The sequence below is a fragment of the Haloterrigena gelatinilytica genome, assembly GCF_013342145.1.
Lineage (GTDB): Archaea > Halobacteriota > Halobacteria > Halobacteriales > Natrialbaceae > Haloterrigena > Haloterrigena gelatinilytica.
This window is the reverse complement of the sequence record NZ_JABUQZ010000001.1, coordinates 4,189,889-4,246,256: the sequence shown is the minus strand read 5'-3', so window position 1 is coordinate 4,246,256 and position 56,368 is coordinate 4,189,889. Positions and strand designations below refer to the sequence as shown.

Annotated in this window: 52 protein-coding genes and 4 pseudogenes (2 of these 56 cut by a window edge); 21 read left to right on the top strand and 35 right to left on the bottom strand. The window is 64.7% G+C overall.

Going from position 1 to position 56,368, the window contains the following annotated elements; translation table 11 throughout:
- From HTZ84_RS20970 to HTZ84_RS20915, 12 genes are all read right to left on the bottom strand, one after another.
- On the bottom strand, nt 1-649 hold the 5' portion of the coding sequence (locus HTZ84_RS20970) for a restriction endonuclease (protein WP_174682448.1). It extends 197 nt beyond the left edge of the window; the window shows 649 of its 846 coding nt (coding positions 1-649); it begins with the start codon at nt 647-649; the stop codon falls past the left edge of the window.
- Nucleotides 650-752: 103 nt separating this feature from the next.
- The gene (locus HTZ84_RS20965; protein WP_174682447.1) at nt 753-1,145 is read right to left on the bottom strand and encodes a hypothetical protein; all 393 of its coding nucleotides are present in this window, start codon (nt 1,143-1,145) and stop codon (nt 753-755) included.
- A 245-nt stretch (nt 1,146-1,390) separates the two neighbouring features.
- A complete protein-coding gene (locus tag HTZ84_RS20960) occupies nt 1,391-2,209 on the bottom strand; it encodes a DNA cytosine methyltransferase (protein ID WP_174682446.1) in 819 nt (272 codons plus the stop codon).
- Between the two features lie 2 nt (nt 2,210-2,211).
- Nucleotides 2,212-2,640, bottom strand: coding sequence for a hypothetical protein (locus tag HTZ84_RS20955; protein WP_174682445.1), 429 nt, complete (start codon nt 2,638-2,640; stop codon nt 2,212-2,214).
- A 339-nt stretch (nt 2,641-2,979) separates the two neighbouring features.
- Nucleotides 2,980-3,447 (bottom strand): hypothetical protein, encoded by a 468-nt coding sequence (locus HTZ84_RS20950; protein WP_174682444.1) that lies wholly within the window; start codon nt 3,445-3,447, stop codon nt 2,980-2,982.
- 139 nt (nt 3,448-3,586) lie between these two features.
- Nucleotides 3,587-3,970 (bottom strand): DUF6908 domain-containing protein, encoded by a 384-nt coding sequence (locus HTZ84_RS20945; protein WP_174682443.1) that lies wholly within the window; start codon nt 3,968-3,970, stop codon nt 3,587-3,589.
- A gap of 646 nt (nt 3,971-4,616) precedes the next feature.
- Nucleotides 4,617-5,081, bottom strand: coding sequence for a hypothetical protein (locus HTZ84_RS20940; protein WP_174682442.1), 465 nt, complete (start codon nt 5,079-5,081; stop codon nt 4,617-4,619).
- Nucleotides 5,081-5,344, bottom strand: a complete 264-nt coding sequence (locus HTZ84_RS20935) for a hypothetical protein (RefSeq protein WP_174682441.1) — start codon at nt 5,342-5,344, stop codon at nt 5,081-5,083. Before HTZ84_RS20935 ends, HTZ84_RS20940 begins: the two co-directional genes overlap by 1 nt.
- 185 nt (nt 5,345-5,529) lie before the next feature.
- A complete protein-coding gene (locus HTZ84_RS20930) occupies nt 5,530-6,582 on the bottom strand; it encodes a hypothetical protein (protein ID WP_174682440.1) in 1,053 nt (350 codons plus the stop codon).
- A gap of 596 nt (nt 6,583-7,178) precedes the next feature.
- Nucleotides 7,179-9,191, bottom strand: a complete 2,013-nt coding sequence (locus tag HTZ84_RS20925) for an ATP-binding protein (protein ID WP_174682439.1) — start codon at nt 9,189-9,191, stop codon at nt 7,179-7,181.
- Nucleotides 9,192-9,431: 240 nt separating this feature from the next.
- The gene (locus HTZ84_RS20920) at nt 9,432-10,364 is read right to left on the bottom strand and encodes a tyrosine-type recombinase/integrase (protein WP_174682438.1); all 933 of its coding nucleotides are present in this window, start codon (nt 10,362-10,364) and stop codon (nt 9,432-9,434) included.
- Nucleotides 10,365-10,367: 3 nt separating this feature from the next.
- The gene (locus HTZ84_RS20915; RefSeq protein ID WP_174682437.1) at nt 10,368-10,904 is read right to left on the bottom strand and encodes a hypothetical protein; all 537 of its coding nucleotides are present in this window, start codon (nt 10,902-10,904) and stop codon (nt 10,368-10,370) included.
- Nucleotides 10,905-11,268: 364 nt separating this feature from the next.
- On the opposite strand from HTZ84_RS20915, the gene HTZ84_RS20910 reads away from it, so the two are divergent.
- Both HTZ84_RS20910 and HTZ84_RS23225 read left to right on the top strand, forming a co-directional pair.
- Nucleotides 11,269-14,205, top strand: a complete 2,937-nt coding sequence (locus HTZ84_RS20910) for a glycoside hydrolase family 2 protein (RefSeq protein ID WP_394353290.1) — start codon at nt 11,269-11,271, stop codon at nt 14,203-14,205.
- Nucleotides 14,192-14,483 (top strand): annotated as a pseudogene (locus HTZ84_RS23225) (hypothetical protein); the annotation flags it as partial. The gene HTZ84_RS20910 and the pseudogene HTZ84_RS23225, both read left to right, overlap by 14 nt.
- Here HTZ84_RS23225 and HTZ84_RS20905 read toward each other — a convergent pair.
- Complete coding sequence (locus tag HTZ84_RS20905) at nt 14,476-15,780, bottom strand: aryl-sulfate sulfotransferase (protein WP_174682435.1); 1,305 nt, start codon at nt 15,778-15,780, stop codon at nt 14,476-14,478. The pseudogene HTZ84_RS23225 and the gene HTZ84_RS20905 overlap by 8 nt on opposite strands.
- Nucleotides 15,781-16,007: 227 nt before the next feature.
- On the opposite strand from HTZ84_RS20905, the pseudogene HTZ84_RS20900 reads away from it, so the two are divergent.
- A pseudogene (locus HTZ84_RS20900) lies at nt 16,008-16,306 on the top strand (AIM24 family protein); the annotation flags it as partial.
- A gap of 146 nt (nt 16,307-16,452) precedes the next feature.
- On the opposite strand, the gene HTZ84_RS20895 reads toward HTZ84_RS20900, so the two are convergent.
- On the bottom strand, nt 16,453-17,019 hold the full coding sequence (locus HTZ84_RS20895; RefSeq protein ID WP_174682434.1) for a metal-dependent hydrolase: 567 nt from the start codon (nt 17,017-17,019) through the stop codon (nt 16,453-16,455).
- A gap of 457 nt (nt 17,020-17,476) precedes the next feature.
- On the opposite strand from HTZ84_RS20895, the gene HTZ84_RS20890 reads away from it, so the two are divergent.
- The gene (locus tag HTZ84_RS20890; protein WP_174682433.1) at nt 17,477-18,817 is read left to right on the top strand and encodes an FAD-dependent oxidoreductase; all 1,341 of its coding nucleotides are present in this window, start codon (nt 17,477-17,479) and stop codon (nt 18,815-18,817) included.
- A 117-nt stretch (nt 18,818-18,934) separates the two neighbouring features.
- Here HTZ84_RS20890 and HTZ84_RS20885 read toward each other — a convergent pair whose 3' ends face one another.
- From HTZ84_RS20885 to HTZ84_RS20880, 3 genes are all read right to left on the bottom strand, one after another.
- Nucleotides 18,935-20,467: a TrkH family potassium uptake protein gene (locus HTZ84_RS20885; protein WP_174682432.1), complete on the bottom strand. Its 1,533-nt coding sequence runs from the start codon at nt 20,465-20,467 to the stop codon at nt 18,935-18,937.
- Nucleotides 20,468-20,630: 163 nt separating this feature from the next.
- Entirely contained in the window at nt 20,631-20,753 is a 123-nt protein-coding gene (locus HTZ84_RS23065) for a hypothetical protein (RefSeq protein ID WP_008893958.1), read from the bottom strand.
- 43 nt (nt 20,754-20,796) lie between these two features.
- Nucleotides 20,797-21,594: a helix-turn-helix transcriptional regulator gene (locus HTZ84_RS20880; protein ID WP_174682431.1), complete on the bottom strand. Its 798-nt coding sequence runs from the start codon at nt 21,592-21,594 to the stop codon at nt 20,797-20,799.
- Between the two features lie 270 nt (nt 21,595-21,864).
- Between HTZ84_RS20880 and HTZ84_RS20875 the strand changes: the two genes are divergently transcribed.
- Nucleotides 21,865-22,854: a DMT family transporter gene (locus HTZ84_RS20875; protein ID WP_174682430.1), complete on the top strand. Its 990-nt coding sequence runs from the start codon at nt 21,865-21,867 to the stop codon at nt 22,852-22,854.
- Nucleotides 22,855-22,889: 35 nt separating this feature from the next.
- Here HTZ84_RS20875 and HTZ84_RS20870 read toward each other — a convergent pair whose 3' ends face one another.
- Complete coding sequence (locus HTZ84_RS20870) at nt 22,890-23,342, bottom strand: hypothetical protein (protein ID WP_174682429.1); 453 nt, start codon at nt 23,340-23,342, stop codon at nt 22,890-22,892.
- A 9-nt stretch (nt 23,343-23,351) separates the two neighbouring features.
- Nucleotides 23,352-24,875, bottom strand: a complete 1,524-nt coding sequence (locus HTZ84_RS20865) for an aldehyde dehydrogenase family protein (RefSeq protein WP_174682428.1) — start codon at nt 24,873-24,875, stop codon at nt 23,352-23,354.
- Between the two features lie 299 nt (nt 24,876-25,174).
- Between HTZ84_RS20865 and HTZ84_RS20860 the strand changes: the two genes are divergently transcribed.
- The 5 genes from HTZ84_RS20860 (at nt 25,175) to HTZ84_RS20840 (ending at nt 29,130) form a co-directional block, all read left to right on the top strand.
- On the top strand, nt 25,175-26,254 hold the full coding sequence (locus HTZ84_RS20860) for a Vms1/Ankzf1 family peptidyl-tRNA hydrolase (RefSeq protein ID WP_174682427.1): 1,080 nt from the start codon (nt 25,175-25,177) through the stop codon (nt 26,252-26,254).
- Between the two features lie 153 nt (nt 26,255-26,407).
- A complete protein-coding gene (locus HTZ84_RS20855; RefSeq protein WP_174682426.1) occupies nt 26,408-26,824 on the top strand; it encodes a response regulator in 417 nt (138 codons plus the stop codon).
- Nucleotides 26,825-26,905: 81 nt separating this feature from the next.
- Nucleotides 26,906-27,226 carry a hypothetical protein gene (locus tag HTZ84_RS20850; protein WP_174682425.1) on the top strand — a complete coding sequence of 107 codons (321 nt, stop codon included), beginning with the start codon at nt 26,906-26,908 and terminating at the stop codon, nt 27,224-27,226.
- Between the two features lie 111 nt (nt 27,227-27,337).
- Complete coding sequence (locus tag HTZ84_RS20845) at nt 27,338-28,240, top strand: hypothetical protein (protein ID WP_174682424.1); 903 nt, start codon at nt 27,338-27,340, stop codon at nt 28,238-28,240.
- 83 nt (nt 28,241-28,323) lie between these two features.
- Entirely contained in the window at nt 28,324-29,130 is an 807-nt protein-coding gene (locus HTZ84_RS20840; RefSeq protein WP_174682423.1) for an alpha/beta fold hydrolase, read from the top strand.
- An 89-nt stretch (nt 29,131-29,219) separates the two neighbouring features.
- Here the strand turns inward: HTZ84_RS20840 and HTZ84_RS20835 are convergent, their stop codons facing one another.
- Nucleotides 29,220-30,536 (bottom strand): YihY/virulence factor BrkB family protein, encoded by a 1,317-nt coding sequence (locus HTZ84_RS20835; protein WP_174682641.1) that lies wholly within the window; start codon nt 30,534-30,536, stop codon nt 29,220-29,222.
- Nucleotides 30,537-30,697: 161 nt separating this feature from the next.
- On the opposite strand from HTZ84_RS20835, the gene HTZ84_RS20830 reads away from it, so the two are divergent.
- Nucleotides 30,698-30,898 carry a hypothetical protein gene (locus HTZ84_RS20830; protein ID WP_174682422.1) on the top strand — a complete coding sequence of 67 codons (201 nt, stop codon included), beginning with the start codon at nt 30,698-30,700 and terminating at the stop codon, nt 30,896-30,898.
- 30 nt (nt 30,899-30,928) lie between these two features.
- Here HTZ84_RS20830 and HTZ84_RS20825 read toward each other — a convergent pair whose 3' ends face one another.
- On the bottom strand, nt 30,929-32,050 hold the full coding sequence (locus HTZ84_RS20825) for a tRNA (guanine(26)-N(2))-dimethyltransferase (protein ID WP_174682421.1): 1,122 nt from the start codon (nt 32,048-32,050) through the stop codon (nt 30,929-30,931).
- A 444-nt stretch (nt 32,051-32,494) separates the two neighbouring features.
- Between HTZ84_RS20825 and HTZ84_RS20820 the strand changes: the two genes are divergently transcribed.
- Nucleotides 32,495-33,298: a type 1 glutamine amidotransferase gene (locus HTZ84_RS20820; RefSeq protein WP_174682640.1), complete on the top strand. Its 804-nt coding sequence runs from the start codon at nt 32,495-32,497 to the stop codon at nt 33,296-33,298.
- A gap of 137 nt (nt 33,299-33,435) precedes the next feature.
- Here HTZ84_RS20820 and HTZ84_RS20815 read toward each other — a convergent pair whose 3' ends face one another.
- The gene (locus tag HTZ84_RS20815; protein WP_174682420.1) at nt 33,436-34,677 is read right to left on the bottom strand and encodes a sensor histidine kinase; all 1,242 of its coding nucleotides are present in this window, start codon (nt 34,675-34,677) and stop codon (nt 33,436-33,438) included.
- Between the two features lie 103 nt (nt 34,678-34,780).
- Between HTZ84_RS20815 and HTZ84_RS20810 the strand changes: the two genes are divergently transcribed.
- Nucleotides 34,781-35,137, top strand: coding sequence for a hypothetical protein (locus HTZ84_RS20810; protein ID WP_174682419.1), 357 nt, complete (start codon nt 34,781-34,783; stop codon nt 35,135-35,137).
- Between the two features lie 208 nt (nt 35,138-35,345).
- On the opposite strand, the pseudogene HTZ84_RS20805 reads toward HTZ84_RS20810, so the two are convergent.
- The 5 genes and pseudogenes from HTZ84_RS20805 to HTZ84_RS20785 all read right to left on the bottom strand — a co-directional run.
- Nucleotides 35,346-36,539: pseudogene (locus tag HTZ84_RS20805) on the bottom strand (Cdc6/Cdc18 family protein); the annotation flags it as partial.
- Between the two features lie 1,214 nt (nt 36,540-37,753).
- Nucleotides 37,754-38,416, bottom strand: coding sequence for an imidazole glycerol phosphate synthase subunit HisH (gene hisH / locus HTZ84_RS20800; protein WP_174682418.1), 663 nt, complete (start codon nt 38,414-38,416; stop codon nt 37,754-37,756).
- Between the two features lie 122 nt (nt 38,417-38,538).
- Nucleotides 38,539-39,144, bottom strand: a complete 606-nt coding sequence (locus tag HTZ84_RS20795; protein WP_174682417.1) for a uracil-DNA glycosylase — start codon at nt 39,142-39,144, stop codon at nt 38,539-38,541.
- 176 nt (nt 39,145-39,320) lie between these two features.
- Complete coding sequence (locus HTZ84_RS20790) at nt 39,321-39,908, bottom strand: endonuclease dU (protein ID WP_174682416.1); 588 nt, start codon at nt 39,906-39,908, stop codon at nt 39,321-39,323.
- Nucleotides 39,908-40,081, bottom strand: a complete 174-nt coding sequence (locus tag HTZ84_RS20785) for a DUF5786 family protein (protein WP_174682415.1) — start codon at nt 40,079-40,081, stop codon at nt 39,908-39,910. Before HTZ84_RS20785 ends, HTZ84_RS20790 begins: the two co-directional genes overlap by 1 nt.
- Before the next feature lie 184 nt (nt 40,082-40,265).
- On the opposite strand from HTZ84_RS20785, the gene HTZ84_RS20780 reads away from it, so the two are divergent.
- A complete protein-coding gene (locus tag HTZ84_RS20780; protein WP_174682414.1) occupies nt 40,266-40,883 on the top strand; it encodes an MBL fold metallo-hydrolase in 618 nt (205 codons plus the stop codon).
- 117 nt (nt 40,884-41,000) lie between these two features.
- On the opposite strand, the gene HTZ84_RS20775 is transcribed toward HTZ84_RS20780, so the two are convergent.
- Nucleotides 41,001-41,150: a 50S ribosomal protein L40e gene (locus tag HTZ84_RS20775; protein WP_174682413.1), complete on the bottom strand. Its 150-nt coding sequence runs from the start codon at nt 41,148-41,150 to the stop codon at nt 41,001-41,003.
- A gap of 151 nt (nt 41,151-41,301) precedes the next feature.
- Nucleotides 41,302-41,805: a DUF367 family protein gene (locus HTZ84_RS20770; RefSeq protein WP_174682412.1), complete on the bottom strand. Its 504-nt coding sequence runs from the start codon at nt 41,803-41,805 to the stop codon at nt 41,302-41,304.
- 705 nt (nt 41,806-42,510) lie between these two features.
- On the opposite strand from HTZ84_RS20770, the gene HTZ84_RS20765 reads away from it, so the two are divergent.
- Together HTZ84_RS20765 and HTZ84_RS20760 are read left to right on the top strand one after the other, a co-directional pair.
- Nucleotides 42,511-44,799, top strand: coding sequence for an amino acid permease (locus HTZ84_RS20765; RefSeq protein WP_174682411.1), 2,289 nt, complete (start codon nt 42,511-42,513; stop codon nt 44,797-44,799).
- A gap of 65 nt (nt 44,800-44,864) precedes the next feature.
- Nucleotides 44,865-45,254 carry a nuclear transport factor 2 family protein gene (locus HTZ84_RS20760; RefSeq protein WP_174682410.1) on the top strand — a complete coding sequence of 130 codons (390 nt, stop codon included), beginning with the start codon at nt 44,865-44,867 and terminating at the stop codon, nt 45,252-45,254.
- 14 nt (nt 45,255-45,268) lie between these two features.
- Here HTZ84_RS20760 and HTZ84_RS20755 read toward each other — a convergent pair whose 3' ends face one another.
- The 3 genes from HTZ84_RS20755 to HTZ84_RS20745 form a co-directional block, all read right to left on the bottom strand.
- Complete coding sequence (locus HTZ84_RS20755) at nt 45,269-45,445, bottom strand: hypothetical protein (protein ID WP_174682409.1); 177 nt, start codon at nt 45,443-45,445, stop codon at nt 45,269-45,271.
- 87 nt (nt 45,446-45,532) lie between these two features.
- Nucleotides 45,533-46,657, bottom strand: a complete 1,125-nt coding sequence (locus HTZ84_RS20750; protein ID WP_394353298.1) for an MBL fold metallo-hydrolase — start codon at nt 46,655-46,657, stop codon at nt 45,533-45,535.
- A gap of 79 nt (nt 46,658-46,736) precedes the next feature.
- Entirely contained in the window at nt 46,737-46,985 is a 249-nt protein-coding gene (locus tag HTZ84_RS20745) for a rhodanese-like domain-containing protein (protein WP_394353289.1), read from the bottom strand.
- 159 nt (nt 46,986-47,144) lie between these two features.
- Here HTZ84_RS20745 and HTZ84_RS20740 point away from each other — a divergent pair.
- Nucleotides 47,145-48,396, top strand: a pseudogene (locus tag HTZ84_RS20740) (stage II sporulation protein M).
- A 68-nt stretch (nt 48,397-48,464) separates the two neighbouring features.
- Here HTZ84_RS20740 and HTZ84_RS20735 read toward each other — a convergent pair.
- Nucleotides 48,465-49,853: an MFS transporter gene (locus HTZ84_RS20735; protein WP_174682408.1), complete on the bottom strand. Its 1,389-nt coding sequence runs from the start codon at nt 49,851-49,853 to the stop codon at nt 48,465-48,467.
- A 160-nt stretch (nt 49,854-50,013) separates the two neighbouring features.
- On the opposite strand from HTZ84_RS20735, the gene HTZ84_RS20730 reads away from it, so the two are divergent.
- Genes HTZ84_RS20730 through argS form a run of 4 tightly spaced genes read left to right on the top strand, consistent with a single transcriptional unit; the run spans nt 50,014 to nt 54,537 of the window.
- Nucleotides 50,014-50,973, top strand: coding sequence for a succinylglutamate desuccinylase/aspartoacylase family protein (locus HTZ84_RS20730; RefSeq protein WP_174682407.1), 960 nt, complete (start codon nt 50,014-50,016; stop codon nt 50,971-50,973).
- Between the two features lies 1 nt (nt 50,974).
- Entirely contained in the window at nt 50,975-52,129 is a 1,155-nt protein-coding gene (locus HTZ84_RS20725) for a pyridoxal-phosphate dependent enzyme (RefSeq protein ID WP_174682406.1), read from the top strand.
- 25 nt (nt 52,130-52,154) lie between these two features.
- Entirely contained in the window at nt 52,155-52,691 is a 537-nt protein-coding gene (locus HTZ84_RS20720) for an NUDIX domain-containing protein (protein ID WP_174682405.1), read from the top strand.
- A gap of 58 nt (nt 52,692-52,749) precedes the next feature.
- Entirely contained in the window at nt 52,750-54,537 is a 1,788-nt protein-coding gene (gene argS / locus HTZ84_RS20715) for an arginine--tRNA ligase (protein WP_174682404.1), read from the top strand.
- A 145-nt stretch (nt 54,538-54,682) separates the two neighbouring features.
- On the opposite strand, the gene HTZ84_RS20710 is transcribed toward argS, so the two are convergent.
- Both HTZ84_RS20710 and minD read right to left on the bottom strand, forming a co-directional pair.
- Nucleotides 54,683-55,276 (bottom strand): hypothetical protein, encoded by a 594-nt coding sequence (locus HTZ84_RS20710; RefSeq protein WP_174682403.1) that lies wholly within the window; start codon nt 55,274-55,276, stop codon nt 54,683-54,685.
- A 329-nt stretch (nt 55,277-55,605) separates the two neighbouring features.
- Nucleotides 55,606-56,368 carry the 3' portion of a cell division ATPase MinD gene (minD, locus tag HTZ84_RS20705; protein WP_174682402.1) on the bottom strand. The gene runs 95 nt beyond the window's last position, so 763 of the gene's 858 nt are visible here — the last part of the coding sequence; its start codon lies beyond the right edge, outside the window; the stop codon is at nt 55,606-55,608.

Here is a 56,368-nt window from a genome sequence, read left to right as displayed (position 1 = left end):
GCAGGGCAACATCATCGAATTCCTCCGTATGTTCGCCCACCTCCATGGACTGTTCGAGTTCATTCCTCCGCTCGAGTAGGGTTTCGCCGCGTGGCTCTCGATCGGTTGTATAGAGCTGGCTGTTGGTCTGATTGAAGACGACTGGAACCTCTTCGCGTTCGGTATCCTCGTCATCATCCAGCCCTTCGACATCCATATCTAGGACCTCCAAATGCCGGTTTGTGATCTCGAGATTATTGTGGACGTACCGCAGCACGTCGACAGGAAGATCGGTATCGGGAATGAGCTGGCGGAGTGTGAGCAGTTCGACACCGGTTCCTTCCGCTCGCTCTATTGCGCCGCTTTGGAACCCTGACTTCGAGACGATCACTGCTTTGTCCGCATCACTTGGCTGGAAGTAGCCGTTTACACTGTCTACAACGCTCTGTGAGAGTGGACTGTCGTGGAATTTGCACTCGATGAGAACCGTGTACTCGTAATGGTCCGACTGATCCCAGACCACGACATCGATCTCCTTGGTGCCGCTGCCCGGAATCGGATAGTCGTACTCGGTTTCTACCCGTGTCTCCTCATCGGCGTGCAGACCCGCAACCAGCTTCTGATAAGACCGCCAATCGAGATCCGACAGTTCTCCCTCCTCGGAGCTCATACCCTCAAGTAATCGTGTGAGTCACCTTAACGGTTCTCAACGGAACCGCTGCGAACAGACTTTGGAGCCATGCTCACCTTCCTCGATCGGTCACCGCTACTCCTCACTCAGTGGTCTCCTCTGGTTCGCTGTCCACGACCTCGTTGTACTTCTCGGTCATCAACGCAGCCATCACCCGATATCGCTGTTCTGGCTGCATATCCCAGAAGATCTGCTTATACCGGTGCACCGACACCTCAGACACCCCCATCTGTTCGGCCAAATCTTTCTTGTTGTACAGTGGCGACAACGCCACGAACTGTTTCGCGTTCTCCGGTGTCAAACCATGATCTCGCAAAATCTGAGTAACCGATGCTATTATCATCACCTTGTGAAGTGCAGCGGGCCGGGCGTTACCCGGTCCACCGCTGGAGATCAGCCTGCCCCTGCTCATCGGCCGCTGAATCAGTATCTCCGTCGCTGTCCGCATCCTGATCCGCTTCTTCAAGCCGGTCACGGACCCGGCCACGATCCGTCAACGTCTGTCTACGCCAGAGTCTCATCACGCCCACCTCTCTCCCGTACATCTGTCTCAACCATCACGACCACCCGGCCAGTGTCCGTTGCGCCTCATGATCGGAACACCGTCCACCGTCAAGAACCTCCGTTCTGCATCCCTCTTCTTGACACTCTTCATACCGTTCGTTGAACTCTCTCAGTTCCTGTTCCTGATCCTCAGACAACGGTAAATACGAGCTCATATCATGCATCACCGTCCTGGATCATCTGCTCCAGTGCCTCGTCCAATGTTTCTGGTTCGTTGGTGAACGTGTCCAGTGTGGCCTGTTCGGTTTCCTGTAGGCCATGCTTCTCGATGAAGAAATCCGGATGATCCACGCGTCCTGGCACTGCCCCAATATGCATCTGCGGATTCCCGATGCCGAACGGTGGCGGTGTCATGAAATCAATCCGCTTCCCCATGACGAACACACGCTTCCGGCGCTGTGGCACACCATAGTTTGCGGCGTTCAAGATGTCCCATGTGACGTTGTACCCGCCTTGCCGGAACTCGTCGCATACCCGTTGGATAACCTTGCCATCCTCCATCGTCGCCAGTCCCGGCACGTTCTCCATTACGAAAAAGACGGGCTTCGCCTGATGTACGACCCTGACCATCTCCCGGTACAGTGCGTTCCGTTCATCGTCCGGATCACGGTTCCCAGACATGGAGAAGCCTTGGCACGGTGGTCCGCCGTAGACCGCCGTGGTACCGCCGATTCCCACGTTCGCCGCGTTGAGGATTTCAGATGTACCGATCTCCCGGATGTCTTCCTGGATGATCGTCGGCTCAGTGTAATCGTTGAAACAGTCCCTGTTCAGCCGTAGTGTGTCACACGCCTCTTGCTCGTACTCGACCATGACCCGGACATCGAACCCGGCCTGCGCAAATCCCAGATCGAAGCCACCCGCCCCGGAGAATAAGCTGACACCGATGGGTGGGTCACAGTGTCCGATCCGCTCTCGGAGGTCGTTCTCCTCTTGATACCAGAACTGCCCCATCGGACTGCTCCCCTCAAGCATCACTAGCCACCTCCGATGTCGACCGCTTCCCAGCCGATGCTGGCGGCCATGTAGTAGGTGCCGTTGATCTCCACGATATCGCCGACCGACATGCTGCGCTCACCGCGTACGTAGTCCGGTTCCCCGGATTCTATCAAGGCGTCGTAGCCGTGGTTCTGCGTTGCGTGCGTCACGGCCTCGTCCTCGCCCTCGATGTACGTCTCACAGCGTTCGCAGTACCGGAGAGTCAGGAACGCGTCAGATTCGCGGCCGCTGCCACGGTTCCACTCATGGAACACCTGTTCCGGCTTGTCGACCGCGACATCGATCACTTCCCGGTAGAGCTGATCGAACTCAGCCCGACCGAGGTGTTCCGGCGGATCTTCGATGTGGAGATTGTGGAACAGGTCGCTGGCGTCGGCGTGATCGCTGTTCGTCCGATCCCAGTTCAAGTAGTAAACGGTGGCCCATGGAATTACGCATCACCCGCGATCTCAAACGCGCTCCTATTACCGGATTCGCTTTCTTCGCTGTTTGAGCCGACGTTATTCGCCTTCTGCATGTAGTTCATGGATATCATCGTCTCACCCTGAAATGCGGTAGGCCGGGAGCAACCCGGCCCAGCGCCACTATTCATCACTCATCGTCATCCCTGTCTGCTCCGCGACGGCGCCCCCACCGGTCAAATTTGTCCGTGTTCGGCTTCTCGATACCCTTGGACTGCTGTTTCTTGATCGAGCGCAAACGCCGCTGCTGCCGTTTCTTCTGCGCTGCTGTCCGCCGTCGCGGCATCACTGCTCACCCTGTGGGGTCTGCTGGTTCAACTCGTGCAGTTTCTCCGCGAATTGCTCTGCTGTACCCCCAATCAACTCCACGACTTCGTGGAATCGTGGCTCGGACATGTCCTCGGTGATGAGTGGCTGGCAGAGTTCTCGTGCTTCCTTCAGTGCCACGTTACATCGGATGCTCCGATCGCGCGTCGATTCCATCACTTTCTGGTCGGTGCTGCCGTACACGTTCGGGTCTGCATCGGTGGCTACTATGTCTACGGAGCCGGGAACGATGTTCCGATGTTCGTCGTTCTGCTCGTACCGGAACCGGACTCCTGTACCTTCCTCGATCTCGGCTACGTCTTCGTCTTCGAACGTGGTGTACCGGTCGCCGTCCACGTACACGCCGTGCGGCTTGTTGTCGTTCTGGCTCGGGTGAAACTCGGTAACGACCCCGCTGACTTCGGTTCCCTGTTCGTCGTCGCTCATCGTTCTACACCTCTCAGCGAAATTACTGTCTCATACAGTTCGCGTTTTGCTTCTTCCGATAATTTCCTATCGGCTTCATCTGCTACCAAGGGTGGAACACTGTTGCGAACAAAATCACGATATGTTGGAGTCTGACCCATCAGACTACCACCTCATGTGCAGGAGAGGCGGAGGCGGCCTGTTCAGCCGCCTCCACGAATCCTTGCTGTTTCAGGTTGTCGTCCCACGTATTCAGTGCGAACGCTGTTGCGTCCACCAAGCCGTTCTCATCCCGGAGCCGGATGAATGGGTCTTGATGGTATTCAACGGCTACCCAGACCTGTGAGTCGAAGATGATCTCCGGGTCCCGCATCAGGTCGCCGTTCTGCTCATAGTAGTGAGCGACAGACAGCCGGTGCTCATTGATCTTTTTGATGATGAGCGGCATGAAGCCGTCTACTTCGAGTTTGATTTCGTAGCTAATCGGCATATCCTCCACGGAGTCGAACCCGTGGATTTCGAGGATTTCTTTGATTGACTGCATGTGCTGTTCACCTGTTGGGTTGATGATGTCATCTTAGATTTTTATATGTAAGTCATACTAACACGATGGATACAGGCGTTATCCTTGCCCAAAACCGAGCCTTTGGAAACCGGGGTTGCCCCTGAGATCATGCACAATTCATATCGGATGGTCGCTTGCTCTGTACTCCGAACGTTCGGATGTCGATATCCGGTGAACACCCGTGAATCCGGAGACCCACACATCCGATTCTACGAGAGACATACGTCCTTCTACTCAGCGTATAACCCTCCGTGTGCAAAGTGAAACACAACAACAGGCAAACAGAGACCATATGTTCTTCTACCTGACTACGTCTGGAAATCCATCCAGCCCAATCACACCTAATCGTACTCACTGAAAGAAAAACCAACCAGCCTCTTCCTTACTTCGGCAATCTCGCGGCCGACAGGCCGGGAGGAGTGCCACTGGGCGCAAGCGGATGGACGGGCAGCACCAACAATCGTAGTTACTGCCGGTCCGAAGCGCCGCGCCCCCTCACATCATAGCGTCCCGATCACGGACGGAACACCCCGCCCGGGTGTGCGGTCCGCAGGGACGCCCAATTACTCAAACGGTCTGCAGATTTCCTCCACTACTTGCCCCATCACCGTCATCTCGGCCACCATCAGCACATCGTTCCACGAATGATCACCTGTTCTTCATCCTGTTTCCGCTGCGTGTGTACCTTCGTCGGCCACTCCACCCACCGCGGCGTCTTCGCAATATGCTGCATCTTCTCGTTCAACTCCTCCAACAACTCGAAGCGCTCACTGCCGAGCTCCGCCTGCTTCATCAACGACTTCACCTCATGCTTGAGCTGGATGAACTGCCGCCGCGCATACAGCCACTTATTCACCCCCCGCCGCATCAACGTGATCCGCACAAACTCCTGCTCCTCCGAATCCAGACCGAATTCCTCCGCCAGATCCTGGACAACGAGCTCCGGATGATTCTGCTTACAGCACCAGATGCTCTCAGGATCAAACTCCGCAACATCCGCATCGTAGTGACCCGGAACATCCGGTCCTACCGTCTCATCCAGATAGAACCGCCGCGGCCGCCGCAACTGCCGATCATACGCCTCACTCATCACTCATCACCGACGATTTCTCGTGCCTTTTCTAACGCTTGATCCGAACTAGAGGTGCGTCCGCCTCGGACCAACGGATACTCCAAACCCTCCCACGGCAATCCCTCGTCCTTCTCCGGCGCCCTCTCACTCTCCGTCACCGGAACGCCATCAACCACGATATGGAACCCGTACCCGTTGGCCGCCTCAATCAACACGTCTCGGTCCTGTTGTAACGCTTTCTCCACGATCTCATCCAACCAGAGCCAATCATCACCGGACACGGCGCACCGCCTCCACAGCCTGTTCCCACTCCGGAAGAGCATCCGGAGGACTGTCACCACAGCACCCGCAGCATCCGTGCGTCGTCTTCGGATTCCACGGCACCGGATGGCCGATTCCATGCGGACAGAACAGCTCCATCCGCCCGGACGAATAACTCCAACCATCTGGCAGACCATCCACGTCGCTACTCGTCGGTACCACCCTCTTGCTCAATCGGCTTGTCGTTCGTGATCCGAATCCACGTCACCGATGTATCAGCATCATGCTCCGGTGCCAAATCATCCGCAGACGGCTCCACCTTCTCAACCTCATACCCGACCGTATGCAGCGGTAGCCGCGTCTCACCGTACTCGAGACCTAGCACCTCGATGATCTCCGGCTTCCGGCCACGCCGATCAATAAAAATAGGCTCTACCTGGTCCGCATCAGAGTTCACCGCCTTGATCTCCCGTACCAACTGCAGATAATCCGCTGTCAACTGCTCCAATGCCGCCCGGTACAACGGATTCCGCAACGACTCATAGTCCGCAATGTAGTCCTCGACATGAAACCGGATCTGCTCCGTATCCGTCGTCCAAAACGGGATATCCACAACCTGGAACCCGTTCCGGTACTGGTACAGCCCCGGATGCAGCCACTCACTGTACCCGTATCCGCCGAACGTTCCCATGACCCCATCCAAAAGCTCCGTAAGCTGCTCAAACACATAGCCGAATAACTGCTGGCGGCGCCGTACAAACTCCTTAACGTGCGCCGCTGCTTCCTCGTCCGGAACACCCTGTTTCTCCGCCTTATCGAACCCGTGATCGCACTCACAGCATACGTAATTGTGCTCCTCAGTATCAATCGCATCCCCATCAAACGCTAAATCGCTGGATCCACAGTCCGGACAAATACTTTCATGAATCGGGATTTCATCCACAGCTCTGAGTTCATCCACCTGCGAAAAACTGTACTTTTGACCATTGTACCTGACGTAGAAATCACTCTCATCAACATACTCTACCTCACCGATCTCATACTCCTCACGAAGCGCCTCCATCCGCCGATCATACCGCGGCTTCTCACTCTCAAAGAACTCGACGATCAACTCCTTGATCCGCTCCCGCCGCATCTCGACATCGACACCGGTTCGTATCACTTCTGTATAAGCTCGGTCCTTCTGCAGGCCTCGGCGATCCGCCAGTTTCTGCACCCATTCAGAATCAGCCTCAGATAACTGTGTATCTATTCGCATACATTATCAGAAACATAGATCTTTTTAACAGTAATCTCTGGTCCGAAGGGCCGAAACCGCGAACCCAAGACACACCACCCGTTCAACTGAACGTTGAACACCCCACGGTGCCGCAGAACCACCGCGGCACCAACACCCGGACTCGGCCACCCACGGAACACGACTCCGCAGCGGCCCTCGAGGACACTCACCGAACCGCAGAGCCGAACACCTCTCAAGCAAGCGACAACCACGTCCGTGCCGCGCCACCGATCGCCAACTACTGTCCGATCACTCACCCTCTTTCCACCCTTCTTCTCATCATTCATTCCATTCTCATTCTTCTCTCCTTTTCCATTCTCTCTATTCCTCTCTCCATCCTTTCTATTCGCTTCCGCACCGAAAACGTGAGCTGCTTAAAACTACTATAGGCGAACCTAAGGACGCAAAATCAGTGACGAAAACGATCGTACCCAAAAGACACCTTCAGAGAGGCCGAAAAACTATCTACCGACACCTCCGGACGCCATTTACTGCCATCTGTGAACGGCAGAGACAGAAACCGTCTCCCCGGTGAGACGCATTGACTCACCACTACTCACACCTCTCCTATCAGGTCACGTGTACTCTGACACCGGGACAAACGCGACCCGGTCTGGCACACCATCAAACGCCTCCTCGACAGCCGCTTCTATCCGACGCATGACATCATCATCCAGATACGCGACCTCCACGCGATCGACGTCGAAGTCCAAGCATTTCTCCACGTTCTCCACTTCGTGCTCCGGCGACCGAGCCACCTCGACTGCGACCGTCGTACCATCCCGAACACAGTACACGTCAATTCTGGATTTACCAACACTGAACTCGATCTCCACGTCGAACCCATCACCCTCGTAACACTGCTGGATCCGATGCTGCCAGTACCGATGCTCGATTCCCCGCCGTCCCGTCTCCACCACATCATACCCGCGCTCCTCCAACACCTCGCGGCCGTTCGGAGTGAGCTCAAGCATCTTCGGATTCCGGCCACGCCGTCCGGTCCGCACCTCGACTTCCCGCACCAGGTCCAATGTCAGCAGCTCCTCCTTCGCCGCCGACCCCGTCTTCTTCCCGACATCGATCGTACCATACCGGTCCGACAGCGACAGGAACGGGTCTTCGTTCACCGACGCAAGCAACGTCACTGCCACCTCACCGACGCCGTCACCAGTACCATCCTGCTCCCGTTCTGATTCCTTGGTATCGTCCAGCGTGGCCGCCACCTCAATGAACGCCCGCGGCCGCACACGCTCACACCACTCCAATTCGTCAAGCACCGGTCGCATCTCGTCCCGTATCTCCGGTTCCGTCATGGACTTGTCCAGCTGGTAGTCCGGCAACTCGACCGGGACCGGGTCACGGTCCGCCGCCCACAGCAACGACTCTCCTTTCTCCAATGTTCGTGTATAATCGGTCTCTTCGTCGTCCAGTCCAAACGTTTCTGCCATCTCTCGCGTGTCCTTGCCGGAGCCCAGCGACAGCCACAGCTTCGCGTTCGTATTCGCCTTTAACGAGTCGGACAGCTTTGACGGTTCGTGGTCGGCCACGATCAACGCCTCACCGAACTCACGGACCTGTCCCAGTAACTTCGTGACCGGCGGATTCGGCGCATCGATGTTGCGCTCCCGCTGCACATCGAACACGTGCTTTGCCTCGTCAAACAGGACAACGTGCCGCAACTCCTGGCGCTGACTTTGTGCCATCCGATAGTAGAAGATCCACGTCAGTAACGCCTCGACCACGAACACCTGCACATCCTCGATCGGTTCCTGCAGTTCGATCACCACGTTTTGGTCCAGGAACTCCGCAAACGGATAGCTCCGACTGCAGTCGAATACTTCCCCGGAGAACCCGGTCATCCCGGTCAACCGGTTATCCACCCGCTCCTTATACCGGTACCGTGGACTGGCATACGGAATCTCGTCCGCTCTGACGAGTTCCAGCAGTTCGAACAAGGACGGCCACTCACCCGCCTCTGTCTCGTACAGATCGTACAGCTGGCGGAGTTTCCGGATGAAGTAACCCCGAGACGCCACGAGAAGGCTCATCGCGTGTGTCCATGTATCAGCCATGACTTCCGCCCAGTGATTGGTGCGGATGCCGGGCGGCGGCTGTAACGGATTGAATTTCAGGTCCTGCCAGTTCACCACCAAGAGATCGCGATGGCCGGCCAGGTGCCGGTAGTCGTTCTTGAAATCGAAGACAAGAACCGGCAAGTCGTGGACGATGCACTCGTCGATCACGTTGTAGAACAGGGTCGTCTTCCCGGCCCCTGTTCGTCCCACGACCAGCATATGCTCGTTCAGCTCCTCGAGTGTGAGGCCGACGGGATCACCTGCCGGATCTGTCCCGATCCGGAACCTGCCGCCGTACTGTTCGAACGGGTACTCCCAGTCGAACCGGGCGGCCTCCGCCTCCAATTGCTTCACTTGCTTCTCGTACCGCTGGTAGAACCGGTCGTACCGCTCCCGGTTGATCGCACACGCCCGCAGCACCTTCTGGATCGTCTCCGGTGATTCGCCGACCAGCTCCATCATCTCCTTCAACTCCTCAAGGTCGGACTGGGACGGTCGCTCACTGTCAGTCATCGTTGAGCACGATCGTCACCGATCCCGTCTGCTCCAATTCCCGTACCTCGTCAGGTGTCAACAGGATCGGTGCACCCACTACCTCTCCGTTCTTTCCACGCCACACATCCAGCTTGTGCCCACGGCGCTGTTCCGCTGATTGATTCCCTGACATCACACCGTGGCGCTACGGAAACCGGACGCGTAAGGTGAACGCGGCCTGTCACACATCGCCACACCGGTCAGCACCGTGACTGATGATTACAGATTTAGCTCACGGATGCAGTCGAGGTAGGCCTCCTTCGCCGTCTCTCGATCGACCCGCGTGTACACGTCCATTGCCTCGCTGTCCTTGTCTCCACGCAGGTAGCGGAGGATGTGGTCTTTCATCCCTGCGTTCCGCATCTCCGTGGTGAACACCGTCCGATACGTATGCGGCGTGAACTTCTTCTCAAAGCGATGTTCGTCCTCTTCCATCACACTGGCCTTGACGGCTGCCTCCCGGATCCGGCGCCGCACCTGCTCCCGGCTCAAATGCTCGCCGCGGATACTCGGGAACACGTACTCCGTGTCCCGGCCCTTCCATACCAGTCGATACCGCTCCAACGCATCCCGTGTCTCCGTATCGATCGGGAACACCGTCGTCGCCTTCCCCTTCCGATTCCGGAACCGGATAAACCCGTCATCCAGCAAAAGATCGTCCTGCTCCAACGTCACGACCTCCGACACCCGGGCACCGGTCTTCGCCATCACGATCGCCACCAGCTTGAGCCGAGGCTCCTGCAGCCCGTGAACGATCGCCCGCCCGTTCTCCCACGTCGCACAGTCCGGTCGGTCACGCACCCGCTTGGGTAACTCCTCGAGCACGACCGCCGCCGGATTGCCCGTGATCTCCGCGTACCGCGGCCGTTTCATCGCCCAGCTATAAAACGCGGACAGTGATTCCAGGTACCGGCGTTTCGTATTTTGCGACAGGTCCCGCCGCGTTAACGCACTCAGGTACTGTTCGATGTGCCGCACCGTTACCTCGCCCGGTTCAAGTTCCGGGAACTCGTCGTGGAAGAACTTCTGTAACGTCCGACTATACTCGTTCAACGTTCGCGGCGACCGGCCCAGATCCCGCTTCCGTTCAAGGAACTCGTTCACCTCGCTACACCGGTTCTCGAACACGGTCTCGTACCACTCATCGCCCACAGATCACGCACCTCCGCTGTCCGTGTCGGCATCGGTCAGTTTCCAGCCCCAGCCCGGTTCGTACTCGACCCGGTCCTGCGCCGCCAAGATGTACAACTGATCCTCCACCCGCTTCCGAACCAACCCATCCAACGCACCGGACTCCATGATCCGCTGGAGCAGCTCGTCCAACGGCGTATACGTCTCCTCAAGGTATCGCTCCACGAACTCCGGATCGTCCACGTGCTCGCGGCCACCCTGCTTCTGCCGCTCCCGATCTACCTGCTGTTCGAGCCGGTCGACCTCCGCCTCCAATTGCTCGATCCGGTCCTCGCTGCTGTGATCGGCAAACACACCGTGTTTGCGGTACGCCCGTGCCTCCTGGATCAACGTGTACAGGTACTTCGTCCGGCTGCTGAACCCTTCCTCAGCAGCCTCCTCCTTCCACAGGTCACGCTCCATTTTCGAACAGGACAGCACGATCCGCGTTGTGCCCTCCCCGAGGTTGGCGCGATCCTCCCAGGACTCCTGGTCATACGCTGCCGGCTGATCACCCGTCATGTTGAAGAGGCGTTCGCGCGTAGAAAGGGTAATTGATCTGTGGTGATACAGACCTCGGTGTAGCGGTCACACCTGTGACGGTCTGTGCGGTCTGTGTGTTTTGATATCAGTTCTACGTCATATGAGTGCCGAGGCCACTTCTCCGACGCGGGAAACCTGCATCGATACTCGTGAACCGCACGTCGCTTGTGGCGTGCATAAAGTACCTCGAGTGGATGCCAGAGTCGACCCCGTGTTCTCACGGGAGTCAGTTACTACCGAGCTCTAGAGGAGTTTGCGACACGACCGAGACGCGCCTGTCGGCACGACATATACATCAATATATCATGTTTCAAAAATAAGGAGTGTATTTATTAATAATTATGTGGGCACTCTTGGCGTGGTTATAGATATCGACAGCCATGAGGAAGATCGGAGAACGGTGCCCATCAGCAGGCGGACCCTCCTCTCGACCGTCTCTGGAGCCGCGATCGGTGCTGCGCTCCCGGTCAGGGCCGCGAGTGCACGAGATGACGGCGACGACGAGTCACTGGGTCGGCTCACGCCCCGACCCGCGACGACGGGCGACGGTGACGTACGATCGCTGAACGGAACGTGGGAGTTCGCGCTCTCGACAATCATCGACGACCGGCGCGCCGAGTGGCGCGAGGCGGAGGTGCCGGGCCAGTGGGGATACGGCGAGTCCGCCATCCCTGAGGGACCGGAGGAGTGGTATCCCCCGGAGGGTCAACTGGGGTGGTATCGCCGGGAGTTCGAGGCCCCCGAGAGCGACCGTGAACGACTCTTCCTCCGATTCGACGCGGTTTACAGCGAAGCGTGGGTGTACCTTAACGGAGCCGAGATCGGCCATCACGTCGGCGGCTACACCCCCTTCGAGATCGACGTCACCGATCACGTCAAGGAGGGAACGAACGTGCTCTCGGTCGGCGTCGCCCAGGCGTCGGCGTCGGACGACATGGCCTGGCAGAACGTTACCGGTGGGATCACGAGGGACGTGACGCTCGTCTCGGTTCCCGAGATCCACATCGCCGATTACGACGTTCGGACCCACCTACAGGGATCGTCAGCGACCGTCGACGTCGAGACGAGAATCGAAAACGCGAGTGGAGCGGACGGCGATGCGACGCTGGAACTGGCGCTTTCAGACCCGAACGGTGAGACGGTCGCGACCACGGAACGCTCGCTTTCCTCCCGGGCAGGTGGCTCTTGTGAACCCTCGACGACCCTCGAGGTGGCCGACCCGCACACGTGGAACCCGGAGGAGCCGCGGCTCTATACCCTCGAGCTCGAACTCCATGCCGGGGAATCGACCGAGCGGGTGACCCAGCGCGTCGGCATTCGCGAGATCGAAGTCGCGGGGAACGAACTCCGGCTCAACGGCGAGCCAGTGACGTTACGAGGGGTCAACTGGGAGGAGATTCATCTCCCCGAGCACGGGCACGCGGTCCCGTCGGAACTCACTCGTGACGACGCTCGCCGACTAAAGGAGGCGAACGTCAACTACGTCCGGACGGCCCATCACCCGACTTCGGAGGCGTTTCTCGACGCCTGCGACGAGCTCGGGCTCGTCGTCGAAGTCGAAGCGCCCCACACGTTCGTCGGCCGCGACCGGGGAGACCCCTATCCGGAGGTAGTCGTTTCACAGACCGTAGAGATGGTCGAACGCGACAAGAACCGGACGTCGGTCTGTCTCTGGTCGATCGCGAACGAGTCGGAGTGGTACGATGCCTTCGAGACCGCCGGCCGGCTGACCGAGGCGATCGATCCGACGCGGCCGACGATCTTCAACTACGACAACTACGATTCCGACGACCCCTGGCACGACGTCTACGACGTCCGTTCGCAACACTACCCTGCGTTTCGAACGGACTCGACGGTCGAAGAGTACGTCGATCTCGACGATCCGATCCTGTTCGATGAGTACGCACACACCTACTGTTACAATGGCCGAGAGTTGGTGACCGACCCCGGACTCCGCGACCAGTGGGGGATTCCCTTCGAGCAGATCTGGGAGCGCTGTCGGGCCGGCGACTCGGTCGCCGGCGGCGCGATCTGGGCCGGCGGCGACCACTTGGAGCGGTGGAGAGGGTATCTCTGGGGGCTGCTCGATCGCCACCGACGGCCACGCCCCGAATACTGGCACGTCAAGAAAATCTACTCGCCGGTCCGAGTCGTCGAAACGGAGTGGTTCGGCAACGGTAACGTCCTCCGATTGACCATCGAGAACCGCCACGAGTTCGTCGACCTCGCCGACCGGTCGATCGAGTTCGAGGGGGCCCGAAACTCCGGAAAACGACCGATCGAGGCGGCACCGGGCGAGCGCGTGACGGTGACGGTCCCGGTGGCCGAGAACCGGCTGGAGCTCAGGGTCACCCATCCACACGGCCACACGATCGAACAGGCCGTTTTCACCGTCGACTCGCCAGGGTGCGAAAGCTACCCGGCACCGACGGGGACGGCACTCGAAATCGACGAGGAATCGGTGTGGACGACCGAGGGTCCACCGATGTCGATCGATCGGAATACCGGGCTCGTTGAGGTCCGGCCGGCGGACGGGCAGGGAACGCCGGTCGTGGTCGGGGGACCGGAGTTGGTCCTGACACCGACCGAGTCGGAAGCGAGCCAGGGCGAAGGGGCGATCGACCACCGCCTCGACGGCCGGACGGTTACCGACGTGAGGCTCGTTGAGGACGGTACGGTCGTCGCGATCGACGTCGAGTACGCGGTCGCGACCGGAACGTTCGTTCTCCGGCCCCTCAACGGTGGAATCGAAGTCGAGTACGAGTTCACGCTCGAGGAGGCACTCGACGCCCGCGAGGTCGGCGTTGCACTCCCGCTCGCGGACGACCTGACGACGCTGTCGTGGCGCCGAGAGGGCCAGTGGAGCACCTACCCCGACGACCACATCGGGCGGGCCGAAGGAACGGCCGTGGCGTTCCCCGAGGGAACCCGACCGGACCACGAGGAGATCCGCCTCGGTAGCGACCGGCCCTGGAAGGACGACGCGACGAGCCACGGCTCCAATGATTTCCGGGGGACGAAGCGAAACGTCTACACCGCGGCCTTAGTGAACGACCACGGTGCCGGCGTTCACCTCCGCTCTGGGGGCGACCACCACGTCCGCGCCCAGGTCCGTTCGGAGTCGGTCGATCTGCTCGCGCTCGAGCGCTCGCTGTCGGGGACCAATCCCTTCGGCTGGATGAACCGCCAGCCGGTCCTCGCGGAGGAGCCCACGATCGAGGCGGATGAAATCGTCCGAGGAAGTGTGACGTTCGAGATCAGCGGGGCTTCGTCGGTGTAATCCGAGAGCTTCTCCGCTCACGGTTTCGAGGTCTTCGGCTACGAAATCGACGCGAAGACCTCGAGAGACGTCTCCGCGTTTCGGCCGGCGAATCGCTTAGAAACGCCCCGGCTGACGATATCATCGTAACGGTCTGGCATCGAGACGACGAGAACGCGCTTCTCCTCCTCGGCTGGGAACTTCGTCCGGCAAAACTAGCGTCCTATTGTGACAATCGGAATATCTCGCTCTACACCGACAAACACGCGAGTTTCGAGTGTCCCGAGAATCTCATCCACTGACAGCGAGCCGACGCCAGCCGACGACGCACCCCTCCGCACAGAGCCACAGGACCCCGAGGGCGATGCCGACGACGTGCAGTATCTGCGGGAGGTGCATCCACGTCGGGAAGACGTACTGGGCCATGGCCTCCCACTCGCGAATCGTCGCCGTGACGGCGTCGGGTTCGTCCTCGACCGCGGTCAGTTCGCTCCCCGGCGGGACGTCCGACCGTTCGCCGGCGCCGATGCGATCGGCTTCGTACGGCAGCGGAACGACCGTCCCGTCGGGGTCGCCGAACTGCCAGACGATCTCGCCGTCGGGATCGACCTCGAGCACGCGGTTGTTCCGGGAGTCGGTGATGAGCGTGTTGCCGTTGGGCAGTCGGTCCGCGTCTCGAGGCCACTGGAGTGAGTCGCTCGCGGGGCCGGTGTAGCGCCAGATGCGCTCCTCGGACTCGACGTCGAGTTCGACGACGCGGCCGTTCTCGCTGTCGGCGACGACCATCGTCCCCTGGTCTTCGATGCGGTGGGGGTTGTGCTGTTTGTCCAGCACGCTGTGATTCCCCGGTTCGCCGACGACGTCGACTACCTCGTCGGTCTCCGGATCGACCTCGACGATCACGTCGAAGTTGCGAATGCTCAGCTGGAAGTTGCCGTTCTCGAGGCGGTCGATGTCGTTCATGTGGGTCCAGTCGTCGTGTTCCCCCTCTTTCTCGGGGCCGCCGTACTCCTCGTAGAACGGCGTGCCGGGCGTCAGGTGGTCTTCGGCGTGCCACTCCCAGGTGATCTCGCCGTCGCGATCGACGGTGAACGCGCGATCGTTCCCCATGTCCGCGATCGCCGTCTCGCCGTTCTCGAGTCGCTCGACGTCGTGGACCTCGTGCCAGGCGATGAACTCGTCGTACCAGTCGTACTCCCAGACGGCCTCGCCCGATTCTTTGTCGATCTCGACGACGCGATTGTGGACGCAGTGGCCGTCCTTCTCCTCGTACTCGAGGTATTCCTCGTCGCAGTCTTCGGCGAGCCGCTTGACGGCGACGGCCGCCAGCACCGTCTCCTCGTCGAGCTGTTCGACCCCGAACACCCGCGATTCGGGCACCGACCACTCCCAGGCGACCTCGCCGTCCGGTGTCAGTTCGACGATCCGACCGGTCTCGTCGTACGAATGGACGCCGACGAGCGTGTTCCCGGGATACCGCCCGTCGTCGTTGACGACCCTGTGTTCGCGTTCGATAACGGCCGCCTGAACCCCGAGCGATGCGATCAGAAGGGCGATGACGACGGCGGCGACGGTGACGCGGGTTCGCTGGTTCATACGGTTCGATCCACGGGAGTGGGTCGTGGGAACAGTACACGGATAGAGGCTTAGCGCTAATCGACGGTTCCGTGAGAAATCAGGCGATCTACTGCTTCAGAACTGCTGAAAGATCGAGACGGGCTTTACGGATCCTGCAGTCGGTACCCGAAAACAGATCACTACCGACGGAGAGACCCGAATCACCGAGGGCACGGAGAACCGCTCCTACGCGGGGCACGGTATTTCTTCGGACTATCAAGAGCATCGCGGGGTTCTCGGCCGGCGACTGACCAACGTCTCGTTGCTAGGACCCGGGAGCGTCGCGATCGCGACCCACGGAGAGTCACTGGTGTTGCAACCGCCGGTCCGGACCGACCCCGGCGCGACCGTTGCCTGGAGCGGCACCGAACCGGGCAGCCACGTCGACAGGTCGCTTTCGAACGTGATCGGACAGTCTTGGGAGGAGACCTACCAGCTCGAGGTCACCGGATCGGGGGAGTTCGTCGTCGTCCAGCACGACGAGGAGCGCCAACTGCAGGAGTAACGGGCGTCCCGGCTTCCGTGATGGTTCGGGACCTTGCCCGCAATTCGATGCGCGTGAGAAGAGACGACGTCTCGTCCCCCTTTCCGAGTTCGTTTGCTATCGGTCTCGAAGCGATCGGTGCGCAACACCCGCTCCGGCAGGCGTCGCTAGCTATCGTCCGCGCGCAGGAAGTGCGCGACGCCGGGCGCGCCGTCGACCAGCCAGAGCGCGAACACCAGCAGATACGGGGTCGAGTAGAGCGCGAGGAAGACGAGCTGCTCGGTAGTGAGAACCTCGCCGAAAAACGCGCTGATGACCTGGGTGACGCGGCCGATAAGCGTCACCTCGGACTGGTACGGCGGAAGCGTAACGACGGGCCAGAGGAGCCGATCGCTCGGCGACACGCCGAGTTTCGGAACCGCCAGAATCGCGTCGCCGAGGAGGTGCGACCAGTAGCCCAGGGTGAACGCGATGCCGATATCGCGGCGGTCGGACGCCGTCGCCCCGAGGACGAGCAACCCGATCGGGACGGCGACGAAAACGGAGTGTGCCACCGAATATCCCTGGGGAAAGAGATTGAGACCCCACGAGAGCGTTTTGTCCACGAGGTCCGGAAGCTGCGTGCCGAACAGGAGCGCCAGAACGACGAGCGGACCGTTCGGCGGCTCGCGCGTCACGAACCGGTGGCCGAGGGAGTACAGGACGTAGCCGAATGCCGCGTGTCCCCACGGCATCACGACGGCATCACCAACGCTATCAGATCGAGCTCGATCTTCACGTATTGATGATAGAGGCGCCGGTTGAAATTCTTTGCCGACAGCGGACGGTCCGTCAGAACAACGGTACCAAGCGTATATTTAAGCCACAGATTAAACGGATAGACGGCTGCTACTCCCAGTACAACGAAACCACCCTGCCGTCACACTCGGACGATCCCTGTCGACAGCTGCCGAAACACGATCGGGGGAGACGGCTACGTATCGACCGTACGGACCGAGTCGATGTGTGCGAACTGCACGGAACGATGGAACGGGGACGGTATACGTCGAGCGGTTTCGTCGAAACGAAGCTAACTATTGGATTCTCTCCCCGTCGAGAGGATATTCGTCGATCGACGAAAGTTCAATCGAAAGAATATGAGTTATCCGTTCGGAGTACAGCGGTCGAAACGGGTACCTACCGAAACCAACCATGTCTGGCAAATATGACCTCGTTATCGTCGGCGGTGGGATCAGCGGTGCGTCGCTTCTGTACACCACCGCGAAGTTCTCGGACGTCGACTCCATCGCACTGATCGAGAAGGAACGGGAGATCGCGGCGATCAACACGAACCACACCAACAACTCCCAGACGCTCCACTTCGGCGATATCGAGACCAACTACACCCTCGAGAAGGCCGAAGAAGTCAAAGAAGGGGCGGAGCTCCTCGCGGGCTATCTCGAGAACCACGACGACGACCGCGAGATGCACGACAAGCGCAGCAAGATGGTGCTGGGCGTCGGCAAGGCGGAAGTCGCGGAACTCGAGCAGCGCTACGAGGGCGAGGGGTTCGGCGACCTCTTCCCGAAGCTCCGGATGATCGAGCGTGAGGAGATCGCCGACTACGAGCCGAAGGTCGTGGAGGGTCGAGACCCCTCGAAGGAGATGCGCGCGTTACAGACCCCCGACGGCTACGTCGTCGACTACGGGGCGGCGACGCAGTCGTTCGTCCGACAGGCCGAGGACGAGCCCAACGTCGACGTCTTCACCGGGACGAAAGTCGAGGACATCACGCCGACGCTCGACGGCTACACGATCGAGACGACCGACGGCCGGTTCGACTGTGAGGCCACCGTCGTCGCCGCCGGTTCGCACAGCCTCCAGATCGCCAAGGAACTCGGCTACGGCGAGGGGAAAGTGTTGCTCCCCATCGCGGGGAGTTTCTTCCTCGCGGACGATCTGCTCAACGGGAAGGTCTACACCCTCCAGATGAAGAAGCTCCCCTTCGCCGCGGTCCACGGCGACGCGGACGTCCACGACGACTCCATCACGCGGTTCGGCCCGACCGCGAAGCTCGTCCCGACACTCGAGCGCGGTCGCATCTCGACCGTGAAGGACTTCCTCGACGTGTTCGGACTGAACGCGGCGGCGTTCCTCAGTTACGCGAACATCCTGTCCGACCGGATCCTCCTGCCGTACGTCCTCCGGAACCTCGTCTACGACGTCCCCGAGGTCGGCCCGCGACAGTTCCTCCCGCACGTCCAGAAGGTCGTCCCGAGCGTCGAACTCGAGGACATCGAGCGCGCGAAGGGGTACGGCGGCGTTCGGCCGCAGATCGTCGACACGAAGCGGAAGTCACTGGACATGGGCGAGGCGAAGATCGTCGGCGACGACATCATCTTCAACATCACGCCGTCGCCGGGCGCCTCGACCTGTCTGAAAAACGCCGTCAAAGACACCCGGCAGGTCCTGGCGTTCCTCGACGGCGACTACGAGTTCGACGAGGAGGCGTTCCGCGCGGACACGATCGACAACTTCCCGCGCGCGAACTGACGATCGGGCGATCGCCGTCGTTCGGACCTCGTTTTCGATCCCGTCCGCGATTTCGCACTCGAGGCGTAGCCAGACCGAGTCGCCGCGTCGTCAACGTATGAGACTGCTCGGCGGATGTCAGTCCCACCAGTACGACGGCGTCAGCACGACCAGCACGGTGAGGATCTCGAGCCGGCCGATCCACATGAGAAACACCATGTAGAGCTTCGCGGCGTCCGAGAACGGCAGGAAGCTGTTCATGGGTCCGACGATGCCAAAGCCCGGGCCGATGTTCCCGAGCGTCGCGATCGTCGCGCTCATCACCTCGAGCGCGGTCAGGTTCTCCTCGATCCGATGGGTGTCGAAGTAGATGAGGATCGTCGAGACGGCGAACAGGATCAGAAACAGCAGCGTGAAGGCGAGCAGCCCGTGGATCGTCTCCTCGTCGATGACCTCGCCGGAGACGCGGATCGGGACCACCGCGTTGGGATGGACGTCGGTGAGCAGCTCGCGGCGGACGACCCGCTGGATGACGTACCAGCGGACGATTTTGATCGAGCCCGCGGCGGAGCCGACGGAGCCGCCGAGGAACATCGCGAACAGGAGGACGGTCTGGGTCGGCTCGCTCCACGTGTTGAAGTCCATGCTGGCGTAGCCGGTCGTGGTGATAAACGCCAGCGACTGGAACAGCGCGTGGCGGGCCGACGCCTCGAGGTTACCGGAGATGGTGCCGACGAACTCGGGGGTCTCCGCCAGTCCGAGACCGGTCACCAGAAAAACGGTTAGGATCGCCCCGACGAGCCCGACCATCCCGACGTACGAGCGAAACTCGGCGTTCTCGAACAGCCGGTCCGAGCGACCGTTGAACGCGTGCCAGAAGAGCGCGAAGTTGGTGCCGGCGATCAGCATGAACGGCATCACCGCCCACTGGACGGCGGGGCTGAACGCCTCGACACTGCGCGCTTCGGGCGAGAACCCGCCGGTCGGCATCGTCGTGAGCGCGTGGGCGACGGCGTTGTAGAGATCCATGTTCGGGGCGAGTCCGCCCGCGTGGAGGGCGTAGTAGAGGCCGAAGGCCAGGACGGTGAAGCCGATGTAGATCCGCCACAGCGCACGCGCGGTTTCCCGGATGCCCGGCGTGAGCTGTTCGATGCTGAAGCCGGGCGCTTCCTCCTCCATCAGCTGTGTGCCCCCGACCGATAGCTGCGGGAGGATCGCGACCATCAGGACGATGATCCCCATTCCGCCGAGCCACTGGGTCAGCTGGCGCCACATGAGTACCGATCGGGAGTGGCGCTCGACGGAAATCTCACCGAGGACGGTCGACCCCGTCGTCGTGAACCCGGACATCGACTCGAAGAGCGCGTTCGCGGGCGAGGCGATCGTTCCCTGACCGGCGACGAGATAGGGGAGCGTGCCGATCAGCGGGACGGCGAGCCACGTCAGCGCGACGAAGAGAAAGCCCTCGCGCCGCCCGAGTTTCGGCTCCGAATGGAGCTCCTCGAAACCGAGGCCGACGGCGAGCGCGACGAGGATCGTAACGACGAACGGGAGGACGGGCTCCCCGTAGATGACCGCGATCGCCAGCGGCAGAAACAACGGGACGGTCATGTACTTCAGGACGGTACCGACGAGACTCACCGAGACGCGATAGTCGACGTGGAGATCCATCGTTACTGGGTGTGGGACTGAGGTTTCGGATACGTTGCCGCAAATCGACGGCTTGCGAGACCAAATCGGGGACCCGTCGGTCGTCGAACCGCGCCGCTGGCGGTCGGGACGCGCCTCGGGTCGGCGTTCGATGCGCCCGCGAGGAACCGCGGACCGGCGGCCGCTACGCCTCGCACGGGGACTCCCGGAACTGGTCGAGACAGGCGTAGCTGGCGCCGCAGTCCTCGCAGATCCACTCGTCGGACACCGTGTGATCGCCGATCTCTCGAGGCCACTCCGCGCTCATGGACGACGCTGCCACGGGCGGCCCCGTAAGCGTATCGCCGGCGTCACTCGAGCGAGAATCCGGCGTCCGACAGCGAGTCGGCGTTCGTCCAGTACTCCGCGATGGTCTCCTCGGCCCACGACCGGACCGCCTCGTCGTCGGTGTCGATCGACGCCCGCAGGACGCCCTGGTCGTCGCGCAAGAGCAGGTAGACGACGTCGTCGAGGAGCATCACCGCGAGCGGAACCGACCCGTCGCGGACCCGGATCGCCGTCCCGTCGGTCGCCAGCAGCGCCTCGAGTCGGTCACGGAGCGTCGCGTCGTCGACGAGCGCCTCGATCGCGCTTCGGGAGAAGACGCCGCGGAACGTCTGCTCGCCCGTTTCCGCCCGGTCCTGGACGACCGACAGCGTCTGTTCGTTGAAGGCGTGGGAGACCGTCCGAACGTCGTCGGCGTCCTCGAGCAACTCGAGCAGCCGCGACAGCGGCGCGTTCGGACGGGTCTGGCTGGGCGTGGTGATCGTCGCGTCGGCCAGCCGCCGGAGGTCGAAGGTCAGTTCTTCGCTCGGCAGGTAGTCGACGACCTCGCGGAGTCGCCGTTCGGTCTCGATGATCCGCTGGAGGTCGGTGATGCCCGACGCGACGAGACGTCCCGTCGCCGTCGCGACGTACTCGCTGCCCTCCCGGCGGATCCACGACCGCTCCCGGAAGTCGCCGAGGATGCGCCCTAGCGTCGCCTGCGAGGCCCCCGTCGCCGCGGCCAGTTCGTTGCGGGTGTGGCCGTCCTCGGCGAGGGACTCGAGCACCTCGACGCGGTTGGCCGAGAGCGCGAGGAACTCGATCTCCTCGAGTGCCGATTCCATACGCGTCGTTCGACCCCCTTCGGGAAAGCCGTTTCGCACCGTGAAATGATTTCATATCGTGTTCGAGTGCATCGAGGGTGCACGGCTTTCCCCCGTCGTCGGTCCGCTCTCGCCGGCCGAGATTTTTCTTGCCGTGAAATCTTTTCTGAAGGAAACTATATGCCCCGGACGCCTACGTAGGTGTATGATGATCCTCGAAGAATTTCTGCCGACTGACGATCCGTCGGCACCTTCTCTGTACGATCGCACGGGTGCGGTGGTGATCGACCAGTGATCGACCGTCGAACGCTCGCGTTCTTCCTCTGCTCGAGCGTGTTCTTCGGGGGAACGTTCGTCGCGGCGAAGGCCGGCCTCGAGTACTTCCCGCCGCTGCTGTTCGTCGCGATTCGATTCGACGTCGCCGCGCTGGTCATGCTGGGGTACGTCGCGCTCACCGCGTCGGGCGACGACCTCCTGCCCGAAACGCGGGGCGACGTCGTCGCGATCCTCGCGACCGGCGGCCTCGTGATCGGACTGGCTAACGCCCTCCTGTTCGTCGGCCAGCAGTACGCGACCAGCGCCGTCGGCTCGATCGTCTTCAGCCTCAACCCGATCCTGACGCCGGTGTTCGCGGCCGTCCTCCTCTCGGACGAGCGGCTCTCGCGTCGCGGCGCGATCGGGATGGGACTCGGACTGATCGGCGTCGCGCTCGTGGTCAGCCCCGACCCGACGGCCCTGCTGGGCGGCGACGCGTTCGGGCGAGCGATCCTCTTCGCCGGCGCGATCAGCGCCGCGCTGGGCGCGGTCCTCATCCGCCGGGCCGGTTCGACGGCCACGCTCTCGAGTACGGTCCGGATCGCGTGGGGCCTCCCGATCGCGGCGGCCCTCTGTCACGGCTTGGCCTACTCGACCGGCGAGTCGATGGGCTCGATCTCGTGGACGACCGACGCGCTCGTCGCGCTGGGCTACGTCAGCATCGTCGCCGGCGTCCTCGCGTACATCGCCTACTTCGGGCTGCTCGAGGCGACCGAGGCGACCACGGCGAACCTGATCTTCTACGTCGTGCCGGTCGTCTCGACGCTCGGCGGCTGGGCGATCTTGGACGAGGCCGTCGCGACGTCGGCGGTCGTCGGCTTCCTGACGATCTTCGTCGGCTTCGCCGTCATCGGCAGCGACTCGATCGATCTCCGTTCGCGACTGCCCGGCCTGGCGGTCGACGCACCCGCCTGCGAGGAGGGGGCGTCCGTCACCGATGAACCGCGCGGCTACCGCTCGGACTGAGCGGCCGTCTTCTCAACCCGCTTTGGCAGCGATGACTACTGGTAGTCGTCGGCCGGCTCCCGATCGTCGGTTACGGGGACCGGGACGCGAGCACCGCGCTCGGAGAGCGTCAGTTCGGACGGCGTACTCGTGACGACGGTTCCCGACGGGTAGCGTGCGATCGCGATCGACCCGGCGTCGTGCATCCGAGCGAACCGCTCGAGGAGGGCCGCGTCGTCGAAGCCGTCCGGCGCGTCGACGTTGACGCGGTCGGTCAGCCGATCGCTCTGTAACTGCACCCAACCGGTGAGCGCGAGTTCGACCTTGGTCCCTCGGAGTCCATCGAACCGCTCGGTGACGTCTCGGTCGCCGATCACGATCCGGTGAAGGCGTTCGTGTGCCCCCGAGGGGACGACGTAGATACCGTCGTCGGGCGCGACGGTGAGGTGGGTCGCGCGGTCGCCCTCCCACCGGGGAAACGGAAACGGCACCGCCGCGGGGTCGGTCATCTCACTGCCTCACTCGAGAGCGAGGTTGATCGTCTTCGTCTGGGTGTAGTGTTCGGCCAGCGCCTCGTAGCCGACTTCGCGGCCGATTCCCGACTGTTTGTAGCCGCCGAAGGGCATCCCGGCCGGGAACGCGTTGTACTGGTTGATCCAGACGTTCCCCGCTTCGATATCCGTCGCCGTCTCGTAGGCCTTCGTAATGTCGTTCGTGATGATACCCGCCGCGAGGCCGTAGTCGACGTCGTTGGCCAGTTCGATCATCGTCTCGTAGTCGGTCCACTCGAACACCTCCTGGACGGGCCCGAAGATCTCCTCCTGGACGGCGCGGTTGTCGTGGTCGATGTCGTCGATCAGCGTCGGGGAGACGAAACTCCCCTCCGCGAGCGCCTCGTCGTCGGGCACGTCGCCGCCGGTCAGGAAGTCGGCGCCGGCGTCGCGGGCCTCCTCGATGTACTCGAGCGTGCGTTCGGCCTGCTCTTCGGTGACTTTCGGCCCCAGCGTCGTCTCCTCCAACAGCGGGTCGTCGACGGTGAGGTCCTCGGCGGTCGACGCCAATTCCTCGAGGAACTCGTCTTTGATGTCGCTGTGAACGAACAGCCGCGAGCCCGCGGAACAGCACTCGCCGGTGTTGTAGAAGATGGCCGTGATCGTCGTGGCGACCGCCTTCTCCAGATCCGCGTCCGGATAGATGATCAGCGGGCTCTTCCCGCCCAGCTCGAGCGTGATGTCGTGGACGTGCTCGGCGGCCTGGGTCATCACCTGCTTGCCGACCTCGGTCGATCCGGTGAAGGCGATCTTTCGGATGTCGGGATGTTTCGCCAGCGGCTCGCCCGCGTCGGGCCCGAATCCGGTGACGACGTTGACGACGCCGTCCGGAAGGACGTCGTCGATCTCGTTCATGAGCTTGAGGACCGTGAGCGGGGTTTCCTCGGCGGGTTTGAGGACCGAACAGTTGCCGGCGGCGAGCGCCGGGCCGAGCTTCCAAGCGGCCATCAACAGCGGGAAGTTCCACGGGATGATCTGGCCGACGACGCCGTAGGGCTCGCGGATCGTCTGAACGTGTTGCCCGTCGCCGCTCGGGATCGTCTCGCCGCCGTTGACGCGGGTCGCCCCGGCGAAGTACCGGAAGTGGTCCGCGACCAGTTCCATGTCGATTCTGGCCTCGCTGATCGGCTTCCCGTTGTCGAGGGTCTCGAGGCGGGCGAACGCCTCCCGGTTCTCCTCGACGCGGGCCGCGATCTCCTCGAGGACGCGCTGGCGCTCGGCGGCCGAGTAGTCCGACCACGTCTCGTCGTAGGCGGTCCAGGCGGCTTCCACCGCTCGATCGATGTCCTCGCGGGTGCCCGCTTGCACCGTCGCGAGCGTCTCGCCCGTCGTCGGATCTCGCGTTTCGAACGTTTCGCCGGCGGAACTGGAGACCCAATCGCCGCCGATATACAGTTTTAAATTCGGCGGAATGACGTCCGCTGCGGTCTCCTGATGGCGCTGGCTGATACTATCCGTCCGGTCGCCGCTCGGCTGCGATTCGGTGGCCATTCCACGTCGCCGTTCCAGACAGTGCGTAATAATACTAGTAGATAGATATCTGATACGATAACTGAATTAGGTTTATTATAGAGTAACACTCATCCGTATTCGGTAGAATTGTAACTCCTATTGATTTCTCCCTCGGAGTCAGACACGAGTACCGTCTCGAGTCCCCACACTCGAGCGGCCAATCTGCATGAGTGCGCCGGCAGGCCGCTCAACCTCACAGTTCTCGTAGCGAGGACGCTCGCCGCCCCTGCGACCGCCCCCGTTTTCGCGTTCGGAGGCGCCGGCATCCCACCCGATCCATGTCACTCGCATCCTACGAACTCCACGAACGGCTCGATCGACTCTCGTCCGCAAGCGCCGACCGAGACATCCTCGTCAGCCTCGCCGTCCCGCCCGAGGAGACGATCGGCGAGGCCCGCCGGCCCGTCGAGACCGACTACGCGGAGGCGAGCCAGCTCGACGAGCGGTCGTTTCCGAAACCGCTCACCGACGCGCTGGAGACCGTCCGGAGCGAACTGAACGAGTACGACGAGATCCCCGAGAGCGGGCTGGCGATCTACGCCGGCGTTCCCGACGGCGACCTCGTGACGGCCGTCTTCGACGACCTGCCGGTCCCCATCGACGAGTCGATCTACCGCCACGCCAACGAGTTCGACCTCGAGCCCCTCGAGGACGTCACCGAGCCGGAGTCGACCCACGGCCTGCTGGTCGTCGAACGCGGCGGCGCCGCGCTGGGCGTGCTCGACGACGAGGGCGTCGAACCGCTCGAGAGCTTCGAGAGCGAGGTCCCCGGGAAGTCGAGCGCGGGCGGCCAGTCCGCCGAACGGTTCGAACGGGACCGCGAGCGCCAGAAGCGGGAGTTCTTCGACGAGATCGCCGATCGTGCCCGACGGACGTTTCTGGGTGACGACCCCGTCGACAGCATCCTGCTGGGCGGAACGACGGGCACCGTCGAGACGTTCCGAGATGAGGCCGACCTCGATCACCGCCTCGAGGAGCGGATCAACGGCGAGTTCGCCGTCGAGTACGCGACCCAGCAGGGCCTCGAGCTGCTCGCGGAGAAGGGCCAGGAGACCCTCGAGGAACGCGATCGGGACGACGTTCGAGAGACGCTCGGCGAGTTCTTCGATCGGGTCGGCGACGACGACGATCCCGTCGCCTACGGCCGCGAGGAGGTCGACGACGCCCTCGCGTTCGACGCGGTCGAGACGCTGCTGCTCTCGACGGACCTGGAGGGCGCGGACTTGCAGGAACTCGGGGAGCGAACCGAACAGCAGGGCGGCGAAACCGTCGTCGTTCCCGACGACTTCCCCGACGGCACCCGGTTCGCCGAGGCGTTCGACGGGGTCGGAGCGCTGTTGCGGTTCCCGATCGACTGACGGCTCGCAGAAGGCGCGGCTGTCGGGACGTCCGGAGCTGAACCGATTCGGTCGCAGATCCCGGCGTGTTTTCGAGCGGAACGTTCAGACAGCGATGAGCTAGATCCTCGAGAGACCGAATTCTTAACTACCGGAGTCGCCATTGAGGTAGTAATGGATGGTCCAAATTCCTTTGGGGAAATACTTTTAGTGGAAGATAATCCGGGAGACGTCCGGTTGACCAAGGAGCTGTTGAAAGAGACCGGGTACGATCCGACCGTCCACGTCGTCTCCGACGGCCCCGACGCACTGGAGTTCCTCTCTCGGCGCGGCGACTACGCCGACGCTCCGCGACCGGACGCGATCCTCCTCGATCTCCACCTCCCGCGGATGGACGGGACGGACGTGCTCGAGCGGATGGACGACGACGTCAGGGACGTTCCGGTGATCGTCCTTTCGGGCGCACAGCGAGACCAAGAATTCGAATCCGACGAGATCGAAGCCGTCGTCGACGCTCGCGTGCAGAAGCCGCTCGATCCGGACGAGTTCGACGCGATCGTGCAATCGCTGTCGGAACAGCCCGCCGAGTGATCGCGCCCGGTACCCGCGAACCCTAAAATCCGCGCGAATGCAGGCACTACGCGCTTTACTCGCAGCCGGGGACCGTCCAGTATGTGTGCGACCTTCAGCGACGACGACGTCGGAAAACCCGTCGAGCGGGCCGACGGAAAGGTGATCGGGACCGTCGACGCGATCGAGGGGGACCGAGCCCGGGTCGAGCCGGCACCCGACGCGCTCGACTCGATCATGGCCCGGTTCGGCTGGGGCGATACCATCGATCCCTTCGTCCTCGAGGCCGACGCCGTCGACGCGGTCTCCGATACCCGAATCCATCTGACGGAGGAGTTTTCGACCGGGAAGACGGGAACGACGGCCGCGGACGAACGATCCGAGAGCCGCCAGGATAACCCGCAGAACCGCCCGGATCAGTAAGGAAGGAAAACGGACCCGTCCGACGGGCGCCGCACCCGCCGAGCGTGGCCACTAGTGTCCCTGACGATTGCAGGCACCACTGGCTTCCCGCGAGTGGTGGTAGCCTCACGCATGTGTGCAACGTTTTCGAACGACGACGTCGGCAAGTCCGTCGTGAACGGCAACGGCGAGGCGGTCGGCGTCGTCGCGTCGGTCGAAGGGGACGTCGCTCACGTCAGACCCGAAACGGCCGCCGTCGACTCGGTCAAGTCCTCGATCGGCTGGGAGGGCGTCGCCGACGCCGCGCACCCGCTCGATACCGATTCCGTCCGCGAGATCACCGACGACGCCGTCCGACTCGAGGGCGAGTTACCGTCCGTCGATCGACAGGAGCTCGAGGCGGCCGTCGATTCGAACACCGGCGACGACGCTGGCGAGGAACGAACCGAACCCGCCGGCGGCTCGGCCGGGACCGAGGAGACCGAGATCGCCGAGGACCTCCGCGACGAGACCGGCGAGGACACCCTCGAGGAGACGGACGCGATCGACGAGCGCGAAACGACCGCACCCGACGAGCCCGAAACAGGGCGCGACCGGGCGAGCGATCGCGGCCTCGAGGCCGATCCGACGGAGCTAGCCCGCCAGGAGCGCGAGGGCGGTACCCGGGCCGGAGCGTCGGTCGAGCCGACAGACGATTTCGAGTCGACCGACGCCGCCGTCGATCCGGACGCGGAGCTGGAATCGACCGACGCTGCGGTCGATCGTGACGACGATTTCGAATCCACCGACGCTGCGGTCGATCGAACCGGCGAGCCGCGACGGACGGACGCCGCGGTCGATCCCGGCGAACAGCCCCGCGGAGCGGACGTCGATCCGACGCCCGACCCCGACCGCGACGCGGAGGCGGAGCGCGGCGGGCCGACGACCGAAGACGCGGGGAAGACGGACCTCGAGGACGATCTCGAGACGGAGCGGCTGAGCGACCGGAGCGAGGACGAGGACGAGGACGCCGACGGCGACCGGCGCAGAGACTGACGCGGGCACCGACCGGGAACGTCGGTTCGAACGCCGTGTCTCGCCGGCCCGGACACTATGGGCCGCCGGCTGATAGGAAGCCTATGTTCGGTCGAGACAGCGAGAGCGGAACCGACGGTATGGACGGTATCGACGTCGCCGGTGCGGGAAACGATCGGTCGATCGTGTTCGTCCACGGCGCGATGTTCACGCGGAAGATGTGGCTCCCCCAACAGCGGGCGCTATCGTCCGAGTACCGAGTCGTCACGTTCGACCTGCCGGGCCACGGCGCCTACGGCGACGAGCAGTTCCGGATGGAACCCGCGGTCGAGCGCCTCGAGCGCGCCATCGAGGAGCACACTGACGGAACGGCGGTAGTGGTCGGGCTCTCGCTGGGCGGCTACGTCGCGACGGAGTACGTCGCCCGCCGTCCCGAAACGGTCGACGGGCTAGTTCTGTCCGGCTCGAGCGTGAACCCCGTCGGCGGGATGGAGACGCTCACGCGGGCGACCGGGGGGATCTCTCGGCTCGCCACGAAGCCCGACATCGGCTGTCGAGCCGTCGAAAAACTCGGCTACCGCTGGGTGCGCAACCGCGATCTCCCCGCGGACATCGAGCGGGAGATCATCGACTCGGGCATCTACCCGCGGGAGTTCGGCAACGCGGGACCGTTCGTCGCGGGCGAGGACTTCCGAGGGAAGCTGTCGACCTACCCCGGGCCGACGCTCGTGCTCAACGGCGAGAACGACAAGCTCATGCGCCGCGGCGAGCGGGAGCACGCGGCGGCGGCCCGGGACGGCCGCGTCGAGGTGCTCGCCGGCGTCGGCCACATCTGTAACCTCCACCGGCCGGAGACGTACACGGACCGCGTCCGAAACTTCGTGCGACAGCGCGTCGCCGCGCGGCGCTGAGTCGGCGGCCGCCGGTCAGCGCTGGAAACGAAAACGAAGACGGAGACGGAGACGATCGAAAACGGGTCGGAGAGACGAGGACGGACCGATCAGGAACGGCGTTCGCCGACCATATCGCGGACGCGACCGGGGAGACCGAGGACGGAGATCCCGAAGCCGAACAGCACCATCAGCACGTAGACGCCCAGCGTCGAGGTCCAGACGACGAGCATCGCGAGGATCGCCCAGCCGCCCTCGAGGAAGTAAAACGCCCCGATGGACATCGCCGTCCCGTAGAGCAAGACGAGGTACGGCCCCCAGTCGGTGGCGTGGCCCCGTCGCTGCTTCCGGCGGACGTAGCGCTTGAGTTCGCTCTCGAGGGACTCCTTCTCGACGGTGCGGCGTTCGACGTTGTCCTCGAACGAATCAACTCGATCGCGCAGGCGTTCGATCTCCTCGCGAAGCGCTTCGGGATCCTCCGATCGATCCCGCGTGCGGGCGCTTCGACGGCGGCTCGATCCCGCCTCCGCCGATCCCGTAGCCGTCCCTGCGTGATCGTCCGTCGCCCCCTCGTCGGCACCCGTGGCGTCGTCGGTCATCGCTTCTGTCGAAAACTGTCGATGTCCGGGACTTTGTAGCTGCCGATCCACTTCACGGTCGGCGAGGACCGCGTTGAGGACGGCGCCGAAGACGAGGATGATCGCGCCGAGGTACAGCCAGGCGAGCACGAGAAAGACGGCCCCGAGCGCGCCGTAGACGACGTAGTCGCCGGCGAACGCGGCGTAGAGGGAGAACGTCCGGCTCAGGACGTACCAGCCGACGGCGGCGACGAGCGTCCCCGGCAGCGCCTCCCGGAGGTCGACGTCGGCGTCGGGGAAGACGACGTACAGCGGCAGGAAGGTCGCGGTGAGGCCGAGCAGGACGAAGATCGGGCCGACGATCGTCGCCCCCAGAAACGGCACGTACCGGATCAGCAATTCGAGGGCGGCGACGAGCCCGAGTCCGCCCGTTATCACGAGGAAGACGATCATCGCGTCCCAGGCGGTGTCGAGCAAGGACTTCGAGCCGGCGGTGCCGTACACCTGCGAGAAGGCCCGATCGAGGCCGCGGAGCACGCGGCTCGAGCCCCACAACAGGCCGAGCGCGCCGGCGACGGTCGCGCTCTGTCGGCCGGTGTCGTCGAGGACCGTCTCGGCGAGCAGTTCCCGAGCCGACTCCGTGAGGACGTCGGTGGCCGCGGCCGTCAGCCGTTCGGCCAGCGCCTCGCCGCCGATCGAGGCCGCGAGCCCCAGGGCGAGCAACATCAGCGGCACGAGCGAGATGAACCCGTAGAAGGCGACGCCGGCCGCCAGCAGCGTCAACTGCTCGCTGCGAGCGAGGCGGAGAGCGTCGCCGGCGAGTTCGAAGTCGAACCTGCGATCGAGCACGTTCCGGTAGTAGCGACGGCCAGCGCCATATGCGACCGTGTGGCACTGGCTTGCACACTCGTCGGTACCGTCACGGATCGTGACGGAATCGTCGATCAACGCACGTTGCGTCGAGCCCTCGAGACCCGAACGTTCTTCTAGCTGTCATATCAATTGCGCGTATGGATCAACGACGGTGCCCGGATTGCGGCGTGACGATGGAACCGGTGCCGGTGCGCGACGGCGAGAGCATGGGGCTCTCGATCGCGACCGGCGAGCGGGAGGGGCTGCTGGGCAAACTCGGATTCAAGAACAGGGCGAAACTGCAGGGCGTCTGCTGTCCCGAGTGTCAGCTCGTCCGGCTGTACGCCGAGGAGGGGTAATGGGTCGAGTCGAGTCGGAGAACGGCGGGGTCACTCGAGACTCCCTTCGGTCGCCGCCCGAATTTCGCCGACGCTCGCGTCGGTCTTGAACGTCGTGCCGCCGTAGTGGGCCGGCGAGGCCGCGTAGCCGGCCTCGCGCAGGTCGTCCAGAAAGTCGTCCATCGCGTTCGCGGGCAGCCCCCAGTTCTTGCAGAGCTTGTGCTGGTCGTAGTGAGTCGGTTCGTCGAGTTCGGCCTCGAGGGTCTCGCAGAGTTCCCGCGCCTTCTCGGCGGTGCCGAACGCGTCGGGGATCGCCGACCGGACCGCGGCGACGAACTCGGTGTCCTGCACGGGGCCGAGCCAGACCGGGCCGGCGGTGAGCAGGCGGGTGCCGCCGCAGTGGGGACAGCTCTCGAGCGGGTCGGCGACCTGTCCGTGCTCGGTCTCGCGGTAGAGGCAGTCCTCGCAGTGATAGATGTGCCCGAGGTGCTCGAGGGCGGCGTCGGCCGCGCTCGCCTTCCGGTCGAGTTCGAGGTAGGTCCGGACGTAGTGGCTGGTCGCGTGGGTCAGGATCGGCTCGACGCCGACGTCGAAGCGGGCGCCGCTGCGGGCGAGCGCGGAGACGAGGATCCGGACGCCCATCTCGGGGTGGTAGTCGGTGTTCTGGGGAACCGCGCTGTAGGAACGGACGCCGCTGTTGAAGTGAGCGCCACAGAGCGGCGCGGTGTCGGTCGCCGTCACGCAGAGGAGGTCCCGACAGCGCGCGAAGGCCGCGTCGGCGAAGGGCATCGGCGTCCCGTAGGGGTCGAGGTCGATCACGTCGAACATCTCGTCGTGCATGAGCGCGTTGACGTTGCGGTGCTCGACGCGCGCCTCGTCCGCGAGGTCGTTTCGCTCGAGGTTCTCCCGCGCGAGGTCGACGGCGTCTGCCTCGAGATCGCAGCAGGTGACGTCCCAGCCGTCGGCGGCCGCGCGGATTCCGCGGACGCCGCTGGCGGTCATCGCGTCCAGGTAGCTCTCGGCGCGCTCCTCGCGCTCGCGGAAGGTCCGCAGCGTCGCGATCGTCAGGTCTCGGTTCAGCTCCTGTCTGGGGTTGTAGAACACCGACTCCTCGACGCCCTCGGTCTGTTCGCCGGGGACCTCGAGATCGATCCCGCCCTCGGTGACGCGCATACCCCCTGTCGACGGGCGACCGCGAAAAACGCCGTGGTCTGTGTCGGGGTCGCCGTCCCCTCGACCGGAACTCGCGGCGAGTGTCCCTCTCGGTAGTAATCGCTGCTTACCGGGCGTCTCCGCTGTTTTGTAGGGTTTTCTCGAAGCGCCCATTCGAGATACGCTCGTCCATCAACCTCCGATAGAACCGCGAAATCGTCGTTGAAAGCGGCGCTTTCGTTACCGACTCAGTGGAAAACGTTTTGTACCCGACGGTGCTGTCGTTCGAACAGCAATGGTTTGGGTTAGCATACCACAAAATGGCGGGCGATCGCGTGCCGACGCGACCGCGACGGATCGAACGGAGCGGATCCGTCCGTGATCGATCCGTCGGCCGACGATCGCCTCGAGGAGACCGCGCGCGATCGCTGCGCGCGGGGGGAGACGGACGACGATCGGCTCCGGATCGCCCTGTTGAACGCGGCGCACAAACGCGAGAGCACGCGGCGGAACTTCGAGCGGGAACTCGACGCGGAGCTCGTCGAGTTTCACTGTCCCTCCGGGGAACTCCCCGACACGTTCGCGTTCGACGCCTGCGTCGTCACCGGCTCGAGCGCCTCCGTCTACTGGGATCGGCCGTGGATCGGCGCGTTAAAGGAGTGGGTCGGCGAGGCCGTCGCGGCCGGCCTGCCGTTTCTGGGCGTCTGTTACGGCCACCAGCTGCTCGCGGACGTCCTCGGCGGCCGCGTCGAGGACATGGGCGAGTACGAGATCGGCTACCGGGCCGTCGAACACGACGGGACGAGCCGCCTGCTGACCGGCGTCGACGAGGGCTTCACCGTCTTCACCACCCACTCCGACCGCGTGGCCGCGGCGCCGCCGGACGCGACGGTGTTCGCCCGGAACGAGTACGGCATCCACGGCTTCCGGCGGGACCGCGTCTTCGGCGTCCAGTTCCACCCCGAGTACGACATGACGACGGCCGAGCGCGTGACCGCCGGGAAGGACGGCGACCTCGAGCCCGAGCGGATTCGGGCCGTCCTCGAGGACATCGACGCCGAGCGCTACGAGGCCGCCTGCGAGGCCAAACGGCTGTTCGACAACTTCGTCGGGTTCGTCCGCGAGCAACGATCCGTCGAGCGCGGCGCCGACGTCGTCGGTACCGATGCCGCCGCGACCGTCGAAGAGACGTTCGTCGACGCCGACGCGACTGGCGCCGCGACCGAATCACCCATCGAGTCGTCGGCCGACTCGAGCCGATCGTCCTGAGTCGTTCCTCGGGTCGGTCGTCCTGCGTCATCGCCTCGGCTCGAGCCGAGCCAAGCCGAGGCGCGGCCGCGAGCCGAGTCGCCGCTGCGGGCTGTTCGAACCGGTTCGAAAACGGATCGGGCCGGCGTCAACGCGGCTCACTCGTCGCGATCGGCGACCGCCGGCAGCGTCACCGAGAACGTCGAGCCCTCGCCGGGCTCGGCGTCGACCCAGATCTCGCCGCCGTGGCGCTCGACGATCCGCTGACAGAGCGCGAGTCCGAGCCCGGTGCCGTCGTACTCCTCGCGGCCGTGGAGCCGCTGAAAGAGGTCGAAGACGCGGTCGGCGTCGGCCGGGTCGATGCCGATACCCTCGTCCGCGACCGAGATCGTCCACTCCGCGTCGGCCTGCTCCGAATTGGTCCGCTCCGAACTGGCCCGCTCCGCGTCGGCTCGCTCCGCGGTAACGCGGACCCGCGGCGGCTCGTCGCCGCTGTACTCGAGCGCGTTCGACACCAGGTTCTGGAAGAGTTGGCGCAACTGGTGGACGTCGCCCTCGACGCGGGGCATCTCTCCGACGTCCACCGTCGCGTCGGTCTCTTCGATCTGCAGTTCGAGATCCGTCAGCACGTCCGCGAACACCGCCTCGAGATCGACGGGTTCGAACGGATCGCCCTGCGTCTCGATCCGCGAGTACTCGAGCAGGGCGTCGATCATCTCGCGCATCCGCTCGGCGCCGTCGACCGCGTAGGCGATGAACTCCTCGCCGTCCTCGTCGAGGTCGTCGCCGTACCGGCGCTCGACGAGCGAGAGGTAGCTCGTAATCATCCGCAGTGGCTCCTGTAAGTCGTGACTGGCGGCGTAGGCGAACTGCTCGAGCCGTTCGTTCGACGCCTCGAACTCGCGGTTAGCCGTCTCGAGTTGTTCGACCGTTTCGTCGAGTTCCGCCTTGATCCGTCGCAGCTCCCCGTTGCGCCGTCGAATCTCGAACGCGCGGGTTTTGGCCAGCGCGTCGTGGATCCCGACGCCGAAGCCGGCGACGCTGCCGAACGCCGTGAGGACCAGCGCCGCTCGGAACGGTTCGCTGACGCTCTCGGCCGGCTCGAGCTGATAGAGCACGAGGATGCCGAGCAGCAGTCCGGCCCCGCCGATCGCCCAGCGGCCGATCGTGGGGTAGTACTCGGGACGGATGTCGGTCCGCGGCAACCGATAGCCGGCGTAGAGCAAGATCAGCCCGGGGACGCCGATGAAACTGGCGACGAGCGCGACGTTCGACGTCGAGCCGCCGTCGGTCAGTCGCTGGGCCGCCCACGCGACCGCGAAGGCGACGTACAGCGCGCCGAGGAGTGTGATCGTCACTCGGCCACCGATTGCGGACGAAACCCTGGTCCGACTGCCCATTGGTGCTACTGGGGTCGGACGCTATTTTTGGCTTGCGACGAGGCCCCTCGGCGCTCGGCACGACAACCAAACCGATTTTACAGTCGGGCGCACAGTTGCGGTCGTGCCGGAGGCCAACCCAGTCGAGCGATGGCAGGCGGACCTCGAGGAGACCGGCGAACTCACCCCCGAGATCGTCGACCGGATCTCCAAGGTCCACGGCGACCGCGGGGTCCGCGCGATCGAGGCGGTCGGCGAGAATCGGGTGAAGGCCTACCGCGATTTCACGATCGTCGTCGGCTACGACGACGAGTACATCGTCGAGGACGGCGGCTGTACCTGCAAGGACAGCGAGTACAACCTCGATGCCGACGAACCGACCGAGCAGTGCTGGCACGCCCTGGCCGTCGCCATCGCCCGCCGGGTCGGCCACGTCGACTACCACGACATGTGGTACTCGGAAGTTCGCGAACTGCTCTGAGACTCGTATCCCTATCATGCAGTGGCGCGCGCTGAACTGCGTCGAACGAAGCGTGAGACGCAGTTCGAAGTTGTGCGAGGGATGAGCGAACGACCAACGGGAGAGAGCGAATCGGCTGGGGAGGGAGTGGCAACCCCCCGCTGCCACGGTAGCAGATCAGTTCTCGAGTCGTCCTCCGCTTACCCCTCCGAGTCGCCTCGTTCGATACCGACTCGTTACAGGCCGCGATGATGACCTCGGGGTCGTCGATCAGCCGGTTTTCCATGTAGTTGCCCTTCCCCTTCCCGGCCCACTTGCGCTCCTGGTCGATGATCGAGAGGAACTCGAGCTCCGAGAGGATATCGCGGATGCGGCGCAGCTTCAGGTGTTCGGAGCCATCGCGGTCGCAGAGGCGCTTGTAGAGGTCGTACACCTCGTTGGTCGTCACGGGCGCGTCGTCGCCCTCCTTCTGTTGGGTCAGCAGGGCCATCGCCTCGAGGACGAGTTTCGCGTGGCTGGGGCTCTTGGAGATGAGTTCGGCCAGCCGGCTGGTCTCCTCGCGCTCGTGGGCCTGGTCGACGCAGGACTCTGTGACGGTCTCGAGGGCGTTCTCCTCGGCGATCTCGCCGGCGAAGCGGAGGATGTCGATCGCCTTCCGCGCGTCGCCGTGTTCCCGAGCCGCGAGCGCGGCCACGCGCGGGATGACGCCGTCCTCGAGGACGCCCTCGTGGAACGCGTCCGACCGGGAGCGCAGGATTTCACGGATCTGGGTCGCATCGTAGGGCGAGAAGACGTACTCGCGTTCGCAGAGGCTGGACTTGATCCGTTCGTCCAGCGAGTCCTTGTAGCGGACCTTGTTCGAGATGCCGATGACGCCGACCGTGCTCTCGGTGAGTTTGCCGGATTCGACGGCTCTCGAGAGCTGCATCAGGATGTCGTCGTCCTCGATCTTGTCGACCTCGTCTAAGATGATCAGGGCGACGTCGTAGCGGGTGTCGACGATGTGCCACAGCCGCCGGTAGTACTCGGCCGTGCTCAGCCCCGAATGGGGGATCGAGACGTCGGTCTCGGCGTGGTCGTTGAGCTGGTGGCCGGCCGACTGGACGGCCTGGGTCTCCGTCGATTCCTGCAGGCAGTCGACGTACGCGACGCCGATCGAGACGTCGTTACCCTCCGCGCGTTCGATGGCCTGGTTCGTGATGAACTTCGAACAGAGGGACTTCCCGGTTCCCGTCTTCCCGTAGACGAGCACGTTGTTCGGCGTGTTCCCCCGCGTGGCCGGTTTGATCGCGTTCGCGAGGTTCGTCAGTTCGTCCTCGCGGCCGATGATCCGGTCGCCGTCCGGGAGGTGCGAGACCTGCAGGAGTTCCTTGTTCCGGAAGATCTCGTTCTCGCTGCCGAAGTAATCCATCGAATCCGACATTCAGGTACTAGGGACAGTACGCCGGAGCACCTTAAACGCTCGGAACCGCAGTGCCGCTGTATAGACGGGATTCCCTCGAGAGCGGTTCTGAAATGTAACAATTACACCCCGGAGTGCCGCTGTATAGGCGGCGATGCATCGCTCGGTTCCGCTGTATCGATTTCGGAACTCCCGGGGCGACCGTCGAGGGACGGCCGCGCAGGGAACCCCGGAGTGCCGCTGTATAGCTGTGGCCACACCCCGCGGTTCCGCTGTATAGCCACGTCGAGTCACCGGGTCACCCGTCGGGAGACCCCGGAGTGCCGCTGTATGCCGGTGGGTCACACGCGACCGGTTGCGCCCGCTCGACCGGAACGGAGACGGAGTCACACGGCCGTCATCGGGAGGATCGGGAACGACCCGACGAACGGGGCGGATACCGTAGTTCCGCTGTATCCGATAAAAAGAGTTTCTATAGGAACTGCACCGGTCGGTTTCCACACCGCGGTGCCGCTGTATCGGTGTGGCGGTGGGTGTCGACTCGAAGCGGAGGTCGGGAGGGGACACTCGCGAACCCACCGCGGTGTGGAAACCAGTTACTGACGCGCGGCGAGCGTACCGACTACTGACGCGCGGCGAGTGTACCGACACGGACGGCGACGGGAACGACAATCGACTCGACAGCGCCAGTTTCGGGAAAATTCTCCATAGATCGTCCCACAGAACTGCCGGTCGAAGCGCCGCGACGAACACGGCGATCGAGGCAGTAACCGGAACAACGAGCGGATCGACGGTCTCGGCCGCTGATCCGGAACGAGGAGCCGATCCAGAACGAGGAGCCGATCCAGAACGAGGAGCCGATCCGGAACGAGGGGTGGAGTTCGCCTCGAGCGGCGAACCTTCGTCCAATACCGATTGGACGATAGTTCGTCCAATACACTCAATGGGCGTTGACACAGATATAGTATTTAATAGTGGTGATTAGCTTTGGCTTCGAAACGGTAACTGAAAGTGGTCCAACAGTCGCTCTCAACGGATTCCGGCGTTTTCTCGAGCGACGCGGGATCTCCCGGACCTATACAGCGGCAACGAGGGGTGTGTCTCTCGAGTCCACCCCGCCCTCGTCCAGGTCAAGAACGGAGACCAAACACCAACGAACGGCAACCGAACAGCCGACCAGCAAGCAGACAAGCGAGCAACGATCACTCGAGTTCTCTCGAGCAGTCGAGCCGCGATTACTCCTCGGCGCAGATCTCGACGAAGTTCCGCAGGATCTGTAACCCCGTCTCCCCGCTCTTCTCGGGGTGGAACTGCGTGCCGAAGACGTTCCCTTCCTCGTTGGCGACGATCGAGGGGAACTCGCGTTCGTAGTCGGTCGTCGCGACTGCCGCGTTCTCGTCGTCGGGAACTGCGTAGTAGGAGTGGACGAAGTAGGCGTAGTTGCCGTCGACCCCCTCGACCAGCGGGTGATCGCGCTGAACGTCCAGTTCGTTCCAGCCCATGTGGGGCACCTTCTGGCCCTCCGCGAAGCGGACGTTGGTGCCCGGGATCAGATCCAGCCCCTGGACGGCCGACTCGCCGTCGTTCTCGCCCTCTTCGCTGGTCGTCAGCAGCATCTGCATGCCGAGACAGATCCCGAACAGCGGGGTGCCGCTCTCGGCGACCGCGAGGAGATCCTCGCGGAGCGGGTCGGCGTTCTCGACGCCCTCGCGGAAGGCGCCGACGCCGGGGAGGACGACGCCGTCCGCGTCGGCGAAGGCGGCCGGATCGTCGGTGATTTCGACGTCGGCGCCCGCGCGCTCGAGACCGCGGGTGACGCTCCGGAGGTTCCCCAGGCCGTAGTCGACGACGACGACCGAGGCGAGAGACTGCTCGCTGGAAGTCGAAAGCGTGCTCATACCGGTACTCGGTGGGGCGCGTTGAAGTCAATTACTGTTCGCGCAGTCTCGAGCAGTCCCGAGTACAAATTCCGACTGCTCGAGCGCTGACGTGCTACGCTAGCGATCGGGAGTACAACCGTTCAGAAGCCGTCGAGTCGCGTCTGCCCGCTGTCGCCGTCGCCGACGTCCGCCAGCTCCGCCGCCCGCTCGAGCGCGTTCTCGAAGGTCTCCTCCTGGCTGCGGTCGTACAGCGTCGCCGCCGGGTGGACACAGAGGAGGACTCGCTGTGGCGTCCCGTTGATTCGAACCTCCTCGAGCGAGCCGGCCTCCTTGGTCACCGCCACCGAGCGCCCGAGCAGGTGCTCGCTGGGTACCTTCCCCAGCGTGACGATCACGTCCGGATCCAGCCGGTCGATCTCGGTCTCGAGGTACCCCCGGCAGTTCGCGAGTTCGTCTTTCGTGGGGTCGCGGTTCTCCGGCGGCCGACAGCGCACGCAGTTGGTGATGCGGACGTCCGTCCGATCCAGACCGACCGTCCGCAGACCGTCGTCGAGGACGGTGCCGCTGCGTCCGACGAACGGTTCGCCCTGTTCGTCCTCGTTGGCGCCGGGCCCCTCGCCGACGAACAGCAGGTCGGCGTCCTCGGGCCCGGCGCCGTTGACGATCCGGCTCCGCGAGTCCACGAGTTTCGGACAGCGCGTACACTCGGTCACGCAGAGGCCGTCCATCGCTTCCGACTCGTCCATACGGTCTGAGACAGGCGGTCGCCTCCTACGTCTTTCGGGTCTCCGCCGGAGTACCAATGAAACAGAAGTGGCGCTCTGCCGTCGACTCGACGACGAATATCTCGGTGAAAGCCCCTTTCAGTCCCACCCTACGGCGGGTGGTCGGGTCTGCTATCGTACATCTCGGCTCCGCCAAGTTACGTCGTATCGTTTTCCTCTCCCTCGAGCGATCCGACGAGCGAATCGCCCGCTCGAGCCGCCGTGCTCGCGACCCGAATCGGCTCCGGGCGCCCGCCGTCGGGCGTGAACGCGCGCACGACCGCGGCGGCCTCGTCGCGATCGCAGCCACGATGGCGCACGTAGACGGTCTCGTCGTTGACCGACAGTTCGCGCCGATCCGGAAGCGAGCGATACGTCTCGAGGCGCCGGTCGAGTTCCCGTCCGGAAAAGGCGTCTCGGAGGCCGGCCTCGAGACCGTCGCTCGCCTCGAAGGTGACGGCGATCACCGGCCGATCGGCGGCCTCTTGGACGCGAGACGGGTCGAGAAAATTGTACCACGCGGGTGCGACGGCGCCGAGCAGGACGTACTGGACGTCGGGTCGACCCAACTCGGCGACCAGTTCCACAGCGGCCTCGGTCGCGTCGGTGCCGCCGACGGTACACCGACGGTACGCCAGTCCGTCGAGGACACGGTCGGCACGGACGACGGCACCGGCGAGCGTGCTTCGGTCCGCGTCACGACGAAACGACTCGGCGATGCCCAGCGCCCGCACCCCGGGCTTCATCAGCCTTCGTCTTTGATCTCCTTGAGCCGATCGAGCAGTTCGTCGCTGGACGCACCGTTTTCGAACTCGATCGTTCCTTCGTGGCTGTTCTCGTCGGATTTTACCGCGTCGTCGTCATCAAAATCAGCGTCGACTTCCTGTTGCTCGGATTCGTCGTAGCTCCCGAATCCCATACAGTGATCACTTCGGGCTTCCGAGTGAAAAATCTCGTGGTTACCTGTTTATCTGCGTTTATGTCGTCGCTAGCGGACGCTGTGGCCGTCGGTCCGCATCCGTTCACGCTCCGAGCGCAACTCGCGACGGGAGCGAGCAACCGCGACGACACCGTTTTTGGGGCCAGCGCTCGAGCCATCCGGTATGGAGGTCCATCACGTCACCGAGGACGCGGAGACGTTCACCTGCAACGCATTCCTCGCGGTCGGCGAGGACGGAACGGCGACGCTGGTCGACGCCGGCGCGTGGGACGGCGTCGTCGACGAGATCCGACGCCACGCCGACGACGTCGACAGCGTAGTCGTGACCCACCAGCACGGCGATCACGTCGACCGACTCGAGGCCGTCGTCGAGGCCTTCGATCCCGACGTCTACGCCTACGACGACCACCCGACCCGCACCGACGCGATCGAGGACGGGGACACCGTGACGATCGGCGACGAGGCCTTCGACGTCGTCTACACGCCCGGCCACGCCGACGACCACGTCTCCTTCGTCTCCGACTCGTCGCTGTTCTCGGGCGACGTGGTCGTCCACGACGACGGCGCCTTCGACTACGGCAGCTTCGGCCGCACCGACATGGCCGGCCAGTCCCGCGAGCGGCTCATCGAGAGCATCGAGGACCTCCTCGAGCGCATGCCCGCGGACGTCGAACACATGTACGCCGGCCACGGCGGCGTCTTCCACGGGGACGTCCGGGACGTCGTCGAGACGGCGCTCGAGCGAGCGGAGAAGCGCGAGCCGAAGTATCCCGACGACTGACGGAGCCGAGTACCCGTTTTGCGCGCGACCGCCATTTCGATGGCATAGATATCGCTTGAAGGGACGCAGTCGCCACTCGAGGGGCAGTGCTGAGAGAACGAAAACGGAGAGCCCGCGTTATGCGGCGCGCGGTTCCTTCGCCTTGGGACGGAGCTTCTTGTAGCCGCACTTGCGACAGCGGTCGGCTCCCGAGGAGTTGCGGGCGTTACAGCGCATGCAGATCATCTTCTCGAGCGTTCGTTTCTCGGCGGCGTCGAAACTTGGCATACCGGCCCGTTAGCCCGTGGTGCATATAATCGCTGTGATTGTGTGGTTCGTAACAGCGATCCCTGGCGACCGTACCCACGGCGGTCCGGGACGCCCGTCGGCCCACAGCGACCCCGGACGGCAACCGTCGATCCAGACAGCGCGCCGACGATCACTCCTCGTCGGCCAGATACTCCTCCTGGACCGCGACGACCTCGCTCGAGTCGGCGCACTCGCTGTACCGACGCAGGGGTTCCTCGTTGAGTGTCAGGAAGGTCTCGCCCCAGCGAAACGGCTCGAGCAGTTCCGCGGCGCGCTCCCGATCGTCGAAGATACAGCAGGCGGCGGCCAGCGCCTCGACGGTCGTCAGTCGGAACGGCCGGCCGTAGTTGACCGGATTCGCGGCGACGAGGAAGGGCAGCGCCCGGTGGACGCCCCGCATCTTGAACGACGCCGCCTCGGCGGACTCCCACGAGCAGTCGAGCGCGACGAGCGTCTCGAGCCCCTCCTCGGCGTCGGCCGGCGACAGCGCCCGCTCGGCGTGGGGGTTGAGGACGACGCCGTAGGGCACCTGCCCCATCGAGCGGTAGAGGGTCGCCTCGTCGAACTTCTCGAGGCGCTTCGCGGTGCACTTGTTCGGGTCGTCGTCGCCCTCGTAGTAGACGTGACACTCCACGTCGGAGCGTTGGACGCAACGGGAGAAAAGCGCCGCGGAACGCGGGCCGCGACCCACAGAGCGAGACGGATACTCGAGTCCTCGACGTCCGACCGCGATTCGCGACGGGCGTCGCGACGTCCCGTTTCGTCGCGACGGAGCGCGTCGAGCGTCCTCGAGCCGATCCCGTCCTTCGAGAACGCGGTGACGATGTCGTCGGCTCCGATCGTCGTCTCGCCGTGCGGCGCCAGGACAGTGTCGCTCCGTCCGATCGCGATCACGAGGCTCTCTTGGGGGAGGGTCTTCCGTCGAACCACGTGCTCGAGGGGCGGGTCGGCGATGGGCGCCTCGTCGTCGACGGCGACTTCGGCGTCGCCCGAGCGAGCGACGAAGTCGGTGCTCCGTCGCGGCTCGTCCCTTCGTCGGGACCGAACGGCGCGTACGGCTGCCACGCGGCGCGTACGGCTGCCACGAGCAGTGGCCAGAGCGAGAGGTCACTGACAAGCCCATCCCTTTAGCGTGGGTACCCGACACAGTGTTCCGGTTTGGGACGTCGTTTCGGAGCCGACCTCGACTGCGGTTGCATCAGGAGGTTTATCACGGCTACCTCCTCAATTTCGACCCAATGAGTCGTCGTTACCGTTCGCTCGAGTTGTCGAAGCGGCTCCCGCCGATCGTTGCGTTCGGACCGACGAGTACGAGAGTGCCACAGGGTGGGGGAACCCCATGAGCGCCGACGAGGAACTCGCCAAGGACCTCGGCCTCCTCTCGGCGCTCACGATCGGCATCGGGACGATGATCGGCGCCGGGATCTTCGTTTTGCCGGGGACCGCGGTCTCGCGAGCGGGTCCGCTCGCGGCCGCCACGTTCGTCATCGGCGGCGTGACCGCGCTGTTTACGGCGCTGTCGGCCTCGGAACTCGGGACGGCGATGCCCAAGTCCGGCGGCGCCTACTTCTACGTCAATCGCGCGCTCGGGCCGCTGTTCGGATCGATAAGCGGCTGGGCGAACTGGCTCGGACTGGCGTTCGCCTCCGCGTTCTACATGTACGGCTTCGGGGAGTACGTCAACCAACTGGTCGGCGTCCCGACGTTCGCGCTCGGTCCGGTGACGGTGACGGCCGCCCAGACGATCGGCCTCGTCGGTGCGGCGCTGTTCATCGCCGTCAACTATCTCGGCGCGAAGGAAACCGGCGGACTGCAGGTTGCGATCGTTCTCACGCTCCTCGCTATCCTCTCGGCGTTTACCGTCATCGGGTTCCTGAACGCCGATCTGGATTCGCTACGACCGATCGCACCGCCGGGAACGACCGGCGAAGTGCTTCCGGTGACCGCCATCGTCTTCGTCTCGTACCTCGGGTTCGTCCAGATCACGTCCGTCGCCGAAGAGATCAAAGACCCCGGGCGGAACCTCCCGCTGGCCGTTATCGGCTCCGTTCTCATCGTCACGGTCGTCTACGCGCTGTTCCTCGTCGTGTTGCTGGCGGCCGTTCCGACCGAGTTGGTGGCCGGCAACGAGACCGCGGTCGTCGAGGCCGCCGAGTTGCTGTTCGGACAGTACTCCGTCTTCGGCGTCAGTCTCGGCGTCCTCGGCTGGGGGATGCTGTTGTTCGGCGGCCTTCTGGCGACGGCCTCGAGTGCCAACGCGTCGATTCTCTCGTCGTCCCGGATCAACTTCGCGATGGGGCGAGAGAAGATTATCTCGCCGTCGGTCAACGAGATCCACGGCCGGTTCGGAACGCCCTACAAGTCGATCCTGATCACCGGAGCGCTCATCATCGTCTTCCTCTTGTTCGGCAACCTCGAACTGCTGTCGACCGCGGGATCGGTCCTCCACCTGATCGTCTACGGGTTGTTGAACATCGCGCTGATCGTGATGCGAGAGGCCGATCCGGCCGATTACGATCCGGACTTCGAGGTGCCGCTGTACCCGTTGGTTCCGATTATCGGGGCGATCTCGTCGTTCGCACTGATCGCCTACATCGAGCCGGTCGTCATCGTCCTCTCGGCGGGGCTCGTCGGCTTCGCGACGCTGTGGTACCTGCTGTACGCGCGCAAACGCGTCGAGAGCGCGGGCGTGTTCGTCAACTGGGTCCTCGACCGATCCGAGGAGATGCCCGAACCGGCGGTGGCCGCGGCCGATTCGATCCGACCCGATGCCGCGCGGGAAGCGGACGCCGGCGAGTTCGACGTCATGGTGCCGTTGGCGAATCCGCGAACCGAAACGGAACTCATCACGCTGGCCGGCGCGATCGCGAAGCAACGCGGCGGCACGGTTCACGCGGTCCACATCGTCCAGGTACCCGACCAGACGCCGCTCGAACGCGCCGAACAGGAGGGGCGGGTCGACGCCGAATCGGAGAAGTTGCTCGCGCAGGCCCGCGACGACGCCGAGACGTTCGGCGTCCCGCTCGAGACGCACACGATACTCTCACACCGGTCGTTCGAGGAGATCTTCGACGCCGCTCGCGCCTTCGACGTCGATCAGGTCGTCATGGGCTGGGGCGCCGCCACTCACGGCCGCGCCGAGTCGCGACTCGACGAACTGACCCACGACCTCCCCTGTGACTTCCTCGTCCTGAAGGATCGCGGCTTCGATCCGTCGCACGTGCTGTTGCCGACCGCCGGCGGCCCCGACTCGGTGCTCGGAGCGGAGGTCGTCAGACTGCTTCGCGACGAGTTCGGCTCCCGGGTGACGCTCCTGCACGCCCTCGACGACGACGAGACTCGCGAGGACGGCGAGCGATTCCTCGAGGAGTGGGCGGTCGAGAACGACCTCGGCGACGCCGAACTGGTCGTCGACGACCGAGACGTCGAGACCGCGATCGCCGACGCGGCCACCGATGCGACGTTCCTGGTGATCGGCGCGACCGGAGAGGGGCTGCTATCGCGACTCATTCAGGGATCGCTGATTATCGACGTTCTCGACGACGTCGAGTGTTCGGTACTCCTCGCGGAGACGGCTCGAAAGCGGAGCATGCGCGAACGGCTGTTAGGCACCGAGAAGGCGGACTGATTCGATCCCGCCGGCCCGGAGACGGGATCTCGAGTGCTTTTGGCGGTGGCGCCGAACGGTCGGGTATGGGCACGGAGCCGAACCCGACCGACGATCCGAACGCCGCGTCGCTCGTCCGCCGCTACTACGACGCCCTCGACGAGCGCGACTACGAGACGCTCGAGGCCCTCCTCGCGCCCGACTTCGTCCAGCGGCGGCCGGATCGAACGTTCGAGGATCGCGCGGCGTTCGTCCGCTTCATGCGCGACGATCGGCCCACCCCCGACACCAGCCACGACCTCGAGGCCGTCGTCGCCGACGGCGAGGCCGACCGCGTCGCGGTCCGCGGTCGGGTCCTCGACGCCGACGGGGAGCGGACGCTGTTCGAGTTCGCGGACTTCTTCGAACTCGAGGGTGGGGACGGAGACGAAAACGGGGACGTTCGAATCGCTCGCCTCGAGACGTACTCGCGGTGACGCTCAGCGGCGAGTCAGAGCGCCACCCAGTAGGAGTGGCCGTCGGGACAGGTCACGGACCGTCGTTCACCGAACCGCGTCCCGAGGCGGGCGGACGCGCGGTCGTCGCTGCGAGCGGGAACGGGGACAGGGATACTCGTTCGCTTCTTACACTGCGGACATTCGGCTTCGCGGATCGCTGTAACCTGCATTCGATATCACTGTGGTATATTATGCCACAGTAGTATATAACCGATCCTCCGAAGCACGGTGGAATCCGGGTCGCGCTCAGCGAGCGCTCACGCCGAACAGTTGTTCGGCCCCAACTCGAGTTCCGTGCGATCCTCGGGCGGTCGCTCCTCGCGGCCGCGGTTCAGGGCGATGATCTCCTCGTAGTTCGCCGGCTTCTCGCCGGCGTCGGCCATGCGCTCGACGAACGCTTCCTGCTCGAGGCCGAGTAGATCGATCCCGGTGCGAGCCTCGCGGACGGTCGTCGCGATCGGTTCGCCCGGCCGACCGTGCTCGAACTCACCGTCGGCCGTGACGGTGACGTGGCCCGGTAGGACCACAACGTCCTCGGGTTCGGCCAGGATCGTGCGATGGAGCGTCTCGTATAGCAGCTCGGCACCTTCCTCACCTTCGTCCTGGCTGAACTCGAGTTCGGTTCGACCCACCGAGTCGACGTGCAGCGTGTCGGCGGTCAGCAGCGCCGCGTCGTCGACGACCAGGTTGATCATCTCGCTGGTATGGCCCGGTGCGGACAGCGCCTTGATCTCGAGGTCGCCCACCGCTAAGACCTCGTTTCGCTCGAGCGGCGTGAACTCGTAGTCGACGCCGCGCTCGGCCGCTCGCGCGCCGAGGTAGTAGGGGACCGCGAGACTGTCGGCCAACTCCCGACCGCCGGAAACGTGGTCGGCGTGGACGTGGGTGTCGACGACGCCGGCGACCGTCAGGTCGGCCTCTTCCGCGGCGACCTCGTACTCGTCGATATCGTCAGTCGGATCGACGACGATCGCTTCGCCCGTCGCCGGACAGCCGACGACGTAGCCCAGACAGCCCTTCGCTCGCCGCTGGAGTTGGACGATCGTCGGGGCGTCCGTCGCGGCCCCGGCACCGTCGTCGTCGCCGCCGACGTCGATCTCGACGTGTTCGTAGACGCCGCTCCACCCCTTCATCCCGCCGTCGACCGTCGCCACGTCGTAGGCGTCGGTGGCCGACTCGAGTCGGGTCGCCAGGTTGCCCGACGAGATCCCCTTCGCGCAGATCGTGATCACGCGGTCGGCGTCGCCGACGGCGTCCTCGAATTCCTCGAGGCGGTCGTCCAGTTCCTCCTCGGGGCCGAAGGGGAAATGCACCGCGCCCGGAACGCGCCAGGCCTCGTAGCTGTCCTCGGGACGGGTATCCTCGTCGCCGCCGACGTCGATCTCGACGTGTTCGTAGACGCCGCTCCACCCATCCCGCCGTCGACCGTCGCCACGTCATGGGCGTCGGTGGCCGACTCGGTCAGGGTCGCCAGGTTGCCGACGAGATCCCCTTCGCGCAGATCGTGATCACGCGGTCGGCGTCGCCGACGGCGTCCTCGAATTCCTCGAGGCGGTCGTCCAGTTCCTCCTCGGGGCCGAAGGGGAAATGCACCGCGCCCGGAACGCGCCAGGCCTCGTAGCTGTCCTCGGGACGGGTATCCACGAGGGTGAACGAGCCGTCTTCGTCGACGAGTTCGGCGAGTCGGTCGGCCGAGAGCGTGGTGACCATACGAATCGTACGAGAGCGCGCGACGTAAGTCTCGCCGCGCAGGTGCCGCTCGGGATCCGCGGCCGCTCACCGCGCGACCGACACCGACGGCGTCGAACTCGTTCAACTGTCGTTCCGGAAGAGAGGTCCATTTAACTGACACACGGACGAACGATCGGTATGTCCCTCTCAGAGGCCGTCGACGCGGCCGTCGCCGCAGTGCGTCGCCGTCCGGGCGATCTCCTCCCCTGGTACGTTCTCGGCGCCGCCGTCCCCGCGATCGCCCGCGTCGTCCCGTTTCTCGCGATAGCGATCGCCTACGTCTACCTCGCGACGACCGGCCGACTCGCGACGATCGTCGCGGAGCTACAGGAGCTGAGCACCGAGCCGCCGGATCCGAACGCCGACCCCGAGGCGTTCGAAGCGTGGGCCAGCCAGTTCGACGTGCTCGTCGACCAGCTGTTCACGCCGACGCTGATCGTGCTGGCCGTCGTGACGACCGGCGCGGCGCTCGTCGTGTGGATCGTCCTGTACGCGGCCGTCGCCGCCGGACAGCTGACGGCCTGCTCCGCGCGGCTTCGCGGGAACCGAGGGGTGGCGGCCGGATTCGCGGGCGCGCGCCGCTACTGGCTGCGGTTCCTCGGGCTCTACCTCCTCGAGTTGCTGGCGTGGCTCGCCGTCCTGTTGACGATCGGGCTGGCCGTGGGGGTCGTCGCCGGCATCGTCGTGCTGTCGACCGGGTCAGGCGGGCCCGCGCTCCTCGTCGGCGCCGTCGCCGGGCTCGTGATCCTCGCCGCGCTGCTCGCGGTCCGCGCGGTGTTCGCGTTCGCGTCGGTCGCCGTCGTCGTCGACGACACGACCGCGGTCGACGCGGTGACGAACGCGCTCGGATTCGTCCGATCGCAGCCCCTCGAGGCGGGCGTCTACTACGCCGTCGCGCTCGGGACGACGATCGCGCTCGCGGTGCTCTCGGCGGTAATCACGTTCGTCGACGTCGCCACGTTGCTGTCGCTGGTGACGCCGCTGGTCGTGTTCCCGGCGCTCGACCTCCTGAAGACGGCCGTCTACAACGACTATCGACGGCGCCGCGTTGTCCGGCGTCGTGCTGGTGGTGCCCGCGGTCGCCTCGCTGCTGTTCAACGGGCTCGCGATGGGGGTCTTCGCGCGAACCGAGACCGAACCGACGGAACTGCTCGCGTTCGTCGTCCCACACGGAGTCTTCGAGATTCCGGCGATCTTCATCGCCTCGGCGCTGGGGATCCGGCTCGGGCTGATCGGCTGGCGAACCCTCCGCGGGGACGCGAGCCGAACGGACCTCGCCGACGCGCTCGAACGGGCGTTCTGGGTGCTGGTCGGCGTCGGCGTCCTGCTGGCGGTCGCGGCGGCGATCGAGGGCTTCGTGAGTCCGTACTATTCCGATCTACTGTTCTGATTTCGCGGCCGTCACGCACTCTGGCGCGCCTCGGGCGTCTCGAGCGGTTCGACGACGACCCGATCCGATCAGGCGTAGGCCTCGAACTCCTCGCCGAACAGGAGGAAGTAGGCGGTGCCGATCAGTCCGACGACGGTCGCGATCGAGAAGGCCAGCGTCGGCGAGCCGGCGAACAGCTCCCGGCCGGAGAGCGGGTCCGAGAACCCGCCCCAGAGCAGGCCGCCCAGCGCGGCGCTGGGGATGACGATCAGGTTCCGGAGGAGGTAGTAGGTGCCCGTGACGCGCCCGCCCGTACCCTGCTCGGCCGGCCCGACGATCAGCGCCTTGTGCGCGGGGAGGCCCGCGAAGCGCAGTCCCGAGAAGGCAAAGAGGACGGCGAGGGTGAGGGCGCCCGCGCTCTCCGTCGGCGCGTTGATCAGCAGGATCGGGAAGATCGCGTAGACGAAAAAGCCCAGCGCGACGACCGGCTTCAGCCCGATTTGCTCGGCGGCTTTCGCGACCGGGATCATCGTCAGCAGGGCCACGAGCATCTCGATCCCGAGCAGAACCCCGAAGTACGACTGGGGCGAGAGCTCGAGGGTGCCCGCCGCGGGCACGGAGAGGGTGAGCCCGACCTCGAGAAACCGAGTGACGACGATGACGAAGAAGACGTAGACCATCCCGTTAGCGAAGCGGACGAGGGTGTCGCCGACCAGCAGCGGCCGGAGTTCGTCGGGCATCGTCCGCAGATCGGCGACGACCTGCGAGAGGCCCGCGAACTCCTTGCCGACGCTGTCCTCCTCGGCCTCGTAGAGGACGTGCTGGACGATCGTCCCGACGATTCCGAAGAGAACGGCGACGAGCAGGATCAGCTGGAAGGCGACCCGAACGTCGGCGTCGCTCGAGCCGAACGGGTAGAACAAGGCGGCGGCGAGCAGCGGGCCGACGAGGAAGGCGGTGCGACGGAACGTCTCGGTGCTCGCGAAGCCGGCGGCGAGCTGGGAGGGCGGAACCGCCTGCTTGACGATCGCGAACGTCGCGCCCAGCCCGAACGACTTCCAGGCCTGGGAGAAGAACAGGCCGACGAAGATCGCGACGACCGCGAGCGACGCGGAGCCGACGGAGACGCCGGCGAACAGGGGGGCGGCGAGCCAGATCCCGAAGCCGATCGTCGAACACAGCCCGAAGGCGGTCAGCGCGTACCGCGAGCCGATGCGATCGGAGATCGCCCCGCCCGGATAGGGGTAGACGGCGCTGATGACGTTCCCGACCGTCCCGAACAGGCCGACGACGAGCGCCGACGCCCCCAGCGCGTACATGTACTCGGCCATGTAGCGGCTGGTCATCTGGAAGCCGAGGCTGAACGCGAACATCGCCGCCGAGAGGACCAGCACGTCGCGCTCGAGCGCGAAGAACTGCCGGTAGGCGTCCAGCGGATCGGCCGTCTCGGTCTCGGGAGTGTCTCGCTCGAGACTCACAGTCCGACGTGAGCGTCCGAGCGACTTCGTTGTTGTCCACAGCTGACAGCCCGTTGGGCTCCGCAGTTTCCGACGGGCAGGTCCCGGCGATACTGTCGGAACTGCCCGCTCGCTGGCGAACACCGAACCAATAAAGGCGAGCGGGTCCGTCCACAGGGACATGACGACGACGCTCGGAACGGCGAGTGCGGCCCCCGGCGAGATGGACACGGGCCGTCTCGAGGTCGGCGAAACCCGGGACGGGAGCTCGTTCGGGTTACCGGTCGCCGTGATCAACGGCGCCCGTGCGGGAAAGACGCTCTATCTGCAGGCGGCAAGCGACGGCGACGAACTCAACGGCGTCGGCGTCATTCAGCGCGTCGTCCCGCAGCTCGATCCCGCCGAAATCACCGGGACGATCCTGATCGTCGGGATCGTCAACTACCACGCGTTTCAGGTGGCCGAACACCGGAATCCGATCGACGACACGAAGATGAATCGCGCCTACCCCGGCAACGAGGCCGGCACCTCGAGCGAGCGGATCGCGGCGGCGACGTTCGAGGTCGCGACCCGGGCCGATCTGATCCTCGACCTCCACCAGGGCTCGACCAGCCGGATGATCGACGAGGTCCGGGTCCGCTGCGGGAAGCGCCACCGCCTTCACGACGACTGTCTCAAACTCGCGAAGGTCTTCGGCTGCGGTTACATCCTCGATCAGAAGGGGCCCGACGGCCAGTTGGCCCGGGCCGCCCCGGACGAGGGAATCCCGACCGTCGATCCCGAACTCGGCGGCACCGTCGGCTGGGACGAGGAGAGCATCCGCAAGGGCGTCGAGGGCGTGTTCAACGTTCTGACTTACTACGGCTTCCTCGAGGGGGAGACGACCGTCGAGACCCAGACTCGAGCCAACGGGTTCGAACAGTACGGCGCGCCGGGCGGCGGCCTGATCTCCTTCGAGCGTGAACTCGGCGAGCGCGTCCGCCGCGGCGACCTGCTGTTCGAACTGACGACCCCCTTCGGCGAACGGAAGGCCGAGGTGACCGCCGACAGCGACGGCATCCTCTGGCGGACCCGACGGCTGCCCCAGGTCGCAAGCGGCGAGTACGTCTGCTCGGTCGCCACCGACATCGACGACTACTGACATGGCGTCGGATCTCATCTGCCCGAACTGCGAGACCGTCTACGAGGCCGGCCCGTCCGAACCGTGGCGCTGTGCCTGCGGGAGCGCCCTCGAGTTCACCGAACGGCCGCATCCGCAGGGCGACCCCCTGCCGCTGCAGAGCCTCGATACGACCGAGGGCCTCTGGACGTTCTTCGAGTTCCTGCCCATCGAGAAGCACGTGACCTTCCACGAGGGATTTACGCCCCTCGTCGACGCGCCCGACTGGGACGCCGAGTTCAAACTCGAGTACGTGTTTCCGACGGGCTCGTTCAAGGACCGGGGCGCGACGACGACGCTCTCGCGAGCGGTCGAACTCGGCGTCGAGCGGGTCATCGAGGACTCCTCGGGCAACGCCGGCGCCGCGATCGCGACCTACGCGGCCCGTGCCGGCCTCGAGGCGGACATCTACGTGCCGGCGGACGTCAAACAGTCGAAGCTGATGGCCATCCAGCGGGCCGACGCCCGCCCGGTCAGAGTCGAGGGGAGCCGACAGGACGTCACCGACGCCTGTATCGATGCTGTCGAGGGCGAGGCGCGAAGCGCCTCGGAAGGGACGAGCGGGGACACCCCGCGACAAGCCGGTGAGGGCTGGTACGCCAGCCACGCCTGGAACCCGGCGTTCTACGCGGGCACGATGACGTTCGCGTTCGAGATCGCCGCCCAGCAGGGGTGGACCGTTCCCGACGCGGTCGTGCTCCCGGTCGGCCACGGGACGCTGTTTCTCGGCGCCTACCGCGGCTTTTCGCTGCTCAACGAGGCCGGGATCGTCGACGGCATGCCCCGACTGCTCGGCGCGCAGGCGGCGGGACACGCGCCGATCGTCGACCGACTCGGCGGCCGGACCACCGACGAGGACGGCGAGGGCACCGACATCGCCGACGGGATCAAGATCGAGAAGCCGGCCCGCGAGGACGAGATCCTCCGGGCCATCGAGGAGACCGGCGGCGACGCCATCGCCCTCGGCGCGGACCCGATCGAGACCGCGCTCGACCGCCTCCACCGCGGCGGTTTCTACGTCGAACCCACCTGTGCGGTCGCCCCCGCGGCGCTCGAGCAGTACCGCGACGACGGGGTCCTCGACGCCGACGCCGACGTCGTCGTCCCCCTGACCGGCAGCGGACTGAAAACCCTTTGACCCCCCGGTCCCGATGCCAGCATAGATGGTCAGTCGACCGCCGACGTTTTGTCCCGACTGCGGTACCCGCCTCGAGACGGCCGCCGTCGACGGCCGCGAGCGCGAGCGCTGTCCGGTCTGCGAGGATATCGTCTGGCACAATCCGGTGCCCTGTGCGAGCGTCGCGATCGTCGATCGCTCGCGGACAGAGCCGAGGGTGCTCTGCGTCGAACGCGGGGTCCCGCCGGGGGTCGGCGAGTGGACCCTCCCCGGCGGCCACATCGAGATCGGCGAGGAGCCCGCGGCGGCCGCCGCGCGCGAACTCGAGGAGGAGACCGGCGTCAGCGTCGACCCCGGCGCGCTCGAGATCCTGAGCGCGTCCGCGATGGCGCCCCGGGACGGTAAGCACGTGATGACGGTCCACTACGTGGCCGATCGGGCCGACGCCGACGGCGAGCCGCTCGCGGGCAGCGACGCGAGCGCGGCCCGGTTCTGGTCGCCAGCGGCGTTCGACGCCTCCGGCGAGACGTTCCGCCCGGTCCACGAGCGGCGGTTCCGAGAGGCCGCGGCGTTCTTCGACTAATCTCCCTCGACCGGGCGAACCCGACATTCCTTTACTTCGGCCCTGAATACGGGCGGGTATGTTCCTTGCCTTACGCGCGGAGGTCGAGGACGCCCTCGAGCGGGCGCTCTCCGAACTCGACTTCCCGACCGACGACCTCGGGATCGAAGAACCGCCGGAAGACGTCGACAGCGTCCTCGCCTCGAGCGTGGCCTTCCGACTCGCCGGCGAGGCCGGCGCGGCGCCGCCGCAGGTGGCGGGTCGACTGGCCGACGAACTCGACGCCGACGAGCTGACCTACGTCTCCGAGGTACAGACGCAGGGTCCCTATCTCAACTTCCTGCCGAGCGACGCCTACCTCGCCGAGACCCTCGAGACGGCGACCGAAGAGAGCTACGGCGCCCTCGAGGACCGCGATACCAGCGTTGTCGTCGAGCACACGAGCGCGAACCCGACGGGTCCGGTCCACGTCGGCCGCGCTCGCAACCCGATCATCGGCGACGCCGTCGCGAACCTGCTCGACTACGCCGGCTACGACGTCGATCGCCACTACTACGTCAACGACGCCGGCCGCCAGATGGCCGTCTTCACCTGGTCCTACGAGACCTTCGACGAGGATGATCTCGAGAGCGAGCCGGAACGCGACCGCATCGAGTACGACCTCGTGCGTTACTACCGCAAGGGCAACGCGTTCCTCGAGAACGGGCCCGAAGACGAGGTCGAGGACGCCGAGGCCGAGATCGAGTCGATCATGCAGGGCCTAGAGGAAGGCGACGACGAGACCTACGAACGGGTCAGCGAGGTCGTCGATCAGGTGCTCTCGGGCATGACGGCCTGCCTCGAGCGCCTCCCCGCGGCGTTCGACGAGTTCGTCAAGGAGACGCGGTTCATGCGCAACGGCGACACCGACGACCTCGTCGACCGGCTGCGGGAGCTCGACGAAGCGGTCTACGAGGAGGACGCCTGGCAGCTCGAACTGGACGAGCACGGCATCGACAAGAACCTCGTCTTCCTGCGCTCGGACGGCACCTCGCTGTACGCCACCCGCGACCTGGCTCACCACGAGTGGAAGTTCGACAACTACGACCGCGCGGTGACGGTGCTCGGCGAGGACCACAAGCTGCAGGCCCGCCAGCTGAACACGACCCTCGAACTGCTCGGCAACGACACCGAGCAGCTCCGGCAGGTGCTCTACTCGTACGTCAACCTCCCCGAGGGGAAGATGTCGACGCGTCGCGGCACGGGCGTCGATCTCGACGACCTGCTCGACGAGGCGATCGACCGCGCCCGCGAGGAGGTCGAGGACCGCCTGGACGACCGTATCCGCGACGACGATTTAGACGAGGACGACATCGAGCGGATCGCCCACCAGGTCGGTATCGGCGCCGTCCGGTACGACATCGTCTCCAAGCAGCCGACGAAGGCGATCACCTTCGAGTGGGACCAGGCCTTAGACTTCGAGGCCCAGTCGGCGCCGTACGTCCAGTACGTCCACGCGCGCTGTTGCGGGATTCTGGAGGAGGCCGGCCTCGACCCCGAAACCGCCCTCGCGGCCCAAGACGTCGAACTCGAGGCCCTCGAGGCGGACCTGCTCGAGACCGAGGCCGAACGCGACCTCCTCGAGACGATCGCGCGGTTCCCGGCGGTCGTCGACGAGGCGGCCGACGACTTGGAACCCCACCAGATCGCGACCTACACGCGCGAGTTCGCCGACCGGTTCAACGCCTTCTACCGGGAGTGTCCGGTGCTCTCCGACGACGTCGACCCGGACGTCAGGGAGGCCCGACTCGCGCTCGTGGCCGCGTCGAAACACACGGTGGCCAACGCGCTGTCGATCCTCGGCGTCGAAGCGCCGCGCTCGATGTGACGGCGGTCGGATCGCTCGCGGCTACCGCCAGGCGCCGCTGACGGCGGTCGGATCGCTCGCGGCTACCGCCAGGCGCCGCTGACGGCGGTCGACGGCGTCAAAAAGACCGGTTGCGTCGAATCGGCGATCGGTCGCTGCGAATACGTCACTCGGCCGTCGACTTGACGTTCTCGAGGAACGCCTCCGCCGAGAGGTCGCCGTTCTGGTAGTCGACGAGCCAGTCGGTCTTCACGGAGAACGAAACCACCCGCTTGGCGTCGTGGTCGACGACCCAGTCGACGGCGTCGATCGCGTCCGCGAACGCCTCGGTGTCGACGATCGCGCTCGCGTGTGCCTCGGCCAGCGTCTCCAGTTCCGCGTACAGTTTCTGGTAATCGGTGATCTCGCTCGTCGCGACGACGTCGACCGCGCTGTCCGCTCGCTCGACGGACGCGATCGACACCTCGTCGCTCTCGAGGGAGAGTTTCGAACCGTCGAACCCGGGGATATCCGTGCTGGCAGTCTCGTCGGTTCCGTCGGAGTCCTCGGGGTCGCTTTCGTCGCCGTTCTCGGACGTTTCGTTCTCCGTCCCTTCGTTCTCGGAGTTTTCGGTTCCGTTCTCGGAATCGTCGTCGGTGATCGACTCGGTATCGTCGTTGTCGTCGTCCGAATCGTCGTCGTTACTGCCGCTGCCGGTACAGCCCGCGAGTGCGGTTGTGAGCGCTGCGCCACTGCCAAGGAGGATCTTTCGTCGCTCCATGGGCGACCGATCGCTACGGGATTTGATTAGTAATTAGTTCGTTACAGTCAGTTCAAAGGTTACGCGGAACGTTTTCCCGAAAGAACGGGGCCCTCACCTTCGAAAGCCGGCTGTTAGCGCTCGAGCGAGCCGCTATCGACGAGACGCTCGACGGTATGTACTGTATGAACGACAATATCGACTGATTATCACGATCTCGTGACCGACATCGAATCCGACGCGAATCGGCGGCCGCAAGCGCGAATCGAGCCGTTCAGGCACCGCCTACCGGCCCGAATCGGGCGAGACGAGCGCCGTCGCTCGAGTCGGCGAGCGCCGTGAATCGCCGATCAGGTGTCGGATTCCGCCTCGGTGATCGCACTCGAGACGTCGTCGTGGGCCGCCTCCCGCTCGGCGGACTCCTCGGTCGTCTCGTCGTCCGGATCGGCGGCCTCGGACTCGGCGGCCGCGTCGGCGTCTATCGTCGTGTCGGCGACCTCGATGTCGGCCAGATCGGCCGCGAGGTGGCGGTAGGCGCCGGCGGCGGGTCCGTCGGGTTCGTAGACGACCAGCGGCGTGCCGGCGTAGACGCTCTCGCGGGCCGCGGGATCGTCGGGGATCGTCGCCAGCAGCGGGGTCTCGAGGCGCGCGGCGATCTCCTCGTAGGAGACGTCGCTGTCGGGGCGGGTTCGCGTGACGACGAGTCCGGAGACCTCGCCGCCGGCGCGCTCGGTCAGCTCGAGGGTTTTCTTCGAGTCGTGGACCGCCGCGGGTTCGGGCGTGGAGACGAGAACGACGGCGTCGGCCAGGCCGAGCGGGAGCACGGTTTCGTGGCTGACTCCGGCGCCGACGTCGAGAAAGACGTAGTCGAACCGCTCGCGGAGGTCCGCGACGACCTCGCGCAGCCCCTCGGGGGAGGTGTCGGCGTACTCGTCGAGGCTGGTGCCGCTGGGGACCGCGACGATATTATCGGTGATTCGGTAGGTGGCGTCCTCGACCGACGCGTCGCCGGACAGCACGTCGTGCAGCGTCGTCGAGTCGGGGGAGAGGCTGACGAACCCGGCGAGGTTCGCCATCCCGAGGTCGGCGTCGACGATGGCGACGCGCTCGCCG

What these genes read in the sequence shown, in the direction of transcription:
- HTZ84_RS20960 (WP_174682446.1), bottom strand. Translation starts at nt 2,209, where the DNA reads ATGCTTGAGGGGAGCAGTCCGATGGGGCAGTTCTGGTATCAAGAGGAG.
- HTZ84_RS20950 (WP_174682444.1), bottom strand. Translation starts at nt 3,447, where the DNA reads ATGAGCGACGACGAACAGGGAACCGAAGTCAGCGGGGTCGTTACCGAG.
- HTZ84_RS20945 (WP_174682443.1), bottom strand. Translation starts at nt 3,970, where the DNA reads ATGCAGTCAATCAAAGAAATCCTCGAAATCCACGGGTTCGACTCCGTG.
- HTZ84_RS20940 (WP_174682442.1), bottom strand. Translation starts at nt 5,081, where the DNA reads ATGAGTGAGGCGTATGATCGGCAGTTGCGGCGGCCGCGGCGGTTCTAT.
- HTZ84_RS20930 (WP_174682440.1), bottom strand. Translation starts at nt 6,582, where the DNA reads ATGCGAATAGATACACAGTTATCTGAGGCTGATTCTGAATGGGTGCAG.
- HTZ84_RS20925 (WP_174682439.1), bottom strand. Translation starts at nt 9,191, where the DNA reads ATGACTGACAGTGAGCGACCGTCCCAGTCCGACCTTGAGGAGTTGAAG.
- HTZ84_RS20915 (WP_174682437.1), bottom strand. Translation starts at nt 10,904, where the DNA reads ATGACGGGTGATCAGCCGGCAGCGTATGACCAGGAGTCCTGGGAGGAT.
- HTZ84_RS20905 (WP_174682435.1), bottom strand. Translation starts at nt 15,780, where the DNA reads ATGAACCAGCGAACCCGCGTCACCGTCGCCGCCGTCGTCATCGCCCTT.
- HTZ84_RS20895 (WP_174682434.1), bottom strand. Translation starts at nt 17,019, where the DNA reads ATGCCGTGGGGACACGCGGCATTCGGCTACGTCCTGTACTCCCTCGGC.
- HTZ84_RS20890 (WP_174682433.1), top strand. Translation starts at nt 17,477, where the DNA reads ATGTCTGGCAAATATGACCTCGTTATCGTCGGCGGTGGGATCAGCGGT.
- HTZ84_RS20885 (WP_174682432.1), bottom strand. Translation starts at nt 20,467, where the DNA reads ATGGATCTCCACGTCGACTATCGCGTCTCGGTGAGTCTCGTCGGTACC.
- HTZ84_RS23065 (WP_008893958.1), bottom strand. Translation starts at nt 20,753, where the DNA reads ATGAGCGCGGAGTGGCCTCGAGAGATCGGCGATCACACGGTGTCCGAC.
- HTZ84_RS20880 (WP_174682431.1), bottom strand. Translation starts at nt 21,594, where the DNA reads ATGGAATCGGCACTCGAGGAGATCGAGTTCCTCGCGCTCTCGGCCAAC.
- HTZ84_RS20870 (WP_174682429.1), bottom strand. Translation starts at nt 23,342, where the DNA reads ATGACCGACCCCGCGGCGGTGCCGTTTCCGTTTCCCCGGTGGGAGGGC.
- HTZ84_RS20865 (WP_174682428.1), bottom strand. Translation starts at nt 24,875, where the DNA reads ATGGCCACCGAATCGCAGCCGAGCGGCGACCGGACGGATAGTATCAGC.
- HTZ84_RS20860 (WP_174682427.1), top strand. Translation starts at nt 25,175, where the DNA reads ATGTCACTCGCATCCTACGAACTCCACGAACGGCTCGATCGACTCTCG.
- HTZ84_RS20855 (WP_174682426.1), top strand. Translation starts at nt 26,408, where the DNA reads ATGGATGGTCCAAATTCCTTTGGGGAAATACTTTTAGTGGAAGATAAT.
- HTZ84_RS20850 (WP_174682425.1), top strand. Translation starts at nt 26,906, where the DNA reads ATGTGTGCGACCTTCAGCGACGACGACGTCGGAAAACCCGTCGAGCGG.
- HTZ84_RS20845 (WP_174682424.1), top strand. Translation starts at nt 27,338, where the DNA reads ATGTGTGCAACGTTTTCGAACGACGACGTCGGCAAGTCCGTCGTGAAC.
- HTZ84_RS20840 (WP_174682423.1), top strand. Translation starts at nt 28,324, where the DNA reads ATGTTCGGTCGAGACAGCGAGAGCGGAACCGACGGTATGGACGGTATC.
- HTZ84_RS20830 (WP_174682422.1), top strand. Translation starts at nt 30,698, where the DNA reads ATGGATCAACGACGGTGCCCGGATTGCGGCGTGACGATGGAACCGGTG.
- HTZ84_RS20825 (WP_174682421.1), bottom strand. Translation starts at nt 32,050, where the DNA reads ATGCGCGTCACCGAGGGCGGGATCGATCTCGAGGTCCCCGGCGAACAG.
- HTZ84_RS20815 (WP_174682420.1), bottom strand. Translation starts at nt 34,677, where the DNA reads ATGGGCAGTCGGACCAGGGTTTCGTCCGCAATCGGTGGCCGAGTGACG.
- hisH (WP_174682418.1), bottom strand. Translation starts at nt 38,416, where the DNA reads ATGAGCACGCTTTCGACTTCCAGCGAGCAGTCTCTCGCCTCGGTCGTC.
- HTZ84_RS20795 (WP_174682417.1), bottom strand. Translation starts at nt 39,144, where the DNA reads ATGGACGAGTCGGAAGCGATGGACGGCCTCTGCGTGACCGAGTGTACG.
- HTZ84_RS20790 (WP_174682416.1), bottom strand. Translation starts at nt 39,908, where the DNA reads ATGAAGCCCGGGGTGCGGGCGCTGGGCATCGCCGAGTCGTTTCGTCGT.
- HTZ84_RS20785 (WP_174682415.1), bottom strand. Translation starts at nt 40,081, where the DNA reads ATGGGATTCGGGAGCTACGACGAATCCGAGCAACAGGAAGTCGACGCT.
- HTZ84_RS20780 (WP_174682414.1), top strand. Translation starts at nt 40,266, where the DNA reads ATGGAGGTCCATCACGTCACCGAGGACGCGGAGACGTTCACCTGCAAC.
- HTZ84_RS20775 (WP_174682413.1), bottom strand. Translation starts at nt 41,150, where the DNA reads ATGCCAAGTTTCGACGCCGCCGAGAAACGAACGCTCGAGAAGATGATC.
- HTZ84_RS20765 (WP_174682411.1), top strand. Translation starts at nt 42,511, where the DNA reads ATGAGCGCCGACGAGGAACTCGCCAAGGACCTCGGCCTCCTCTCGGCG.
- HTZ84_RS20760 (WP_174682410.1), top strand. Translation starts at nt 44,865, where the DNA reads ATGGGCACGGAGCCGAACCCGACCGACGATCCGAACGCCGCGTCGCTC.
- HTZ84_RS20755 (WP_174682409.1), bottom strand. Translation starts at nt 45,445, where the DNA reads ATGCAGGTTACAGCGATCCGCGAAGCCGAATGTCCGCAGTGTAAGAAG.
- HTZ84_RS20745 (WP_394353289.1), bottom strand. Translation starts at nt 46,985, where the DNA reads ATGGTCACCACGCTCTCGGCCGACCGACTCGCCGAACTCGTCGACGAA.
- HTZ84_RS20730 (WP_174682407.1), top strand. Translation starts at nt 50,014, where the DNA reads ATGACGACGACGCTCGGAACGGCGAGTGCGGCCCCCGGCGAGATGGAC.
- HTZ84_RS20725 (WP_174682406.1), top strand. Translation starts at nt 50,975, where the DNA reads ATGGCGTCGGATCTCATCTGCCCGAACTGCGAGACCGTCTACGAGGCC.
- HTZ84_RS20720 (WP_174682405.1), top strand. Translation starts at nt 52,155, where the DNA reads ATGGTCAGTCGACCGCCGACGTTTTGTCCCGACTGCGGTACCCGCCTC.
- argS (WP_174682404.1), top strand. Translation starts at nt 52,750, where the DNA reads ATGTTCCTTGCCTTACGCGCGGAGGTCGAGGACGCCCTCGAGCGGGCG.
- HTZ84_RS20710 (WP_174682403.1), bottom strand. Translation starts at nt 55,276, where the DNA reads ATGGAGCGACGAAAGATCCTCCTTGGCAGTGGCGCAGCGCTCACAACC.